Genomic DNA, 56,220 nt, shown 5'->3' with positions numbered 1-56,220 from the left:
GTGTTCATGTAGGCGCGCGCCAGCCATTCCATCATCGGCAGCAGGCGGGCGACCACCGTGTCGTGGTCGAGCACGTCGCCGGTGATCGGCGCGAAGGCCGGGCCGACCTGCTCGCCCGACACCTCGTCGCGGCCGCCGTTGATGGCGTAGAGCAGCGTCTTGGCGAGGTTGGCGCGGGCACCGAAGAACTGCATCTGCTTGCCGATGCGCATGGCCGAGACGCAGCAGGCGATGCCGTAATCGTCGCCCCAGAAGGGCCGCATCAGGTCGTCGTTCTCGTACTGCACCGAGCAGGTCTTGATCGACGTCTCGGCACAGAAGGCCTTGAAGCCCTCCGGCAGGCTCTCCGACCACAGCACGGTCAGGTTCGGCTCCGGAGCCGGCCCGAGATTCTGGAGCGTGTGCAGCATGCGGAAGCTGCCCTTGGTGACCAGCGTGCGCCCGTCGAGCGCCATGCCGCCGATGCATTCCGTCACCCAGGTCGGGTCGCCGGAGAAGAGCTGGTCGTATTCCGGCGTGCGCAGGAAACGCACCATCCGCAGCTTGATGACGAACTGGTCGATCAACTCCTGAGCGCCTGCCTCGTCCAGGCGGCCTTCGCGCAGGTCGCGCTCGATGTAGACGTCGAGGAAGCTCGACACGCGGCCGAGCGACATGGCCGCGCCGTTGGCCTCCTTCACCGCCGCCAGATAGGCGAGGTAGGTCCACTGCACCGCCTCGAAGGCGTTGGTCGCCGGGCGGGTCACGTCAAAGCCGTAGGACGCCGCCATCGTCACGAGGTCGCGGAGCGCACGGATCTGCTCGGTGATCTCCTCGCGCAGGCGCAGCGTGTTCTCGTCGATGCGGTCGACTTCCAGGCTCTTGTACTGGGCCTTCTTGTCGGCGATCAGGAAATCGGCGCCGTAGAGCGCCAAGCGACGGTAGTCGCCGATGATGCGCCCGCGGCCGTAGGCGTCGGGCAGGCCGGTGATGACGCCCGACTTGCGGCAGCGCAGCATCTCGTCGGTGTAGACGTCGAAGACGCCGTCGTTGTGCGTCTTGCGCAGCGCCGGGAACACGTCGTCCAGCTTGGGCGAGGGCTTGAAGCCGTATGCTTCCAGGCCCGTCTTGACCATGCGCCAACCACCGAAGGGCATGATCGATCGTTTCAGCGGCTTGTCCGTCTGAAGCCCGACGATGACCTCAAGCTCCCGGTCGATGTAGCCGGGGGCGTGGCTGACGATGGAGGACACCAGTTCCGTGTCGGCGTCGAGAACGCCGCCCTTGGCCGCACGCTCCTCCTTCAGGAGATCGCGCACCTTGTTCCACAGCGACAGGGTGCGGTCGCTGGCCGGGGAGAGGAAACTGCCGTCGCCGCCGTAGGGGCGGACGTTCTTCACGATGAAATCGCGCAGATCGACCGTGGTCCGCCAGGAACCGGGCGCAAAACCGCGCCAGGGGTTCGGCGTCTCGGCTTCGGCAACGGGGATTTTCGGTTCGAACATCAGGGAATCCATGACGCGCCTCTATTGGTCTGCGGCGGTCCCTGCCCTCCCCGGCGGGGGCCGCGCCACGTTGCGCGGCGCCGGACCGGACGGACCCGCCCGGCCAAGCATCGCGCTTACCCGATCAGTAGGCGCCCAAAGCTCCCCGGCCACATTGATCCCAATCAATCAATCTCTGCGGAATACGCAGGGCACCGTCCAAGTTATGCGCGATCACGTAAACTGGGACAAATGACAGCTATTGCGGCGCAACATGTGAGACACTCCATCGAAAATCGGTTATTTTCATCTGGTTCGGCTAATTTAAAACAGACCGATCAGATCAACGCAGCGCGCTTGCAATATCTTGCGCCAAGCGGGCCAGCGTGCGGCTGAGAGCCTCGGCAACCGCACCGGGATCGCCCGCAGCACTCACCGGTTCCTGCGCCGCGGTGTGGCCCAGCCGGCGCAGCCGGTCGCCGCCCTGGTCGAAGACGCGCCAGCGCGCCTCCAGAACGGCCGGCCCGTCCTCCGCCGCGTCGAAGCGGTCCAGCGTGACCTCCACCACCTGGGATAGCGGGAAGTCGCGCTGAAGCGGCAGGCCGACCACCTCCGCCCCCGGCAGGCCTTTCTCCAGGTTCCGCAGCAGCGTACGGGTCACCATCTCGTCGAGGGGGCCGCCCCAGCGGTCGAACTCCATGACGACCAGCCGGTTGCCCGGCGCCCGCATCACCAACTCGGACCGGTCGAGATAGCCGGGGACCTCCACGCCCTCCAGCCCGATCACCCGCCGCTGCGCCTCGGCGCTCCGCGGTTGGGCGGCATCCGGCGCGACGGCGTCCAGATGGTAGAAGCGGCTTGGCGGCGTGCTGCAAGCGGCGAGCGACGCCAGGGCGGAGGCGCATAGCAGCAGGCGACGGGCATGAACAATCGGAGCCATGGGAGTCCTCAACCGCGTTTGCCCCGGATCAGGGCTTCGGGATGGCGTTCGAGATAGTCGGTCAGGCCGCGGATGGAGCGGGCCGCCGCGGTCAGCTCCCGCACCAGCCCCTGCAGGTCGCTGACCGCGGGGCGGGACGAGTTGACCAGACCGTCCGTGCTGCTGAGCGTCTTTTCGGCCTGCCGGACCAGCTTGGAGGTGTTTTCCGCGACGTCGCGCAGGGCGCGGATGGTCGGCTCGCCCTCGCTGCCCAGGGCCTGCGTGGTCTTCTCCAGCTCCGCCAGCGACCGGCTGAGCGAGCCGATGGCCTGCGCGATCTCCGGCGAGCCGATCAGGGCGCCGGCCTTCTGGATGGTCGAGCGCAACTCCACCACCGTTTCGGCGATGGGCGCGCGGGCAAGCTCGTTCATCAGGTCGGTGGCGGTTTTGGTCGCCGTGTCGAGCACGTTCGGCTGGGACGGCACTTCCGGATAGGGACCGCCGGAGATCATCGTCTGTTTCGGCGCGTCAGGGAACAGGTCCAGCGTCACGATCAACTCGCCGGTCAGCAGGTTGCCGGTGCGCAACTGCGCCCGCAGCCCCTGCTCGACCAGCGCCTTCATGCCGGCATAGGCGGCTTCGGTGTCGTGCGCCGCCGGCAGCTCGCCGCCCAGCCGTTCCGGCTCGATGTTCAGGGTCACCGGGATGCGGGCCTCGCCGGTCACCGGATCCACGTCGAGGCGGATGTCGGTCACCTCACCCACCCGGATGCCGCGGAACTCCACCGCCGACCCCGGATGCAGACCGCGCACCGACCCGTCGAAATGCACCAGGAAGGGCACCCGCCGGGTGAAGCGAGCGTCGCTGGCGGCGTTGCGGCTCTCATAGAGGGGGAAGTCCGTGCCCTCCGCGGCGATCTCGCCATTGTCGCCGGGGCCGCCAAGGCCGGGAGTCTCGAACGACACGCCGCCGGTCGCCAGCGACTGCAGCGATTCAAGAGCCACCGTCGGCCCCTCCGGCCCGATGGACACCGACAGGCCGCTGGCGTTCCAGAAGCGGGTGTTGGGCCGGACGATCCGGTCATAGGGCGCGTGGATGAAGACCGGGAGGGTCAGCGACTGCCAGTCCTGCGAGAACTCATAGCCGACCACTTCGCCGACCTGGATGCCTCGGTAGTAGATCGGCGCCCCCGGCCCGAGGCCGCCCAGCCGGTCGGCGCGCAGCGCGAAGCGCCTTCCCGGCGAGCTGGAGCGGATCAGCGGCGGTTCCTCCAGCCCGCGGAAGGCGCTGAGCGCCTCGCCGTTGCCGGTTCCCGGGTCCATGCCGATGTAAGCGCCCGAAACCAGCGTGCCGAGGCCCGACACGCCGCCGAAGCCCAGCCGGGGTTTGACCACCCAGAAGCTTGTCCGGTCGTTGAGGTAGGAGGCGGCACCCTTCACCATGCGCACGGAGACGATGACGTTCGACAGGTCGGGCGAGACCGCCACCCCCTGCACCGTCCCGACATCGACGTCGCGGTAGCGCACGCGGGTCTTGCCGGGCTCCAGCCCCTCCGCCGTGTCGAAGGTGATGGTGATGGTCGGGCCACGCTCGTTCAGCGTCCTCCAGGCCAGCCAGCCGCCGATCAGCGCGGCGACCAGCGGCACCAGCCAGATCAGCGGCGGGCCGCGGCGGCGGCGGATCACCGGGCTGGCCGGCTCCACCGAGGAATTCGGGTCAGTCATGATGGGAATCCTGCCGGCGTGCCCGCCGGGGCGGCGCATCCCAGATCAGCCGCGGGTCGAAGGACTCCGACGCCAGCATGGTGATGACGACGACCGCGGCGAAGGCGACGGCGCCCAGCTCCGCGTGGATGGTGGCGATGGCGCCCAGTTGGACCAGGGCCGCCAGAAGCGAGATCATGAAGATGTCCACCATGGACCAGCGCCCGACCCCCTCGATCAACCGGTAAAGACGTGTGCGGTCGCGCTGCCGCTTCGGCGAGCCCCGCTGCACCGTCCACAGCAGGTAGGCCAGCCCGATCAGCTTCAGCACCGGCACGGTGATGCTGGCGAAGAAGACCAGCAGGGCCACCGGCCACATCTCCGCCGCGATCAGCGCCTCCACACCGGACAGGATGGTGTCCGGCTGGCCGGCGCCGAAATAGACCACCGTCATGATCGGCAGCAGGTTCGCCGGAATGTAGAGGATCGTCGCCGCGGAGATCAGCGCCCAGCCGCGCGGCAGGCTGTTCGGCTTGCGGTGGTGCAGCCGGGCGCCGCAGCGCGGGCAGGCCCCCTCGGCCCCGGCGACCACTTGGTGGCAGTCGTGACAGGCGGTCAGCCGCTCCGGGTCGGCGCTGGCGGTCTGGGCGACGCGGGTCTGCGGCGCGATCCGCTCCCACACCTCGAAGGGGCTGAGCGACGCCTCCCCCCATACCTGCACCAGGATGAAGGCGACCAGAGCGGCCAGCGACGCACCCGGCTCCAACTCCGCCAGATCGGACAGCTTCACATAGGCGACGATCAGGCCGAGCAGAAAGACCTCCGCCATCGCCCAGCGGCGCAGCCGCGCCACCGTCCGGAAGATCCAGGCCGCACCCGGCGCCGCCGTCCGTCCGGCGGCGAGCGGCATCACGACGTAGAGCGTGCCGAGCACCTGAGCCAGCGGCGCCAGGAACAGCACGAAGAAGACCAGAACGCCCAGCACCTCGTACCCGCCGTCCCACAGTGCCACCGAACCGCTGAGCAGGGTCGCCGTCTGCGCCCGCCCCTCCAGTTCGAAGGTCAGGATCGGGAACAGGTTGGCGGTGACGAAGAGGATCGTCGAGGCGATGGCCAGGGCGACCGCCTGCCCCAGCCCGCCGGTCCGGAAATGGCGCAGCACCGCCCCGCAGCGATGGCATTCCGCGCGATGGCCGGGTAAGGCCGGCGGCAGGGCGTGCGGTGCGCCGCAGTCGTGGCAGAGCAGAATCGGGTGGTCCGGTGCGGTCATAGCGTTGGCTTAACATTTCCCAGGGGCGAAAGGTCCGCCGCATGCGGAGTGCGCCGGCGGAGGAACACCGACCAGGGCGGATCACTGGCCGGGGCGGACCGCAAGCCCCGGATGGAAAAAGCCCTTCCCCCATGAATGGGGAAAGGGCTTCGGCCTTTGACGGAGGATGGGCTTCGGTCAGACGAACAGGTTGAAGCTGCCCATGAGCTTCTGCGTGCCGGACTGGCCGGTGGGGATCGAATTCAGGCTCGACGCCGCCTGGCTCAGCCCGTCCAGCATGGCCTGTTGGCCGGTGGAGAGATTGAACGGGCTTTCGCCCTTCTTCGGAGCCTTGACGACCGTGTCGTAATCCTGGGTGTACTTGCCCATGCTGAGCTGAATGGCGTAGTTCTTGGTGTCCTTGGCGGACTGTCCCTTTTCACGTGTCAGGCGCAGCGTGTAGTCGCCGCGGTCGAGTTCGTATTCGCCCTGCATCATGCCCTTGAAGGCATCGTAATTCTTGCCGGCGCTCTTGTCGCTGTCGGCCACGACCGTACCGAACTTGGACATCACCTGGACGCGCAACCCCTCGTCGCCCACCTGCCCCAGCGTTACCGCGCCCTTGGTGGTCACACGGAACTTATAGAAATCGACGGGATCATCGGCGCCCAGCGCGCCGACCACGTTCAGGCGGGTCATGTTCTTGGCGAGAACCCCCATGTCCGTGGCGAAACCGGGGGTGTTGATGGAAGACTTGCGAACGTCCTTGCGGAATTCCTGCACGTCCGCGTTGGCGGTGGCTTCGGCCTCCCGCTGCGCCTTCAGGCGCTCGACAGCAGCGGACACGGACTTGTTGAGGTCCGCAACCATCTGACCAACGCCGGCCATTCCGTCAGACATGGCTCACTCTCCCATCAGGCACGCCCCAATCGGGGGGACGCGAATGGATCGCTAGACCCCCACTTTACCGCAAAGCATGTAAAGTTGCGAATTGTTTTTCGCCGAAATTTCAGATAGGGCGATGGGCGAGTTGTCCGGCCATCCTTCTCAGCACGCCAAGGGTGTCCTCTCCGTCCTGCGGCTGGAACAGGCGCTGCGCCGCGAACCAGGGGCGTACCGCGGTGCCGAGCTGGGTCCAGTCCCGACCGCCGAAGCGCCAGACCGGCACGCCGAGCGCCGCCGCCAGTTCCCCCACCGCCGTGGCCGGCGCGATCACCAGATCCAGATTCGCCATCAGCGCCGCCGTCCCGTCGAAATCGTCGGTCAGGTCGAGATCGTCCCAGCGGTGGATGGCGACCCCGAAGCTTGCCTCCGCCGCGGCCCGCTCGGCCTCGCACGCGCCATACTGGAGAGTGACGAAGACCACTCCCGGCACGGCGAACAGCGCACCCCACTGGTCGAGCCGGCTGTAAGCGACGCGGCGCGATTCGGTCATCAGCGCGCTGCGCCAGCCGATCCCCACGCGAAGGCCGGGGCCGAGCGCGGCGACACGGTCACGCCAGAACGCCACCCGAACCGGGTCGGGCACCAGCCAGCCGCCGGCAGCACCGCCGAAGGCGGACAGGTCGCGGCGGAAGACCCGCGCCAGGGAGCCGATGGGCGTATGCCGGTCGCAGTCGGGCACGGACTCCGCATCGGGCCTCGGGGGACGGACCAGAGCGCCGGGGAAGGAACGGGCGAACAGCGGCACCAGCCGCCGGTCGGTCTCGATCACCACGGAGCGCGCGCGGGCGATGGCCTCCGCGCAGAGGGAGGAGAACAGGATGGTGTCGCCCACCCCCTGCTCGCCCCAGATCAGCAGGCGCTTCCCCGCCAGATCCTCGCCGCGCCACGCGGGCAGCCGCGGCTGGCGCGCCCCGCCCGCCTGACCGGACGCGAAGCGCCAGCCATAGCCGGCCCAGCCCTCCGCCAGCGCGCCGCGCTCCAGTTGCAGCAGGCCGCGGTTGAAATGGGCCAGCGCCAGATCGGGACACACGCGGAGCGCCCGCCCGTACAGACGCTCCGCCAGCACCCCGTCGCCCAAACGCTGCACCGCCAGACCGAGATTGCACAAGGCCGCCGCATAGCCGGGGTCGAGCGCCAGGGCACGGCGGAACCAGCGGGCCGCCTCCGCATGGCGGAGCCGCGCCCGCAGCGCGTGGCCGAAATTGTTGTTGGCCTGCGGTTCGTCCGGCGTCAGCCGCAGGGCGCGACGGTGCGCCCGCTCGGCCTCGTCCAGCCGCTCGGCGTCGCGCAGCCCGCCGCCGAGGTTGGACAGCCCCTCCGGCAAAGCCGGGTCGAGCAGGACGGCGCGTCGCCACGCCTCCAGGGCCGCTGCGGCCCGACCTTGCCGGCTCAGCGCGTTGGCCAGATTGTTCCAGAACGTTGCCCGGTCGGTGTCACGGGCCAGAGCGGCGCGGTGGCAGGCTTCGGCTTCCGCGAAACGGCCCTGCCCGGCGTGCAGCGTGCCCAGACTGTCGGCTGCGTCCACGCATGAGGAATTAAGAGCGAAGGCCGCCTCGAAGCATTTGGCCGCCCCATCCATCTGCCCGAGATCGCGCAGCACCAGCCCGAAGCCGTAGAGAAGCGCCGGGTTTCGGCGGTCGAGCCGCAAGGCGTCGGTGTAGGCGGTCACCGCCTCGGCCAGCCGTCCCTCGGCGTGGTGGCGGGCGGCCTGGGCCGTCAGACTGGAGAGGTCATCGCGGGAAGGGGCGTCGGGACTCATCCCGGCAGAGTGGCCCGCGGGACCGGAGCGGCGCAAGCACCGTCCGGCCCCGCGGTTGCGGTTGCTCAGTCCCCGCCGTCCTGCAGCGCCGGGGGACGCGGGGCGGCGTTGACCGGGGCGGCAAGCTGGGCGTCGACCACCGCCACCGCCGTCATGTTGACCAGACCGCGCGTGGTCACCGACGGGGTGACGATGTGCACGGGACGCGCGACGCCCAGCAGCATCGGCCCGACATTCTGCGCGTCGGCCATGATCTTCAGCATGTTGAAGGCGATGTTGGCGGCGTCCAGGGTCGGCATGACCAGCAGGTTCGCCTCGCCCTTCAGGCGGCTGTCGGGCAGAACGCCCTTGCGCAGCACCTCCGACAGGGCGGCGTCGGCGTGCATCTCGCCGTCCACCTCCAGGTCGGGCATCTCCTCGGCGATGAGCTGATAGGCCAAGCGCATCTTGCGGGCCGACGGGGTGTCCGCGCTGCCGAAGTTGGAGTGGGAGAGCAGCGCCACCTTCGGCTCGATGCCGAAGCGCTTCACCTCCTCCGCCGCCAGCCGGGCGATCTCGGCCACCTGCTCGGCGGTCGGGTCGGGGTTGACGTAGGTGTCGCAGATGAAGTGCGTGCCCTTCTGCGAGATCAGCCCGTTCATGGCGCCGGCCACCTTCACGCCCTTGCGCAGGCCGATCACCCCCATGACGTGGTTGAAGTGGTCGCCGTAGCGGCCCGAGGTGCCGCAGACCATGCCGTCGGCCTCGCCCCGGCGGACCATCAGAGCGCCGAAGACGGTCGGCTGGCTGCGCACGACGTTCAGCGCGTTGGCCGGCGACACGCCGCGGCGGCCCATCAGTTGCCGGTAGACCTCGGCGTAGTTGTGGCAGCGCAGGTCACGGGCGGCCTCGATCACCTCGACGTCCTTGCCGATGCGGATGCGCAGGCCCATGTCGGCAATCGTCCGCTCGATCACGTCGGCGCGGCCGAGCAGGACCGGATGGGCGATCCCGTCGTCCACCACCACCTGGGCGCAGCGCAGGACGCGCGGCTCCTCGCCCTCGGCGTAGACGATGCGCTTGGGCGCCGCCTTCGCCTTGGTGATGACCGGCTTCATGACAAGGCCGGAACGGAAGACATACTGGCCGAGGCTGTCGCGGTAGGCGCGGAAATCGGCGATCGGCCGCGTCGCCACGCCCGACTCCATGGCAGCCTTGGCCACCGCCGAGGACACTTCGATCACCAGACGCGGGTCGAAGGGCTTGGGCAGGATGTAGTCCGGGCCGAAGCGCAGGTTCTCGCCGACATAGGCGGCGGCCACCACGTCCGACGGCTCGGCCTGGGCGAGGCTGGCCATGGCGTGGGTGGCGGCGATCTTCATCTCCTCGTTCACCGTCGTCGCCCCGACGTCCAGCGCGCCGCGGAAGATGAAGGGGAAGCAGAGGACGTTGTTGACCTGGTTGGGGAAGTCCGAGCGGCCGGTGGCGATGATGGCGTCGGGGCGGGCCTGCCGGGCGAGGTCCGGCATGATCTCCGGCTCCGGGTTGGCCAGCGCCAGCACCAGCGGCTTGTCGGCCATGCGGACCAGCATCTCCGGCTTCAGCACCTTGGCGCCCGACAGGCCGAGGAAGATGTCCGCCCCGTCGATGACGTCGTTCAGCACGCGGGCGTCCGTCTCCTGCGCGTAGGCGTCCTTGTAGGGGTTCATCTCCTCGTTGCGGCCCTTGTGGACCACGCCGATGCGGTCGACCAGCCAGACGTTCTCGCGCTTGACGCCCAGGCTGAGCATCAGGTCCAGGCAGGCGATGCCCGCCGCCCCGCCTCCGGTGGAGACGACCTTGACCGTGGAAATGTCCTTGCCGACCAGTTTCAGCCCGTTGAGGACGGCCGCACCGACCACGATGGCGGTGCCGTGCTGGTCGTCGTGGAAGACCGGGATCTTCATCCGCTCGCGGCAGCGGCGCTCCACCTCGAAGCAGGCGGGGGCGGCGATGTCCTCCAGGTTGATGGCGCCGAAGGTCGGCTCCAGCCGGACGATGGTGTCGACCAGACCGTCGACATCCTTCTCGTTCAGCTCCAGGTCGAAGCAGTCGATGCCGGCGAACTTCTTGAAGAGGACGGCCTTGCCCTCCATGACCGGCTTGGCGGCCATCGGGCCGATGTCGCCCAGCCCCAGCACCGCCGTGCCGTTGGTGATGACCGCCACGAGGTTGGCGCGGGCCGTCAGCTCCGCGGCCTGGGCCGGGTCGGCGGCGATGGCGCTGGACGCCGCGGCCACGCCCGGCGAATAGGCCAGCGCGAGGTCGCGCTGGTTCGCCATGGGCTTGGTGGCGACGATCGCCAGCTTACCGGGCTTCGGATTCCGGTGGTACTCAAGCGCCATAGCGTCGAAGTCGCCGGACATACGTCCACTCCCCTTTTAACTTGATTTCAGTTAATTTGCCGAACGACGAACTGTTTCCACCCCGGCTTATACCTGAATTGCCCAAGCACCGGAATGGGGAAAGGGGCGGTCCGCGGCGGACCGCCCCCTCCTTTTCACCTCTTGGGACCGGAAGCCGGACTCCCGTCAGATGCGGGCGAGCGCCGGTTCCTTGAAGTGCTCCTGGTATTCGGCGACCGCCTTGCTCTCGTCGAACTCGCCTTCCATCTTGGCGACCACGATGGTGGCCACGCCATTGCCGATCAGGTTGGTGATGGCGCGGGCTTCCGACATGAAGCGGTCGACGCCCAGCAGCAGCGCCAGCCCCTCGATCGGCAGGTGGCCGGTGGCCGACAGGGTGGCCGCCAGCGTCACGAAGCCGCCGCCGGTGACCGCCGCCGCACCCTTCGAGGTCAGCATCAGCAGGCCGAGGATGGTCAGCTGCTGCCAGATCGTCAGATCGATGTTGAAGGCCTGGGCGATGAAGATCGCGGCCATCGACAGGTAGATCGAGGTGCCGTCGAGGTTGAACGAGTAGCCGGTGGGGATGACGAGGCCGACGACGTGCTTGGAGCAGCCGAACTTCTGCATCTTCTCCATCATGCGCGGCAGCACGGACTCCGACGAGGAGGTGCCGAGCACGATCAGCAGCTCGTCCTTGATGTAGCGCAGGAAGGTCAGGAGGCTGAAGTTGTACAGGCGGGCGATGCTGCCCAGCACGACGAAGACGAACAGCGCCATCGTGATGTAGACCGCCGCCATCAGCTGGCCGAGCGAGGTCAGCGACGACACGCCGTACTTGCCGATGGTGAAGGACATCGCGCCGAAGGCACCCAGCGGGGCGACGCGCATCAGGATGCCGATCACGCCGAACATGGCGTGCGACACCTTCTCGAACATGTCCTCGACCACCTTGCCCTTCTGGCCCATGGCGGACAGCGCGACGCCGAAGATCACCGCGAAGAACAGGATCTGCAGCATGTCGCCCTTGACGAAGGCGCCGACGACGTTGTCCGGGACGATGTTGACCAGGAAGTCGATGGTGGTGTGGTTCTGCGCCTCGGTGGCGTACTTGGCGACGGCGTCGGCCTTCAGCGAGCCGGCCTGGATGTTCATCCCCGCCCCCGGCTTCACCAGATTGACGACCAGCAGGCCGAGACCCAGGGCGAAGGTGGTGACGATCTCGAAATACAGGATCGCCTTGCCGCCGACCTTGCCGACCTTCTTCATGTCGCCGATCGAGGAGATGCCGGTGACCACGGTCAGGAAAACGATCGGGCCGATGACCATCTTGATCATCTTGATGAAGACATCGCCCAGGGGCTTCATCTGCACCGCAAGAGCCGGATAGAAATGGCCGAGCAGAATGCCGATGGTGATCGCAGTCAGAACCTGAACCGTCAGGTTCGTATAGAATGGCTTTTTCTGGGGCTGCCCTTGGGCGTGCATGGTCGTCTCCTCGTCGCGTTCCTTGGAAAGGGCTGCCGCTCTTGTCTCGCGGTCGGCGGCCGGCCCGTCATGCCCTCTCAAAGCAAGCGGTGTGCCAAAAATAAAAACGAGGAATCGCAGCGCTCTGACGGAGCGCGTGGGTCAAAATCCGCACGACAAGGACGGAATCCATGTGCGAAAATCCGCACATTGCGGTGTCTTGTTGCGGCGCAATATGGATTGAGGACCGTTGGTTAGGATCGCCCCCACCCGCTGGACATTTTCGCAAAGCCGCGCCTGGGTCGCCCGGCGGATGCCCCTCCTGTTCGCCCGCCCGCGGCGGGTGATGCTGGCCGTTCTGGTGATCGGCATGCCGCTGGCCGCGGCGGTGGCGGCGGGTCTGGCGGCCGACAACGCCAGTGAATCCTTGCGCGAACAGGGGTCGGCGCAGCTGTCGCTCTACGACTCCAACCTGCGCACCGAATTGGAGCGGCACGCCGCCGTGCCCATGGTGCTCGCCCGCGACCAGGAGGTCGCCGACCTGCTGCGCGACCCCAGCCCGGAGCGGGTGGACCGCCTGAACCGCAAGCTGGAGGCCATCGCGGCGACGCTGAAGGCATCGGCCCTCTATGTGATGAACGGGGCGGGCACCACCGTCGCGGCCAGCAACTGGAACGCCTCGCCCAGCTTCGTCGGGCAGAATTTCAGCTACCGCCCCTATTTCCAGTCGGCCATGGAACAGGGAGAGGGGCACCATTTCGCGCTCGGCACCACCTCGCTCATCCCCGGCTACTACACGGCGCAGCGGGTGGTGGCGGAAAACCGCACAGACGGGCGGCTGGCGGGCGTCGTGGTCCTGAAGGTCGGCTTCCAGGACCTCGAAAAAGCGTGGTCGCATGGCCAGGAGAAGGTTCTGGTCTCCGACCGCGACGGCATCGTCTTCATCACCAACGTCGAGGGTTGGCGCTACAACGCCCTGCCCCGCCGCCTGCCGGTGACGCTGCCAACGACAGCGTCCGCGCCGACCGAGGAGATCCCCGCCCTGCCCTGGGCCTTCGGCGGGGCGTCCGACCGCATCACATTGCGGGAAGGGACCGCGGAGCGGCGCTACCTGCTGCAGTCCGCCGCGGTGCCCGGCGGCGATTGGACGATCCACGCCCTGACCAGCCTCGCCCCGGTCGCCACCCGCGCCCAACAGGCCGGGTTGCTCGCCGCCGCGGTGGTGGCGCTGGCCGCCCTGACCGGCTACGCGCTGGCCCAACGCCGTCTGAATCTCGTGGAGCGGCTGGCCCTCCAGGAGGAGGCGCGGGCCGAGCTTGAGCGCCGCGTGGCCGCCGCCACGGCGGAGCTGCGCGCCACCGAGAACGAACTGACCCAGGCGGCGAAGCTGGCGGCGCTGGGCCAGATGTCGGCGGCCATGGCGCACGAGATCAACCAGCCGCTGGCCGCCATCCGCAGCTTCGCCGACAACGCGGTGGTGCTGCTGGAGCGCGGACGGCCGGACTCGGTGCGCGACAATCTGGTGGAGATCGCCGACCTGACCGACCGCATGGCCGCCATCACCCGCAGCCTGAAGGGCTTCGCCCGGCGCGCCTCGGGCACGCTGGGCGCGGTGTCCGCCGCCGCCGCCGTCGGGCAGGCGCTGGCCCTGCTGGAGGCCCGGCTGCGCCGCGATTCCGTGACGGTGGACACCGACCTGCCGCCCGGCCCCCTGCTGGTCACCGGCGAGGACGTACGGTTGCAGCAGGTGCTGGTCAACCTGATCGGCAACGCCGCCGACGCCATGCGCGCCTCCCCCCGCCGCCATGTCCGCATCGCCCTGGCCGAGGAGGGGGAGGAGGCGGTGTTGACCGTCCGCGACAGCGGCCCCGGAATCGCCGAGGCCGACCTGCCGCGCATCTTCGTGCCCTTCTTCACGACCAAGGAGGCGGGCGACGGGCTCGGCCTCGGCCTGTCGATCAGCCACGGCATCGTCGAGGATTTCGGCGGCAGCCTGACCGCCGCCAACCATCCGGAGGGCGGCGCCCTCTTCACCATCCGCCTCAAGCGCAGGGATTCGCAGACATGACGACCGGCAGCATCGCCCCGGGCGGCTCCGTCCTCTTCGTGGACGACGAGCGGTCCGTCCGTCTCGCCGGGCAGCAGGCGCTGGAACTGGCGGGCTTCGACGTCACCGCCTGCGACGGGGCGGAGCGCGCCCTGCGGCATCTCGGCCGCGACTGGCCGGGCGCCCTGGTCACCGACGTGCGCATGCCGCAGATCGACGGGCTGGAACTGATGGAGCGCGCCCTGGCGCTGGACCCCGAACTGCCGGTCATCCTGATCACCGGCCACGGCGACGTGCCGATGGCGGTGGAGGCGATGCGGCGCGGCGCCTACGACTTCCTGGAAAAGCCTTTTCCGTCGGACCGGCTGGTCGAGGTGACGCGGCGCGCGGTGGAAAAGCGCCGGCTGGTGCTGGAGAACCGGCGCCTGCGCGACCAGCTCGCCGGGCTGCCCGCCGGGGAGGCCTCACCCATCGTCGGGCGGACGCCGGGGATCGAGCGGCTGCGCGGCGCCATCGCCGCGGTGGCCGACACCGACGCCGACGTTCTGGTGCTGGGCGAGACCGGCACCGGCAAGGAGATGGTCGCCCGCGCCCTCCACGCCGGCAGCGGCCGGCGCAAGCACCCCTTCGTCGCCCTGAACTGCGGCGCCATGCCCGAGGCGATCTTCGAGAGCGAGCTGTTCGGGCACGAGGCCGGGGCCTTCACCGGGGCCGGCAAGCGCCGCGTCGGGCGCATCGAGCACGCCAGCGGCGGCACGCTCTTCCTCGACGAGATCGAGAGCATGCCGCTGTCGCTCCAGGTCAAGCTGCTGCGCGTGATCCAGGAGCGGGTGGTGGAGCCGCTCGGCTCGAACGAGCTGATCCCCGTGGACCTGCGCGTCGTCGCCGCGACCAAGGTGGACCTGCGCAAGGCGGCCAGCGAGGGCAAGTTCCGCGAGGACCTGTATTACCGGCTCAACGTCGTCGTGGTGACCATCCCGCCGCTGCGCGACCGCCGCGACGACATCCCCCTGCTGTTCCAGCATTTCGTCGTCCAGGCCGCCGCCCGCTACAACCGCGAGCCCCGCGCGCCCAGCCCGGCGCAGGTGCAGCGGCTGGCGGCCCACGACTGGCCCGGCAACGTCCGCGAACTGCGCAACGCCGCCGACCGCTTCGTCCTGGGGCTGGACGATGCGCTGTCCGCGGTGGGCGGCGGCGCTCCGACGATGGCGGTGGGCCGTAGCGGCCTGTCGCTGGCCGAGCGGGTGGACCTGTTCGAGAAGAGCCTGATCGAAAGTGAGCTGGCCCGTTGCAAAGGCAGCGTGAAGGCCGCCATCGAGGCGCTGAGCATTCCGCGCAAGACCTTTTACGACAAGCTGAAGCGCTACGGCCTCAGCCGCGAGGATTTCGTGGAGTGACCCGTCTTCCGGCGGTGGACGGCGGAACCGCGATGGGCGAAAAGGCTGTCTGATTTCACCCGCTCCATGGACACCGGAGGCCCACCCTGGCGACCATAGCCGAAGCCATCGCCGCCGCGCTCGACCACCACATGAACGGGCGGTTGGCGGAGGCGGAGATCCTGTACGGGCGCATTCTGGAGGCCGCCCCCGAGCAGGCCGACGCCCGCCATCTGCTGGGCGTGCTGTGCGGGCAGACCGGGCGCGTGGAACGGGCCGCGGTGCTGATCGGCGCGGCCATGGCGCTGCGCCCCGACGCAGCGGATTACCCCGCCAACCTCGCCAACATCCTCGACGCCGCGGGGCAGCCGGAACGGGCCGCCGCCGCCCATCGCCGCGTCCTGTCGCTGGCCCCCGACGCGGCGGAGGGCTGGTACCGCTTCGGCAACACCCTGCCCCACGGCGGCACCCATTTGCGCGAAGCGGCGGTCGCGGCGCTGGAGCGCGCGGTGCGGCTGGTACCCGGCGACCATCGCGCCTCGGGGCGCGCCGCCCTGCTGCTTCAGATCATGGCGCGCGCCCATCGCGACGCCGGTCGGCGTGCCGAGGCCGCGGCGCTTCTGGAGCGGTCGGTGCGGTTGCTGCCGGAGGATGCGGGCATCCGCTTCGACCGCGCGGCGGCGCTGTATGCGCTGGGTGACCGGAGCGGAGCGATGCGGGAATTCCGCAACACGCTGGCGCTCGCCCCCGGCCACGCCGAAGCCTTGAGCAACCTCGGCCTGCTGCTCGATGAGACCGGTCGCACCGCGGACGGCGCCACAGCCTGCCGGCGGGCGCTGGCCGTACAGCCGGGCCATGTGGAGGGCTGGGTCAACCTGTCCGCCGCCTGCGAGACCTTGGGACGTTACGGCGCGGCGGCCGAGGCGGCGCGGCGGGCGCTGACCGTGCAGCCGGGCCATGCCGGCGCGTTCAGCAATCTCGCTGGGGCGCTGGGTCTGATGGGACGGGTGGAGGAGTCTCTGCCGCTGCTCCAGCGGGCGGTTCAATTGGACCCCGACGACCGCGACGCGCGCAGCCGGTACCTGTGCGCCCTGCTCTACCGCAGCGGTCAGGACGGTGCGGGCCTGCTGGAGGAATCGCGGCGCTGGGCGGAGCGTTTCGCCGTGGCGGCGCCCCTGCCGCGCCCGGCGAACGATCCCGACCCGGACCGCCGCCTACGCGTCGGACTGGTGTCCGGCGACTTCCGCAACCACGCCTTCTCCTTCTACATGGAGCCGCTGTTCCGCGCTTTCGACCGGTCGGTGGTGGAACTGTTCTTCTATTCGACCGCCACCGCCCCCGATGCCAAGACGGAGCGCTTCCGCGCCCTGGCCGACCGCTGGTGCGACGCGGCCGCCCTGACCGAGGAGGAGTTGGCCGTCCGGGTCCGGCGGGACGGGGTGGACGTTCTGGTGGATCTGGCCTCCCACACGGCGGGCAACCGGCTGGGCGTCTTCACCCGGCGCCCGGCGCCGGTGCAGGTGACCACGGCGGTGAACATCGTCACGACCGGCATCGACCGCTTCGACGCCTGCATCACCGACGCCCTGCTCGCCCCGCCGGGGGAAGAAGCCCACTACGCCGAGCCGCTGCTACGGCTGCCCCGCTTCTCCTGGGCCTATCAGGGGCCGCCCGAAGCGCCGGAGGTCGGCCCACTGCCGGCGCTGCGCAACAGCTTCATCACCTTCGGCTCCTTCAACAACCCGAGCAAGATCACCGAGGAGACGGTGGCCCTGTGGGCGGGCGTGCTGAGGGCCGTTCCGAACTCCCGCCTGCTGTTGAAATACAAGGCGATGCGCGATACGGCGTCGCGCGCTCACCTGACCGCGCTGTTCGCCTGCCACGGCGTGGCTTCGGACCGGCTGGAGCTTCGCCGCCCGCCGGCCGGCATCCGCGCCAACCTCGCCGACTACAACGACGTGGACATCGGGCTGGACCCCACCCCCTACAACGGCCACACCACGACCTGCGAGGCGCTGTGGATGGGGGTACCAGTGATCGTGCCGGCGGGCCGCCCCCAGGATCTGGGAATTGCGCGGGTGGGGTCCGCCATCATGACCTCCGCCGGGTTGCCGGACCTGATCGCTCCCGATGCCGCCTACTCCACTCGCGCGGTGGCGCTGGCCGCCGATCGCGACGCGCTGGCTGCCCTGCGCGCGGGCTTGCGGGACCGTGTCGCGTCCTCCCCGCTCGGCGACGTTCCGGCGCTGGCTCGCGCCTACGAGGCCGCCTTCCGCACGCTCTGGCGGCGCTGGTGCGCGACGGCGCGGTAAAGCACGCCTATTCGGTGGCGAGCGCGTGGGCGAAGGTCTCCACACCCTGGATGCCGGCTTCGGTCAGTCCGTAGGTGCCCTTGGCGATGCGCTCGAACCAGCCGTAGACGTTGCGTTGAAGGATGGCCGCGGCGTCCTTCGGCGCCCCGGCGGCGCGCAGCGCCTTAAGCGACAGCGGCCCGGCGGTCAACAGCCGGGCGCAGCGCAGCGCGTCCTGGCGGTAGGCGGTGACGATGGGCACGCGGGTGGAACCGCCGCGGTTGGGATCGCCCCGGCGCCGCGTATGCTCTCCCAGAAGGCGGGCGGCGCGCGTCCTGTCCTTGCGCGGGCTGTAGGGAACAGGGTCGAGCAGAACCTCCACCTCATGCCCCGCCGCCCGGCCGGTGTCGACGATCAGCAGTCCGACGCCCAGCCGTCGGCAGAGCTTGCGCACCCCGCTGTCGTGAGGCGACGCGCCGCTGGCCTTGCGCCCCGGCTGCGGCACGGCGAGATAGACGGTGTCGGTCAGGGCGAGCCGGTCCACCCCCTGAAGCAGCAGATCCAGGGTGAAGCGCTTCTTCAGCTCGACGATCAGCGGCGGCTCGGCCCCGCGCACCGCGACGAGGTCACAGCCGTGAATCTCGGCCTTCACGTCGTAGCCCTGGGCTTCGAGGAAGGCTTTTACCGGGGCGTAGAGATCAGTTTCGGCGGTGATGGGCAAGGGAGGTAGGGCGCGTTCTGGTGGGAGCCCCCACCCTAACCCTCCCCCGCTGGGCGGGGGAGGGAAAAGTGCTGGCGCCGCTTACGCCGCGGCCTTCTGCTTGCGCAGGATGGCCAGGATGTCGGAGGCGGCCTTCGGGATGTTGGTGCCGGGGCCATAGATCGCCGCGGCGCCCGCCTTGTAGAGGTACTCGTAATCCTGGGGCGGGATCACGCCGCCGCAGACGACGAGGATGTCCCCGGCGCCTTGGCGGCGCAGCTCCTCGACCAGTTGCGGGACGAGCGTCTTGTGGCCGGCGGCCTGGGACGACACGCCGATGACGTGCACGTCGTTCTCCACCGCCTGACGGGCGGCCTCCTCCGGGGTCTGGAACAGCGGCCCGATGTCCACGTCGAAGCCGATGTCGGCGAAGCTGGTGGCGATCACCTTGGCGCCGCGGTCGTGGCCGTCCTGGCCCATCTTCACGACGAGGATGCGCGGGCGGCGGCCCTCCTCGGCGGCGAAGGCGGACACCTCCTCCTGAATCCTCTTGAAGCCCTCGTCGCCCTCGTAGGCGGCGCCGTAGACGCCGGAAACCGAGCGGATGACCGCCACATGGCGGGTGAAGGCCTTCTCCAGCGCGTCGGAAATCTCGCCGACCGTGGCGCGGGCGCGGGTGGCCTCGACCGCCAGGGCGAGCAGATTGCCGGACTTCTCCGTGGCGGCCTTGGTCAGCGCCTCCAGGGTGGCGCGGCACTTGGCGTCGTCGCGGTTGGCGCGCACGCTGTTCAGGCGGGCGATCTGGGATTCGCGGACCGCCGTGTTGTCGATGTCCAGCACATCGACCATCTCGGGGTTTTCCGGACGGTACTTGTTGACGCCGACGATCACCTCCTCGGCGCGGTCGACGCGGGCCTGCCGGCGGGCGGCGGCCTCCTCGATCAGCAGCTTGGGCATGCCGCTGTCCACCGCCTTGGTCATGCCGCCCAGCTCCTCGACCTTGTTGATGAGGTCGAGCGCGGCGTTGGCGAGGCTGTGGGTCAGATTCTCGATGTAGTAGGAGCCGCCCAGCGGATCGACCACGTTGGTGACGCCCGACTCCTCGGCGATGATGAGCTGGGTGTTGCGGGCGATCCGGGCGGAGAACTTCGTCGGCAGCCCCAGCGCCTCGTCGAAGGCGTTGGTGTGCAGCGATTGGGTGCCGCCCAGCACGGCGGCCATCGCCTCGATGGTGGTGCGGATGACGTTGTTGTAGGGGTCCTGCTCGGTCAGGCTGACGCCGGAGGTCTGGCAATGGGTGCGCAGCGCCAGCGAGCGGGCGTCCTTCGGGTCGAACTTCTGCTTCATCAGGGTCGACCACAGCAGGCGCGCGGCGCGCAGCTTGGCGATCTCCATGAAGAAGTTCATGCCGATGGAGAAGAAGAAGGACAGGCGCGGCGCGAACTTGTCGACTGGCAGCCCCTTGGACATGGCGGCGCGGACATATTCGAGACCGTCGGCGATGGTGAAGGCCAGTTCCTGCACCGCGGTCGCCCCGGCCTCCTGCATGTGATAGCCGGAGATCGAAATCGAGTTGAACTTCGGCATGTTCAGCGCCGTGTACTCGATGATGTCCGCGATGATCCGCATCGAGGGTTCGGGCGGGTAGATGTAGGTGTTGCGGACCATGAACTCCTTGAGGATGTCGTTCTGGATGGTGCCGCTCAGCTTGTCCTGGCTGACGCCCTGCTCCTCCGCCGCGACGATGTAGCCGGCGAGGATCGGCAGCACCGCGCCGTTCATGGTCATCGACACCGACATCTTGTCGAGCGGGATGCCGTCGAAGAGGATCTTCATGTCCTCGACGCTGTCGATGGCGACGCCGGCCTTGCCCACGTCGCCGACCACGCGCGGGTGATCGCTGTCATAGCCGCGGTGGGTGGCGAGGTCGAAGGCCACCGACAGGCCCATCTGGCCGGCCTTCAGGTTCGCCTTGTAGAAGGCGTTGGATTCCTCGGCGGTGGAGAAGCCGGCGTACTGGCGGATGGTCCAGGGCTTCACCGCGTACATCGTGGCGCGCGGGCCGCGGGTGAAGGGCGGAAAGCCGGGCAGGCTGTCCAGCTCCAGCCCTTCCAGATCGGCGGCGGTGTAGAGAGCCTTGACGTCCAGCCCCTCCGGAGTCTTCCAGACGAGGTCTTCGAGCGTCCCGTTGGCGCCCAGGTCCTTGGTGGCCAGGGTCTGCCAGTCGGCCTGGGTCTTCTTCGGGCTTCGCAGGGGAGGGAGAACAGTCCCCTCCCCTGCGAAGCGGGGGAGGGTTAGGGTGGGGGCAAGTACAAGCCCCCTACCCTCAGCCCTGCGACCGGCGGGCGACGACCTTCCAGGCGGCCTGCATGATCGCGGCACCCAGCGCGGTCTTCAGCACCGTGGCGGCCAGGAACGGCGTCAGGCCCAGCGCGACGGCCTTCTCGCCGCCGAACAGGACGGCCATCCAGGCCAAGCCCGGAACGAACAGCAGGGCATGGCCGATCGCCAGGGCGGCGACAGCCTTGACCGGGCTGCGGTCCCAGCCGCGCTCGGCCAGCCAGCCGGTGACGCCGGCGGCCAGGACGAAGCCCAGCAGGTAGCCGGCGGTCGGACCCATCATGTAGGCCGGGCCGGCGCCCGGACCCGCGAAGACCGGCAGGCCGGCCAGACCCTCGGCCAGATACAGCAGGACCGTCGCCGTGGCGAGGCGGCTGCCGTAGGCCATGCCGAGCAGGATGACGACCATGCTCTGCATCGTCATCGGAACCGGCCAGAAGGGCACCTGCACCTTGGCCGAGGCTGCCAGCAGCAGGCTGCCCAGAACCGCCGCGGTGGCGGCGGTGAGCAGGCCGCCCCGCGGGGCGACCGTCTCGAGAAGCGAAGCGGCACGCTGCGAAAGCGTGTTTGCGAAAGCCATCGTCCTTACCTTTCCCTATATGTCGGAGCCCGCTTGGCTCACGCGAACTCCAGGATCTTCTGATCGACCGCCAGGCTGGAGCCGGGCGTCGCGTGCACCTTGGACACCGTGCCATCCTGCGCCGCACGCAGGATGTTTTCCATCTTCATCGCCTCGACCACGGCCAGCACCTCGCCGGCCTTGACCTCCTGCCCCTCGGTCACGGCGACCGAGACGAGCAGGCCGGGCATCGGCGACAGCAGGAACTTCGACATGTCCGGCGGCGCCTTCACCGGCATCAGCGCGTCGAGCCGCGCCGCGTTCGGGGTCAGCACCTTAACCAGCGCTTGGCTGCCGGAGTGGGACAGGCGGTAGCCGACGCCGACGCGGTCCACCTGGACGCAGACATGGGCGCCGTTCACCGTGCCGCGGAACAGCGGCTGGCCGAGCGTCCAGTCGCTCCACACCACATGGTGCTTGCCCTCGAAATCGACGGTGTAGCCGATGCGCTGCGGGCTGCCGTCCGTCGGGTGGACGTGGACCGGGTGCTGCGTGCCGTCCATCACGACGACCCAGTCGTCGCGCACCCGGATCTTGTTGCCCGGCATCTTGCCGGTGATCTGGATGTCGCGGTCGTTCAGGCAGCGGTGGATCACCGCGGCAACGGCGATCAGGATCGCCGGCTCCTCCGGCGGCAGGTCCGAGGCGTGGAAGCCGTTCGGGTATTCCTCGGCGATGAAGTTGGTGGTCAGCCGGCCTTCGACGAAGCGCTGGTTGGCCATCAGCGAGGCGAGGAACGGGATGTTGTGGCTGACGCCGCGAATGTAATACTGGTCCAGCGCCTCGCGCATGCGGGCAATGGCGGCATCGCGCGTCGACCCCCAGCTGCACAGCTTGGCGATCATGGGGTCGTAGTACATGGAGATCTCGCCGCCCTCATAGACGCCGGTGTCGACGCGGACGTGCGGGTCCTCCGACGGCGGACGGTAGTGGGTCAGCCGGCCGGTCGAGGGCAGGAAATTGCGGAAGGGGTCCTCGGCGTAGACGCGGGACTCGATGGCCCAGCCGTGCAGGTGGATGTCCTCCTGCTTCAGCGTCAGCTTCTCGCCCGCCGCGACGCGGATCATCAGCTCGACGAGGTCGAGGCCGGTGACCAGCTCGGTGACCGGATGCTCCACCTGGAGGCGGGTGTTCATCTCCAGGAAGTAGAAGTTGCGCTCGGCGTCCACGATGAACTCGACCGTGCCGGCGGACTTGTAGTCCACAGCGCGGGCCAGCGCCACCGCCTGCTCGCCCATCGCCTTGCGGGTGGCGGCGTCGAGGAAGGGCGACGGCGCCTCTTCGATGACCTTCTGGTGGCGGCGCTGGATCGAGCATTCACGCTCGCCCAGATACAGGGCCGTGCCCTGCCCGTCCGCCAGCACCTGGATCTCGATGTGGCGCGGCTGCTGAATGTACTTCTCGACGAAGACGCGGTCGTCGGCGAAGGAGGAGCGCGCCTCGTTCTGGGCCGAACGGAAGCCTTCGCGGGCCTCCTCGTCGTTCCAGGCCACGCGCATGCCCTTGCCGCCGCCGCCGGCCGACGCCTTGATCATCACCGGATAGCCGATGTCGCGGGCGATGGTCACCGCCTCGCTGTCGTCGGCGATGACGCCCAGATAGCCGGGCACCGTGCTGACGCCCGCCGCCTTGGCCAGCTTCTTGGACTCGATCTTGTCGCCCATGGCCTGGATGGCGTGGGCGTCCGGACCGATGAAGGCGATGCCGGCGGCGGCCAGCGCCTCCTGGAACTCGCGCTTCTCCGACAGGAAGCCGTAGCCGGGATGGACGGCCTGGGCACCGGTCTTCCTGCAGGCGTCGACGATGCGGTCGATCAGCAGGTAGCTCTGCGCCGAGGGGGCGGCGCCGATGTGGACGGCCTCGTCGGCCATCTCGACGTGCAGGGCGTTCTTGTCGGCGTCCGAATAGACGGCGACCGTCTTGATGCCCAGGCGGCGCGCCGTGCGGATGACGCGGCAGGCGATCTCGCCGCGGTTCGCGATCAGGATCTTGGAGAACAGGGTCGTCATGGGGCGGCGCGCCTTCAGAGCGGGATGTTGTCGTGCTTGCGCCAGGGGTTCTGGAGCTGCTTGTTCTTCAGCATGGACAGCGCCTTGATGACGCGCCGGCGGGTACCGTGCGGCATGATGACGTCGTCGATGTAGCCGCGCGACGCCGCCACGAACGGATTGGCGAACTTCTGCCGGTATTCCTCGGTGCGCGCCTCGATCTTGGCGGTGTCGCCGATGTCGCCGCGGAAGATGATCTCTACGGCACCCTTCGGCCCCATCACCGCGATCTCCGCCGACGGCCAGGCGTAGTTGATGTCGCCGCGCAGATGCTTGGACGCCATCACGTCATAGGCGCCGCCGTAGGCCTTGCGCGTGATGACGGTGATCTTCGGCACGGTCGCCTCGGCGTAGGCGAACAGCAGCTTGGCGCCGTGCTTGATGATGCCGCCGTACTCCTGCGTCGTGCCGGGCATGAAGCCGGGGACGTCGACCAGGGTCAGGATCGGAATCTCGAAGGCGTCGCAGAAGCGCACGAAGCGCGCGGCCTTCTTGGAGCTGTCGATGTCCAGGCAGCCGGCCAGAACCATCGGCTGGTTGGCGACGATGCCGACCGTGCTGCCGTTCATGCGGCCGAAGCCGATGATGATGTTCCGGGCGTAGTCGGGCTGAAGCTCGAAGAAGTCGCCCTCGTCGACCGTCTTGAGGATCAGCTCCTTCATGTCGTAGGGCTTGTTCGGATTCTCCGGCACCAGCGTGTCGAGCGACAGGTCGTCGCGGTCGATCGGGTCGGTGCAGGGACGCTCCGGCGCCCGCTCGCGGTTGGAGGCCGGCAGGAAGTCGATGAAGCGGCGGAGCTGGAGCAGCGCCTCGACATCGTTCTCGAAGGCCATGTCGGCGACGCCGGACTTGCTGGAATGGGTGATCGCCCCGCCCAGCTCCTCCGCCGTCACCACCTCGTGCGTGACCGTCTTCACCACGTCCGGCCCGGTCACGAACATGTAGGAGCTGTCCTTCACCATGAAGATGAAGTCGGTCATGGCCGGCGAATAGACCGCACCGCCGGCGCACGGCCCCATGATCAGGGAGATCTGCGGGATGACGCCCGAGGCGTTGACGTTGCGCTGGAAGACCTCGGCGTAGCCGCCGAGCGAGGCGACGCCCTCCTGGATGCGGGCGCCGCCGGAATCGTTCAGGCCGATGACCGGCGCGCCGACCTTCATCGCCTGGTCCATGATCTTGCAGATCTTCTCGGCGTGGGCTTCCGACAGCGAGCCGCCGAAGACGGTGAAGTCCTGGCTGAAGACGAAGACGAGACGCCCGTTCACCGTGCCGTGACCGGTGACCACGCCGTCGCCGGGAACCTTCTGGCCTTCCATGCCGAAGTCGTTGCAGCGGTGCTGCACGAACATGTCGAACTCCTCGAACGAGCCTTCGTCGAGGAAGAGTTCGATGCGCTCCCGCGCGGTCAGCTTGCCCTTGGCGTGCTGCGCGGCGACGCGCTTTTCGCCGCCGCCCAGCCGCGCACCGGAGCGCATGGCGTCCAACTTGGCCAGAATTTCTTGCATCAGGCGTTTCCCACTTTGGCGAGCGGCGGAGGACCTTGCGAACCTTGTGGCAGCGGTCCCCTCACCGGAACGCCTGGATTATTCACAAGATTTGCAACAGGGCAATTGGCCGGGCGGGAAAAATGTGCGAAGTTGCGAACATCTTTGCAAACGCAGCGCGCGGTTTGCCAAGATTGCAAATATGCTCTTTGGCATAATCTTCGGGTGATAGGCGGGTCCATGCAGAAGCTCTTCCTCGGCTACAAGCTCCGCCGCCTGCGCGAACAGCGCGGGCTGACCCAGGCGGCGTTGGCCAAGACGCTGGACCTGTCGCCGAGCTACCTGAACCAGATCGAGAACAACCAGCGCCCGCTGACCCTGCCGGTGCTGCTGAAGATCTCCGCCGTGTTCGAGGTGGACCTGTCCAACTTCGTGGAGGACGAGGACAGCCGTCTGGTCGCCGACCTGCGCGAGGCCCTGGCCGATCCGCTGTTCGCCGGGGCGCCCTTGACCAACGCCGAGCTGCGCAGCGCCGTCGGCTCCAGCCCGGAGTTGGCCCGCCGCGTGCTGAGCCTGCACCAGGCCTACCAGAAGCTTCACGAGCGGGTGCAGTCGCTGGCCGACAGCCTGTCCAACCAGGAGCCGAGCGACGCCTTCGCCGGACCGCAATTCCCTTACGAGGAGGTCCGCGACTACTTCCACTACTGCAACAACTACATCGGCCCGCTGGACGAGGCGGCGGAAAATCTGTGGGACACGGAGAAGATCCATTCCGGGGCCCTGCTGAATGAGCTGGCCGCCTATCTGAAGCGGCGGCACGACGTCCGTGTGAAGATCGTCGCCGACGACGGCGAGACGGCCATGCGCAGCTATGACGGCAGCACCGGCACGCTGCGCCTGTCTGCCCTGCTGAACGGCCCGAGCCGCGCCTTCCACATGGCCCACCAGATCGCCCTGCTGGGCTTCGGCGACGTGATCGAGGAACGGGTCGCCCAGGCGAAATTCTCCAGCGAGGACGCGCGGTCGATCTGCCGGGTCGGGCTCGCCAACTACTTCGCGGGGGCTCTGGTCCTGCCCTACCGCGCCTTCGCCGCGCAGGCCCGCGCGCTGCGCCACGACGTAGAGCAGTTGCAGAGCCGCTTCGGCGCCAGCTTCGAGCAGGTCTGCCACCGGCTGTCCACCCTGCAGCGGCCGGGGGCGCGCGGCCTGCCCTTCTACTTCGTGCGGGTGGACATGGCCGGCAACATCACCAAGCGCCATTCCGCCACGCGCTTCCACTTCGCGCGCTTCGGCGGCGCCTGCCCGCTGTGGAACGTGCACGAGGCCTTCGCCCAGCCCGGCAAGATCCTGGTGCAGTTCGCCACCATGCCCGACCGCACCACCTACATCGGCATCGCCCGCACGGTGACCAAGCGCGGCGGCGCCTATCTGAAACCGTCGCGCCAGTTCGCCGTCGGGCTCGGCTGCGAGGCGACCCACGCCAACGAGATCGTCTACGCCGCCGGCATCGACACCTCCAACGAGGCCGCCGCCGTGCCCATCGGCGTGAACTGCCGCATCTGCGAGCGCACCGACTGCCAGCAGCGCGCCTTCCCGCCCATCGGCAGCCAGCTGTCGGTGGACGAGCACCACCGCAGCTTCGTCCCCTACCTGTTCACCCAGGAGGGGCGGACCGTGGAAAAGGCCTGAACGGTTGGCGATCCACAACGGCCGCTCTATCATCCGCGGCCTCAACCGACGGGATCACGACATGACGACGCCCACCGCCCGGCCCCTGCCCCAGAAGACCATCGGCGTCCTCGGCGGCATGAGCAATCAGGCCACCGCCGAATATTACCGCCTGCTGAACGAGGGGCTGAACGCCCGGTTCGGCGGCTGGGACAACGGCGAGATCGTCATCGTCAGCGTCAATTTCGGCAACATCGAGCATTTCGTCCGCCGGAACGAATGGGACGCCGCTCACCGCTACCTGTCCGGCAAGGTCGACGCGCTGGAGCGCGCCGGGGCCGACGTCATCCTGTGCGTGTCGAACACCATGCACCGCGTGGTCGAGCCGATCATGGAAGGGCGCGCCACCCCCTTCATCCACATCGCCGACCCGACCGGTGCGGCGATGCGGACCGCCGGCCTGTCGCGGGTCGCCCTGCTGGGCACCATGCCGACGATGCTCTCCGAGGATCTGCGCCGCCGCTACGCGGAGCGCTTCGGGGTGGAGATCATGGTGCCGTCCGACGCCGACAAGGCAACGGTCGACCGCATCATCTTCGACGAGCTGGTGCGGCGCGACCTGCGCCCGGAGTCCAAGGCCCACTATCTGGAGATCATCGACCGGCTGGCCGCCGAAGGGGCGCAGGGGGTGATCCTCGGCTGCACGGAGATCTTCCTGCTGGTCGATCAGGCCGACCGGCCGGATGTCCCCATGTTCAACACGACGGCGCTGCACGCCGCCGCCGCGGTGGCCTTCGCACTCGGCGACTAGGCGGCCGGAACGCGGCGCTCATGCCTTCGCCCTTTCACCGGCGGACGCGGCCTTGAGACGGCGGATCAAGGCCAGCGCTTCCGGCGGCGGCCGCTGCTCGACGCGCCGGTAGACACTCCCGTCGCGCGTCCGGTCGAGCAGACCGAAATCGCACAGCTCGCGGCGCAGCAGGGCATGGTCGCCGAAATGGTGGGCGTCGCGCAGAAGGCGGTTCACCTCGCCTTCGGCCATCACCTGGCCGGCGGCGATCCGTGACCACAGGACCCACAGGCACAGATCCCGCTCGGAGCGTTTCGGCGGCCAGCGCAGCAAGGCGCCGGCGGCGTCGAAGCAGCGGGCCACCTTCAGGACCCTGACCGGATCGGCCGGCGGCGCCCCGTCGACCGTCGCGCCGAGGCGATCCGGCGCCGTCGTCTGTTCCGTCGCCTGCACCCGGAAATGCTGGAAGTTCCGGCACCCGACCGCCTTGGCCAGCATGTTAAGCCATTCGACATGGCCGGGCGGCTCGGTCCGGCCGGCAAGTTGTGTGCGCAACGAGCGCGCAAGCGCGGAAATATCGCCTGCGCTGTAGGGCAGCGATGTCTTGGACATGAAATCATCCTCACGACGCGCCATTCCGCGAAGGGATGCCGGTGGTCGCCGACTTCCGACGCGGCACGCGATGAGGTGTCGGTCGAGAGAGTGTCGTGGCAGGTTTAGCTCCCCTCGACGGGGCGGCGACGCCTTGGTGAACTGCTGACCAGAGCTGTTTTCTACCGCAAGGCGGCGGCAACGGCAACTGGCAAACCTGGGGCGGTTCCGCTGGCGTCAATGGCAGCGAATATGCCTATCGCCGAAAAGCCCTTCGCAAGGTCTGTTTTATCGTTATTTATCAATATTTTGACGATCTATCATTCATTGCCTTCGCCGACAGCCGCTTGCCGCCGCTTCAGGAACGTGGAAGGGCCGTCGACCACGTCAGCTCACTCATCGGTTCCGAACACGACTCAGCAGCGCGCTGAACTCCTGCCGGTCAAGGAGCCCGTCGTGATTGGTGTCGGCCTGTTTGAAGGCGGAATCGACGATATCAAGAAACTCAAGGGTGTCGATCCTACCATCAGATCCGGCGCTGCTCGCGAACGCATCGGAGGGCAGAAAGGTCTCATCGGCGGTCAAGGCAAGGTCCTTGTTGCGGTCAAGAATATAGAACACCAGCATTTGATTGTTCTTGAACTCCATCATGGAGACGCTGCTGTCCTGATCGTCGTCGAGAAGTCCGAAGATCCTGGCGTCGCGTGCAGTCTCCACGGAAGCCGCCGCCACAGGCGCCGCAATGTGCGTGAGCGCCGCCACAGCCACAATCAACGTGAACACCACTTGCAACGTGAACGCCACTTGCGCCTTCGCAGCCATGGCCAATCTCCCCCTTCGGACCGAAATGCTCAGCTTCTTCCTGGTATCGGGCCGCAAGCCGGCGTCGTTTCAGAAGTAGCATGCGGCCGCTTTCGGGAATGCTACGGTAGCGCCATGTTGCATCCCGGAGCTCAGAGCCTCTCGCCGTCGGCCATCTGCGAGGGCGGAATGGCAAGACCGGCCTTGCGCAAGCCATCAACGATCCGGACGATGATGTCGGGGTGGATGTTGCGCCGCTCGAATTCGGAGATCGCCTTGATCGGGAAATTCGGGTCGAGCCGCAGGATCTCGGAGACCGCCTTCGCCGCCTCGGCCCGGTTTCCGGTTTGGCCGTGGATCATCGCCAGCGCGACGTGGCCGAGAATGACCTCCCGCCCCAGATTGGCCCGTCGCATCTCCTCGAGAGCGTCGTCATAGCGACCATTCACGTAATGATACGTGGCGATCACGATGCGGTACCAGCTCGGCTGCGCCGGGTTGCGCATGAAGGCTTCGCGGATCAGGGGGATGCCGCGCTCCCATTCACCGGTCAAGCTGTAGCAGCGCCCAAGATCGGCGAGGATCGCGCTGTCGTTCGGGTTGAGCGCGAGCGCCTGTTCGTACGCGGCGATGCTCCGCTGCGGCTCGCGGCGCAACCACCAGGCAAGGCCGAGCGCCTGATGGGACAGCGCGCTGTCCGGAGCCAGCATCACCGCGCGCTCGGCCAATTGCAGCCCTTCATCCATCGGATTGGGACGCGCCGGACTGGGGTTGAAGCCGAGCCGGGCTTCGTCGATGGTGATCATGGCCAGCGCCGCCCAGGCCTCCGGGTAGCCGGGGTCGCTCTTGGTCACCCGTTCGAGGCAATCGCGCACCTCGGCGTGGAGGGCGACGCTGAACTGGCGCCAATACTGACGGGTGCGCAGAAGGCAGGCGTAGGACGACAGATCCTGTGGTGCATGCTGGCCGCTCAACCGAGCCTCCTCGCGCTCGATCACGCCGTCCGATTGCGCCAGGGTCCGCGCGACCTGAACGGCGATGTCATGGCGCAGATCCAGCAGCTTGGCCGGCGTGACGGCGCGTCGGAAACTGTCCGACCACAGGTAGCGATGATCCTTGGCCGCGATCAGCGTGGCCGTGACTTGGATGTAGTCTCCGGTTTGAGCGACGCTGCCCTTCAGCATGTAGTCGACACGGGTGGTCGGCACGGCCTCGCGCAGGGCCGGCGCCGAAGGGTAGCGGAAGCTGGTGTCGGCGCCGAAGACCAGAAAATCCTCGAAGCGCACGAGCGCCGAGACGATATCCTCGGTGATGCCGTCGGCGACGAGGTCGAGAGCCGGATCGCCGGAACCGTTGGTGAACGGCAGAACCAACAGGGCCGGACCGCGCACCGCTCGTTGTGGCGCGGCCGGCGCCGTGGCGCTCTCCGGGGCGCTCCTCGTCGGGTCGGGAGCGCTGCCGCGCCACCCGGCGAAGAGCCCCAGACCGACCGCCAGAAGCGTGACCGCGACCGCGACGGCCAGCCAACGGAGCGGACGGTCGATGTGACGTCCGAGGACGTGCGGCGTGCGGGGCGCGTCCAGCCTTTCACGGGTCGGCAGCGATGCGGGGCCGGATGCCTCATTCGGAAGGTCGGTCCCGGCAGTGACCGGCACCAGGGAAAACTGGGGGACGTAGCCACCCTTGGGGATGGCGATGCGCAGCGGGTCGGCGGCGCCTTCGGTCAGATAGTAGTGCTCCAGGGCGCGGCGAAGACGGCCGGCCTGGATGCGGACAACCGGATCGAGCAGCGGATCGAAGCTGGCGTCACGGTCGAACACGTCCATGGCGATGGTGTAGGCCTTGATGCGATTGGCCCGCCCGGCCAGGGCCTCCTGCACGATGAATTGCAGAAAGCGGCGGCCACGGGCGGAACCACGCAAACTGCGACTGGCCAGCACACGCGCCAGTGCCGCGTCAATGAGCGGTGCCGTGATGGTGGACGCAGGCAAATCAGTGGCTTGCGGCTCGTCGGAGGCGTGAAGCACGAGCGCTCTCCTTCCTTTATGTCCGTCCGGCGGCGGTGCCCATAGGCAAGCGGTCGTTGCAACATGCGGCCTATGCCGGGACGGCCTACACCAGCCACGCGCCTGAAGCTGTAGACACTATGATTACGAGGCGCATGGCACAGCATCGGCCAGAACCTCTCGAGTGCACGAATAGTTTCCATACACGAACGGCGCGCATGATCACTGCGGGAAGCTACGCCAAACCAAGAGTGAAAACCAGTCTAGTACGAAGAAGTGGCGACAGGAATACTTACCGACGGTATAGACGCTTCACGCTCACGCCCAGGCTACATTACTTCTTTCGGAATCATAATCCCCTACCTTTTGTGCAGCACGCGAAGCCGTTCTGTTTACCTGTTACGGTATCAAAGCCAACCGTTTCACGCTTCAAGACAGCGGGTGATCCGGTGCAGATTGTCCGGGGGCAAAGCCCGAAATAAGGTAGGCACCCCGGCGCTCTTCCAGAACCGGGGAGACTAGCCCATGTCGGATAAGCTACGGCACGTCGTGGACCGGTTCCCGGACTTGGAAGAGATGATCAAACAACACAGCGCGGACAACCGGTTCTTTCGCAGCCTCTGTGAAGATTACGGAGAAGCCGTCGAGATTTTGCGCGGATGGGAAGCGTCGAACAGCGGACGACGCTCGAAACGCACCGCTGCGTGCCGCGCTCTCATTGCGGACCTCGAACAGGAAATCCTGCTCGAACTTCAGAACCGGATCGATGGTGTATGACCATTCGCCAAGTCTGCCGCGGAGTCTGCCGCGGAGTCTGCCGCGGAGTCTGCCGCGGAGTCTGCCGCGGAGTCTGCCAATGAACCGCCAGTCCCGTTACGGATCACACGGAACACCCGTCCGCGAGGATGATGAGCATGGCAAAAAAGCTGAAGACCACGCAGCGCGTGGAGTGCGCGCAACAAAAGCTCAAGCGGCGGGACTACGAACGCGCGCTTGCGGAACTTCACGTCGAACTGGTGACGCTGCAACAGTGGGTTGTTCACAAGGGCATGAAGGTCTGCGTCGTCTTCGAAGGGCGCGACACCGCCGGTAAGGGCGGAACCATCAAGGCCATCACGGAGCGCGTGAGCCCGCGCGTGTTCCGCGTCATCGCCCTGCCAACGCCGACCGAGCGCGAAAAGTCGCAAATGTACATTCAGCGCTACATCCCGCACCTGCCCGCTGCCGGGGAAGTCGTCATCTTCGACCGGAGCTGGTACAACCGCGCCGGGGTCGAGCGGGTGATGGGCTTTTGCACCGAGGAACAGGCGAAGCGGTTCCTCGACGCCGTCCCGAGCGTTGAGAAGGCCATCATCGAGTCCGGGGTGATTCTTCTGAAATATTGGCTTGAAGTCAGTCCGAAAGAGCAAACACGCCGTCTTGAGGCACGGATCAACGATGGGCGGAAGGTCTGGAAGCTGTCGCCGATGGATTTGAAGTCCTACGGCCGCTGGTACGACTATTCGCGCGCCCGCGACGACATGTTCGCACAGACCGACACCCCCTGGGCACCGTGGTTCGTCGCGCGGTCGGACGACAAGAGGCGGGCGCGCCTGAACATCATCCGCCACATGCTCGACCACATCCCCTACGAAGAGTTGCCCAGGGAAACGGTGAAGCTGCCCAAGCGCCAGGACCCGGGCGGCTACGAGGACCCCAACTATCCGTCGAAGGTCATTCCGGAGCTGCAATGGCCCACGGGGTGAGGCCGAACGGTCACCCTCGGTCAGCGCCGCCGAACAAACCACAGGCGAACGGACCACAGGCCGGCGGCGAGAATTCCAGCCGCCACGGCACCCAGAAGGGCGAAGTCGCCGGCACCGGAACGTAGGGAATGGCCGCTCTCCAACGCCGCGCGGACCTTCTCCAGATCCTCTCGCAGTGAGGAAAGTGGAAGCATGGCGAGATCGTCCACAGGGATGGACCCCAGAATGCGTCGAGGATCCGCCGCCGACCACCACCGGCTGTCCAACGGCAGGCTCTCGGCAAGCCGGCCGACCTCCCCCTCGTCCGTGAAGAATTGCGGATCGAGCGTCAGCGGGAACAGGGTCGTCTCGCCCCGCATGCGCAGTTCGATCATTGCGTTCACGTCGTTGCAGACGCCCAGCGCGTAATAGCCGCCGAACGGAAGCTCCGGATGGCGCCGCTTGATCGCGTCATAGGCGCGCACGATGACGCCGGCGAGGCGGATCACCTCCATCGCCTCCTCTCCGCGGTAGCGGTGCGCCACCCTGCCCATGACCCAGGCCTGATCGCGCGTGACGCTCGGGCGGAACACGGCCCGACCATCGATTCCGAAATAGAAGGACAGATCCGCGTTGACCACAAGGCCACGGACGACGAGTTCGTGCTGAGAATGACTGACCGGAACCAGAAGCGTCCGGTCCGTCCCGGGGATCGGCAGCCGGGTGTCGATCCAGAACGGCGTCAGGACATCGCGGCCATGATAGATCAGGTCGCCGAAATTGGCGAAGTAACGCGAATCGCGGACCTCCACGTCGTGGCCGTCGAGCGCCAGCGCTTCCATCAGGGCGCGGGGCGTGTCCAGCGTCCGGCCGTCAAGAACGACCCGGTGGCGCGGCCTGCCGTCCGGCGCATTCAGGGAGAGGCGGTTAAGCAATTCGGCCAAACGCAGGCCATCGGCGTAGCGTTCGGCCAGTGCGGGATCGACGCGGTCGCCGGACTCCAGCCCAAAGCCCAGCGGGCGCAGATAGGCATCCGGCGCCGGAGGGGTGCCGGCGGCTGGAATGCCCAGTTCCTCATCGACCGCCGCCTCGACCGTAGCGGACCCAGGTGGCGGGCCGTCGTCGCCGGACCGGTCCAGCATGGCCCCGGCGAGCCGCACGGACCGGCCCATTCCCCGGACCGTCAGCCCGGGAAAGCGGTCCAGCCCCTCGAAATCCTTGCCGAGGATCATCTCGCGCAGCCGCTTGATCTCATCCGGCCCCAGAATGCCGCCGGCCTTCGGATTGCGCCCCAGGCGCCGGTACAGGGCTTCCACGAAATCCGGATTCCGGGCCAGCTCGGACATGACCTGCGAGACGGGCAGCCATGGCGCCTCATCCGCCCGCAGAGACGCGGAGCACAGCAGGGCGGCGGACAGAACGAGAGTGGAAACGGCGCGCGGCAGACCCGCGATCAAGAGGCCCGCCATCATCGGGTTCGGCTCGCGACACGCGGGGCGCGGGCGTTGGCTCCGGCGCCCGGCGGCCCACACTCGTTGAGTTTCGTGCAGGATTCGTCCCAGTGGAGGAGAAGGATGCGGCGCACCTCCTCGATCGTGCGCGGATCGGACTGCGTCGAGTGCCCGGAACGCACGATATATTCGGATTCGACCCCGTCGATGTGGGCGCTTTTGTATTCCACGACGCCGTCGTCGCCGGTTTCGACCGGTCCATCGCCGCGCACCGCGATGATCGAGTGCGCCTTGACCCCCTCGGCGATGGGTATGCGCGCCAGGGTCTGGACCAGCAGACTGCCGGGGGTCATGGCGTGGACGCTGCCAAACCCTGTTTGCCCGGCAAGCGTGGTGCTGGCGCTGTCCAGCTGGCCGATTTCCGAGGTCACTCTCAGGATGCGCCCCGGCAATCGCACGAGGCTCGCGACGAATTGGCTGATCCGGTTTCCGGCAACATAGCTGCCGCCGTGCGGCGTGGCGATGAAGACGAGGCGCTTGACCGACGGAACCGGCTTCACGAACAGGGCGCGTGTCAGCAGGTCGCGCGTTTCCCGGTCGAGCGGAAGCTGGTCGGGCGGTTTGCGGAACGCCGCGTTCCACAGTCGGGCGTCCGTGTTCACCGCCGCCATCTTGGTCAGAAGGCCACCCTGGCTGTGCCCGATGACGACCATCTCGCGCAGCGCCGGTTCGCGCCCGGACGGGTCCAGGGCGGCCACCGCCTCCTGCAGCGCATCACGCAACAGCAGGGCGGAATAGGGGACGGGATTGCCCGTTTCGTAGCTGAAGAACCAGAACTGGAAGTGATCGCGGATGCGCGGGTCGCTCTTCAGATCGTTCAGCATCTCGGCCCAACGCACCGGGCTCGATGCCGTCCCGTGCACGAAGACGACGGGAATGCGGCCGGACCGGTATGGTTCCAGCGCGACCAGGCGGGACGGCACCTTGTCCAGCAGGCCGCCGCGCAGGAAGCCGCCGAACTCGAATTCCCAGACCGGCATTCCGTCCAGCATGTAGGCCAGCGTGGCGGTGTGTTCCACCTCCAGCGGCACGGGTTGGCGGTCGATCAGCACCGCTTCGGTGTCGGACGAGGGATAGAGTTCGAGTTGCGCGTGCACCTGCCCACCCGAGAGCTGGCGCAGGGGATCGGGGATGCGCAGCAGAGCGGTCACGGGCGTCTTGACGCGTGGGGCGACCTGGAAGCCCTTCGCCACGGTGTCCTGCGTGGTCCCCGCCGCCAAGGGCGCGCCGATGCCGGGTTGGCGATAGCGGGCGTCGAGGCCGTGAAGCTCCAGCTCGGCGACCGGAAAGAAACCGGTCAGCTGGCGCCCGCCCCACACCAGCTCCCGAGGATCGAAGGCGACGTCCAGCTCACCGAACGGGAGCGGGTGGCGCGCCTCCCGAATGGCGATGCCGGTTCTGTCCTCCGTCGCCAGCCCGGAGGTCAGGCCACGGTTGTACAGGTCTGTGGCCAGCCGGAACCGTGGATCGTAGGGGCTGGGCGGCTGGCCCATCCCTCCCGGAAAGAGAAACGCGTAGGCGTAGAGGGCGGACGCCAGATAATAGGGTCGCCCTCCCCGCTCCTCCGCGTGCAGGAACGACATCTCGGCCAAGGCAAAAATCTCGTCGGCGCCGCCATGCCCTTGCACGACCACCGCGCGGAGGTCGGCCATGGCGTTCTCCGGCTGCGTCAGAAAGCGGTCCGTCAGGGACCACCGGCGCAACACGTTGTGGGTCGGATCGCTGAGCGCGTGCGCCGACAGGACGTTGTGCGTGAGCTGCCGGTGGACGGTGCCATGGTCCACGCGTTCGACGCTGACCGCCGTCGCACAGCCCCCGGCAAGGAGCGTCCCGGCCAGCAGGACCGCGACGGCGAATCCTCTCGGAAAGGGCGGCCGCCTCATCCCGCAGCCTCCCGTTCCACCCGTCGCCACCGGCCGGGCATCGTGGCTTGCGTACACTCCCATGCCCTCCGCCCCATGCCCTCCGCCCGGGCTCTTCGCCCCTGCTCTTCGAATGCGTTCGCGACGGCCGCCGTTCAGAACCAGCTCTTGCGCGCCGGCTCGATCGACACCGCGAGGGCTTCGCTGACGACGGCGGTGATCGTGTCGCCGACCTTCAGCGAGGGAATCTTCGCTTGGCGGGCGGGATCCGTCACATTGACGGTGTAGACCTCGCCGCCCTTGGGATTGACGAGGTCGATGCTGTTCGCGCCGAGGTCGATGCCGACGACCAGCCCGCTGAGCTGCGTCACCTGCACGCCGATGCCGCCCGGCGCCTCGGCCGGGCGCGCGATCACCTGCTGGACCTCATCCTCGGGCACGGGGGCGCCGGGTTGGGACACCAGGAAAGCCACGGAGCGGTAGAACTGCGCATCGACGGTGTCTCCCACCTTCAGCATCTCCAAGCGCACCGACGGCCCGGCCATGACGGTGACCGGCGTGCCCGACCGTCCGGCCAGCGTGACCTTCCGCTTGTCCGCATCGATGGCCGTGATCTTCGCGTGGATGGTGACGGCGGCACTTTCCGGAATGGCGTTTGTCAGAACGGGCCTGCTCTGCGCCGACGCCGGATGCGGAACGGTGGCCGCCGCCAGGAGCGCGCCGCAGAGAATGCCCATTGCGGTGGCGGTGACGGTTGGCAAGGCTGCACGACGCTTCATGCTATCCTCCTGTCTTGCCCGGCATGCTCCAGCGCCGCCCCCACTGCCGCCTTCGAGGCGCGACGTCGGCGTGCGGATCTGGAACCGTCCGGTGTGGTGCGTTGTTGTCCACAGCCAAGTCCTGTAGCCGGAGACGCGGCCTTTGACGAGTATTCTACGGTAGCCTGGATTTCGCTGATCCCTGCCGTTGGGCCAGGCGCTCAGAACACATCCGGCACGGCGAAGAGCGTAAGCATCGGACGGCTTCAGCGGTTTCAGTTACCGTAATGGATGTTACGGTAGCGTACTTGGCACGATGAGGGTGTGCCGCCGCTCATCACCGCGGACAACCGCCAACAATGCTCCCGGTCATGAGGGAGGCGGCGGTCGAGCGGCGTATTGTTCCAACAGAGGTTGAGCCCCGCCCCTGGCACCCTTACGTGCGGCGAGCATATTCGCGGTCGCGCCGGCAACTCCGGGCAGCGTTACCGTAGCGGCCTGCGTTGAACGTGGCTGCTACTTCCAATGGCTCCGCTCCAAGCTGCTCAATGACGTCCGGAGTCGGGCTCGCGGGAGCATGACCGCCGGCGCGGCGTCCGGGTCAGGAGGGACATTGATGAACGGACCCAGGTGGCTGATACGGTCGGCGCTGTGCCCGGTGCTCTGCGTTTTCGCCCTGGCCGGGCCGGTCTTCGCGGCCGAGGCGCCGCCATCCGACAGCCCGGCGCACGCGGTCGAGCCGGACGAGCCGGACGACTTGCCGATCGACGACGAGGCGATGACCGTCCTGACGCGCATGGCCGACACGCTCGCCCAGGCCCAGCGCTTCACCGTGACCATTCGGGCCAGTTACGACGTGGTTCAGGACACGGGGGAGAAGATCACGTTCGGCGAGCGACGCGCCGTCACCCTGAACCGTCCCGACGGCTTGCGGGTCGAAGCGCAGGAAAGCGACGGGAAGCGGTCGGTCGTGACGTTCGACGGCAAGGCGATCTCCGTGTTCAATGCGGACGAGAACGTCTATGCCCAGATCGAACGGGCCGGTACCATCGACGACGCCGTGCGCTATCTGGTCCAGGATCTTAGGGTGCGGCTGCCGCTGGCGCTGCTGCTGGTCAGCACATTGCCGGACGAGTTGGAGCAACGCCTTCAGACGCTCGACTATGTGGAGCGGGACACGCTCACGGTGGTGCCGACCGACCACCTGGCGGGGCGGACCGAAGATGTCGACTTCCAGATCTGGATCGCCACCGAAGGCCCGCCTCTGCCGCAGCGCGTGACCATCACCTACAAGGCCGACGAGGGCGAGCCGCAATACCGGGCCGAATTCTCCGACTGGAATCTCGACCCGGACGTCCAGCCGGCGCAACTCGCCTTCCATCCTCCGGACGGTGCGGAACGCATCCCGGTCATGATCCGTGTCCGCCGCAACGCGGCCGGCAGTTCGGAAGGAGCGACGAAATGAACAGGTCGTCGTCACGGCCATCCTCACGGCCATCGTCGCGGATTGCCTTTTCCATCGCCGCATCCCTGCTTCTGGTGGTCGGATCGGTCGCGGATGCCTATGCCCGCGGCGGCGGAGGTCGCGGCGGCGGCGGTGGCCGAGCGGGCGGAGGCGGTTATTCCCGGTCCGGTCCGGCGGCGGGTGGCGGCTTTTCCGCTCAACGTTCCTCGGCGGGACGATCCACGGCGGGAGTGGGGGCTCGTCAGGCCGGTGCCACCCAGCGGTCGAGCGACCGGATGGCCTCCGCGCAGACGGCGTCCCGGCAGTCCGGCGCTACGGAGCGTTCCGCGCAGCGCGCCGAGACGAAGCAGACGCGCACGGAATCCAGGGCCGACACGCGCACTTCGGGCCAGCAGGAACGGACCGAGCGGCAGGGCCAGCGGCAGCAGGGCCAGACCGAACGCACGGAAGCCCGCCAGCAAGGCCAGACCGAACGCACGGAATCGCGGGCCTATGCGGCGCAGAACATCGCCAACGACTGGGACGGTCATCACTACGACGATGACGACGACGATTGGGGCTGGGCCCTTGCGGGTGCGGCGGTGGGAGCGACCGCCGGTTACATCGCCGGCGCCGCCACGGCGACGCCCAATTATGTGACGGTGCTTCCCTGCACACCCACCGTCGTGCCGTACGGCGGCGTCAGCTACTACGGCTGCGGCGGAACCTGGTACAATCGCAGCTATGTGGACGGAAGCGTCACTTACGTTACCGTCACTCCGCCGCCCGGATACTGATCGCTCTGAGCCTGGTCATGATGCGGGCTGTCGGGCCGGTCCACCTTTTCACGGCCTTTCACGACAGGGTCCGAATGTGTGCGATGACGTGGTCGACATGCGGCCGCACCCTCGGCACAAGAGCACTCCAATCCTCCCGCTCCTCACCAAGATAGGCCGCTCGGGCGTGCGCCAGAACGCGCCGGTGCTCCTCGGGCAGACGGGCGAGTGCCCAATCGGCGGCCTGATCCTTCGGGAGGATCTCGCCGGTCGTGAGCGTCGTCCAAATTCGCGCCAGGGTCAGCAGCCCGTTTCGCCTGTCGTCCCCCTCTTCGATCCCCGGGATCAGGATCGGCACCATGTCCACCATGGCCCGAACAAGATCCGCGCGCGGCACCGGATCGAGGACCGAGTCGACGGGCGGGCCGAAGAGCGGCAGGGCCCCGCGGCGGGCCGTCTCGATCAGAACGGCGACGTCGGGATCTCGGCATGGCCATTCGGGCATGTCGCCCCGCTCGAAATCGGCGCGCATCCATTCGCCATACTGAAGCTCAAGGCCGCCGGGGTGGCGCCATGGGATCAGGGCCGGGCGGGCGAGGATGGTGAGTTCGATGGGGCGGCCCGGCCCGCCGACGGCGGTGCTTCCCGAGATCGGCAAAAGCTGGCGGATGATCGCGACGCGTTCACCGTCCGACAGCGATCGATCGGTGACGACGAGAATGTCGAGATCGCTGTTCGGGCGCAGGCCACCCGCGACCGCCGAACCGTAGAGATACGCGGCTGAGGCAGCGCCGCCGAGAACGTCGCGAACAACCGCCGCAGCGGCGAGGGTCTGCTCGCAGGATCGTGATTCATGCGCCAGGGATGGTATCATCGCGAGCAGAATGCCCGCCGCATCGCAGAATGACAACGGCTGGCCAAGCTTCGCGAGCGTCCTTTACGCGGTCGTTGGCGATGCCCGTGACGAGGACGCGCCGGCCATCCAGTGGGATCGGCGGCATGGCGAGAACGTCCCCGTCAGCGCAGGATCGCCGCGGGTCACTGGGTGCCGCTTCGCTGGGTGGACCCCTGCTGGACGCCGCGCTGGTAGGCCGAGGCCTCGGTCCGCTTGTGATAGTCATAGAGCAGACCGCCGGCCAGACCGGCACCGGCGCCGATGGCCGCACCCATGCCGGCGTTGCCGGCTATGGCGCCGATCAACGCTCCGCCGGCGGCGCCCCCGGTCGTGCCGGTGAGCGCGCGCTGCTGGGTCGGTGACATGTCGGCGCAGGCCGCAAGGGGAAGCGCGACGACGGCGACGCGGAGGATCTGTGTGGGTTTCATGGTCTTTCCCATCCTGGTTGGCCTTTGATCGAAGGCCGTGGACCGCGGCGAAGGAAGCGGAGGCCGGCGGGATCAGGCGCGGCAGGGGTAGCGCTGGGACAGGAAGCGGAACAGCCCATCCACCGGCGGCGTGTCCATCAGCCTGGGATTCTGCTTCGCCCAGGCGACGAAAGCGGAAACGGCATCGTTGCGCGACGGCGGTGGCGTCGGTGCGCACACCAGCTGGCGCTTGCCTTCGGCGGCCGTCACGACCTGATGGTACTGATAGGCGCCGACGGCGAAACCGTGGCAGAAATGGAGCGCCGCGATGCCGGTCGGGTCGTTTGGTGTGGCTTCGCACAGCCGCACAAGGTCGCCCGTGGTCCGGACCTGAAAATTGGTTTCCGTAGGGGTCGGCCCCATCTGCGCGTTCGCGGCGGTGATCACCGTCGCCGTCAGGGCAACGGCCAGAGCGACCTTGGTTCGGTGTTTCATGGTTTGCTCCCAACGCTTTTTGTGGGCGGCTTTTCGTAGACGGCTTTTCAGGGACAGGAGACGCTTCCCCGACGAACCGGTCGGCCCGATGCGAAATCGATGGACAGCCGATCGGATGGGCAGGGCGCACAGGTCGGGGGAACAATTTAACTCGCAAGACACTGTGCTTTGGAAGGTAGCATTCCTCCAAGCCAAAGCGCAGTCATGCTACGGTAACGCCCACCGTATCGATCATGTGAAGAAGGTTGCCTTCTGTCCAAAATACCGATTAATTGGCGTAATTTACTCTATTTAAAGAATAGCTTTATCTTAGAGCAAGAAAAATCATATAAATTCAATAAACAAAATCGTGCAAATAACGGGCAACTATGGCTTGCTAAAATCTGAATTTCATTCACGAGAAATCCAAAATCTGGATTTCGGCCAGGAGCCGGTGCCGCCGTACTGTTTTGGGGATGAGCCACCAAAGGAACGTGGCCTGATACGGTAACAGTGCCAACAGTTGCATGCTTCAACGCGGCGGATGATGCGGTGCAGTATTTTCCGTGTCAAAGCCAGTGCCTTGGCCCCTCACCTTCTCATCATGGGGCGGTATCCGCAGCGCCAGCGTCGCAGCGCCTTCGCGGATGCAAAGAAGCCGGTCGGCACAGCGAACGCACAGCCGGCACAGGAGCGTACAGCCAAAGAGGGCATGTGATGAAAAATCGGCGGGTGCGCCCCCTGACGGAACAGCAGCCTCTGGCGAGCTGGTTTTCCGCCTGGACTGCGGCATTTCCCTTTCTTGGATCCTTCGTCGAACCCGCGGAAAACGGGGCCGCAGGAAAATCATCGGGGGCAAAATCAACCGGGACAAAGCCGGTGGAAGAGACGACGGCCGGGAAAGGCGCGGATGGTTGGCCAACGCCGGCTTTCCCCAACCCGTTCAATGTTCCCAACCCGTTTCAGGACGCTTTCGACTATGGCGTCGACGCCATGCAGCGCTGGGTCCTGTTCCTGGATGTCCTGCGGCGCCGCGGCGACCAGTTCATGGACCACGCCGATAAAGGAAAGCCGCCCGTTCTGTCCTTCCCGTACGAGGTCGTGATGGAAGGGCGGAGGCTGAAGCGGCCGTGCAACTACATGCTGCTTCGCATTCTGCCGGACCCTGCCGTCGGCACCGACCCGGCCAAGCGTCCGTTCGTCATCGTCGATCCGCGCGCCGGTCACGGGCCCGGGATCGGCGGCTTCAAGCCGGACAGCCAGATCGGCACCGCACTGCGCGCCGGGCACCCCTGCTACTTCATCGGCTTTCATCCCGAACCGGAGCCGGGGCAGACGCTGGCCGACGTGGGTGAAGCGGAGGCCTTCTTCATCGAGCATGTCGGAAAACTGCACGACGGCGCGGCCGGCAAGCCGTGCGTCATCGGCAATTGCCAGGCCGGCTGGGCGGTGATGGCGCTGAGCGCGGTCCGGCCCGACCTGATGGGACCGATCATCATCGCGGGCTCCCCGCTGTCCTATTGGGCCGGCGTGAAGGGGCGGAACCCGATGCGCTACCTCGGCGGGCTCTATGGTGGCGCCTGGCTCGCCGCCCTGGCCAGCGACCTCGGCAACGGCCGTTTCGACGGGGCGCATCTGGTCGGCAACTTCGAGAAGCTGGACCCGGCCAACACCTATTGGAAGAAGGCGTACAACCTGTACGCCCATATCGACACGGAAGCGGACCGCTACCTTGAGTTCGAAAAGTGGTGGAGCGGCTTCTTCCTGATGAACGGGGAGGAGATCGAGGCCATCACCGACGACCTGTTCGTCGGCAACAAGATGACCAGCGGCGGCATCGTCCGGAACGGGCGCCGGCTGGATTTGCGGAACATCCGCTCGCCCATCCTGGTCTTCGCGTCCTTCGGCGACAACATCACGCCGCCGCAACAGGCGCTGGGCTGGATACTCGATCTCTACAGCGACGTCGAGGACATCCGGGCCCACGAGCAGACCATCGTCTACAATCTCCATCACGACATCGGGCATCTGGGCATCTTCGTGTCCGGCCGCGTCGCCCGCAAGGAAACGTCGGAGTTCGTCGAGAACATCGACTTCATCGACCTGCTGCCACCGGGTCTCTACGAGATGATCCTTCAGCCGAAGGACCTGAACGTCCCCGGCGCCGATCTGGTCGCGGGCGATTACGTGACGCGGTTCGAGCTGCGCACGCTCGACCACATCCGCGGGCTTGGCGGCAACACGCCGGAGGACGACCGGCGCTTCGCCGCGGTGGCCCGCATCTCGGACATCAACAAGGGCCTGTACGCCACCTTCGCCAGGCCTTCGATCCAGGCGACCGTCAACGAGCCCTTCGCCGAATGGCTGCGGATGATGAACCCGGCGCGCAGCCAGTATTACCTGTTCTCGCACCTCAACCCCTTCATGGCGCCGGTCGGCCCCATGGCCGACTGGGTGCGCGAGCACCGCCGCCCGGTGAGCCCGGACAACCCGTACCTGAGCGCGCAGAACCGCGTCTCGGACGAGATCGTGCAGGGGCTCGACCGCTGGCGGGACGCGCGGGACGGCGCCGTCGAGCGCCTGTTCATGGGCCTCTACAACGCGCCGCTCCTTCAGGCTCTGGTCGGGCTGGCCGCGCCGGGCGAGGACGCGCGGCCGCCGCACGTCCGCGACGAGGCGTTCGAAGCCCTGTTCGAGAAGCGGATGGCCGAAATCATGGGCCGCGTGGAGGAGGGCGGTGTGCGGGAGGCGCTGTTTCGCGTCCTGATCCACGCGCGGCGCGGCGAAGGCGCCCTCGACGAGCGCGCCTTCCAGATGCTGCGGAAAATCCGCGAGGAACACCCCGGCACCCAACAGCTGTCCGTGGACGCCGTCCGCGCGGTCTTCCGCGAACAGGTCTTCCTGATGCTGATGGACGAAGCCGCGGCGATGAGCGCGCTGCCCAAGCTGCTGTCCGGCGAGAAGGAGCGCAAGGAGGTGATGGCGCTGGCGGAACGGGTCCTGGAGGCCTCCGGGCCTTTGACCCCCGACCAGCGCGCCCGCCTGCGGCAGGTGGACGCTCTTCTGCACAACAAGGAGCAGCGGATCGAGGCCGAGCGCGAGCCGCCCCTGCGCGTGCTGCCTGGTTCCGGGGAATCGTCGCTGGGCAGGGCCGCCTCCGACATCAGCAGGACGGACGCGCAGCGCAGGGTGATGGGCACCGCGAAAACCAAGTGAACCCGGCGCCGACGCACAGGGCTGACAAGCAACAAGGGGAACGCATCATGAGCAACATGGACCAGACCAAGGCGGCTGCGGCCGTCCCCGACATCGGCGACGACCTGATCTCGCCCGCCGAACTCCGGAAGCTCGCCGAGGAGCACGAGATGGCGCTGCTCCAGGAAGCCCTGGAGCGGGAAAAGAAGCACATGAAGGAACAGGACACCGTCCGCGAAGCCTTCATGAACCAGCACATCCGCCCCGACGCCAAGGAGCGGTTCACCCGCGCGGTGCGCGACGCCGCGTCGCGCGGCGTGAAGGAAATCCAGATTGCGCGCTTCCCGAGCAGCTACTGCACCGACGGTGGCCGGGCGATCAACAATTTCGAGCCGGACTGGCCGAATTCCCTGACCGGCTTCGCCCGCGAAGCCTACGAGGTCTTCGACAAGACCCTGCGGGCCAAGGGCTACAAGCTGCGGGCGCAGATCCTGGACTATCCCGGCGGCATGCCGGGGGACGTCGGGCTGTATCTGCGCTGGTGAGGAGGGTGCGTCATGGCCGACAGTCAGCCACCGTCCGCCCCGCACCGTCATGAGAAGTACGAGCGGCTGGTCGCCGCCTGCCGCGATATCCCCCCCGTCCCCACGGCGGTGGTACATCCCTGCGACGCCTCATCCCTGGGCGGTGCCGTTGATGCGGCCCGTCAGGGCTTCATCACCCCGATCCTGATCGGTCCGGCCGCGCGCATCCGGGCCGTGGCGGACGAGTCCGGGCTCGACATCGCCCCGTACGAGATCGTGGATGTGCCCCACAGCCACGCCGCCGCCGCCACGGCGGTGGAACTGGTGCGCCAGGGGCGTGCGCAGCTTCTCATGAAGGGAAGCCTGCACACGGACGAACTGCTGCGCGAGGTGGCGAGGAAGGACAGCGGGCTGCGGACGGAACGGCGCATCAGCCACGTCTTCATCATGGACGTGCCGACCTACGGGAAGCCGCTGTTCATCACCGACGCCGCGGTGAACATCGCGCCGACCCTGGAGGACAAGCGCGACATCATCCAGAACGCCATCGATCTGGCGCGGGCGCTGGGGAATCCCCAGCCGAAGGTGGCGATCCTGTCGGCGGTCGAAACCATCAACCCGAAAATCCCCTCCACCGTGGAGGCCGGCGCGCTGTGCAAGATGGCCGACCGGGGGCAGATCACCGGCGGCCTGCTGGACGGGCCGTTGGCGCTCGACAACGCCATCAGCCCCGAAGCGGTGAGGATCAAGGGGATCGAGTCCCCGGTCGCCGGGCAGGCCGACATTCTCGTCGTGCCGGATCTGGAGGCGGGAAACATGCTCGCCAAGAACCTGACCTTCCTGGCGAACGCCGATGCCGCCGGCATCGTGCTGGGCGCGCGGGTGCCCATCGTGCTGACCAGCCGGGCCGACAGCGTCATGACGCGCATGGCCTCCTGCGCCGTGGCGGCGCTGTACGCGCACCGGCAGCGGGTCGAGCAGCCGGTGAAGGGGTGAGGTCGCCATGACCGAGACGACCATGACCGAAACGGGCATGACCGAGACGATCCTGGTCATCAACGCCGGTTCCTCCAGCATCAAGTTCCAGCTGTTCGATGTGGCGGACGGGACGCTGCCGGTGCGCCTGCGCGGCCGGATCGAGGGGATCGGCACGACGCCACGGCTGGTTCTCCAGGATGGAAGCGTTCCCTTGCCGGCTGAATCCGGTGACGGGGTTCCCGGCGCGCTGGCCTTTCTCGGCGCGTGGCTGCGGGAACGGCTGAGCGGCGCCATGCCGGTGGCGGTCGGGCATCGGGTGGTTCACGGCGGACCGGCCTACGACACCCATGTGGCGGTGGACGACGCGGTGATCGGGGCGCTGGAACGCTACGTTCCGCTCGCCCCGCTCCACCAGCCGAACAATCTGGCGCCGATCCGGGCGATCCGGAAACTCCTGCCGGACGTGCTTCAGGTGGCCTGCTTCGACACAGCCTTTCACCGGCACCATTCCGAACTGGCCGACCGCTACGCCATCCCGGACTCCCTTTACCAGGAAGGCGTGCGGCGCTACGGCTTTCACGGCCTGAGCTACGAATACATCGCCGGGCGCCTGCCGGAGCTTGCCCCCGGGATCGCCGGCGGGCGGGTCGTCGTCGCTCATCTCGGCAGCGGGGCCAGCATGTGCGCCATCCGGGATGGGCGCAGCGTCGACAGCACCATGGGATTCACCGCGCTGGACGGGCTGCCGATGGGGACGCGGCCGGGGCAGCTGGACCCCGGCGTGGTCCTGTACCTGATGGACAAGGGCATGGACGCCCGCGCCATCGAACGGCTGCTGTACCACGACTGCGGCCTGAAGGGGCTGTCCGGCATCAGCAACGACGTCCGTGACCTGCTGGCCAGCACCGATCCGCGCGCCAGGCTCGCGCTGGAGTGCTTCGCCTACCGGGCGAGCCTCGCCATCGGGGCGCTGGCCGCCGCCATGGGGGGCATCGACGGGCTCGTGTTCACGGCCGGCATCGGCGAACGGGCGCCCGCCATCCGCAAGGCCATCGCGGAGCGGGCGCGCTGGCTCGGCTTCGACCTCGACGAGGCGGCCAACGCCGCGAACGCGCTGTGCATCACGACGCCGGACAGCCGGGTCAAGGGCTGCGTCATCCCGACCGACGAGGAACGGATGATCGCGCTCCATACCCGCGCCATCCTCCGCCGCCACCGCTCCGCGTGACACGGTCCTGGGAAGGAGAGAGGCATCATGCCCTGGTCATCTGGGTTCGGGTCATCCAGATCGGCGATTATCGCCGGCCTCCTGCTTCTCGGCTGCGAGCAGCCGGTGCCGCCACCGGCCGAGGCGACGCTGATCCGCGCCCTGCCGGTGCAGGTGAGCCAGTTCGACCGCACCGCCGCGCTGACCGGTGAGATCCAGGCCCGCCACGAGAGCAACCTCGGCTTCCGCGTCGGCGGCAAGGTGGTCGAGCGGCTGGTGGACGTCGGGCAGACGGTCACGTCCGGCCAACTGCTGGCGCGGCTGGACAACCAGGACCAGACAAACGCCTTGCGGTCCGCCGAATCCGACGTGGCGGCGGCGCAGGCCGCCGTCGAGCAGAGCCGGACGCAGGAGGAACGCCAGCGCTCCTTGCTCGCCAACGGCTTCACAACCCGGGTCCAGTACGACAACGCCCAGAAGCGCTACCAGCAGGCGCAGGCCGAGTTGAACTCCGCCGAGGCGCAGTTGGGCTCCGCCCGCGACACGCTGTCCTACACCGAACTGCGGGCCGACCGCGACGGGGTCATCACGGCGAAGACGGCGGAGCCCGGCCAAGTGGTCGCCGTCGGCCAGACGGTGTTGCGGCTGGCCGATCCGGGAGAACGGGAAGCGGTCTTCCAGGTGCCGGGCGCCAGCATCCGGCTGGAAGGACGGGAGGGCCTGCCGACGGTCGAGGTGCGGCTCGTCAACGATGCGAAGACCGTCACCGAGGGAACGATCCGCGAGGTGTCTCCGGGGGTCGATCCGGTGACCCGGACCTACACCGTGAAGGTTTCCCTGCCCAACGCCCCCGACGCCTTCCTGCTCGGCTCCTCCGTCGTCGGACGGGCCAAGCTGCCGGCGCGGCCGGTGGTCAATCTGCCGTCCTCGGCGCTGTTCCAGACGGAGAATGGAGACCCGGCGGTGTGGGTCGTGGCGCGGCCGGCCGACACGGTGAGCCTGCGCCCCGTCTCCGTCCTGCAATACGACACCGGCACGGTCACCGTCTCCAGCGGCCTCGACAACGGCGATCTGGTGGTGGTCGGCGGCGTCCAGAAGCTGCGGCCGGACCAGAAGGTCACCATCAAGCCGGGGAGCGGCGCATGACCGGCATCGCGCGGCCGAACACGTGGCGGCCAACCACGAACCCGCTGCTCATCGCGCTGCTGGCCCTGGCCCCGGCGCTGGCGGCCTGTGAGCCGCAGGGCGGCCATCACGCCGACGCGGCGCCGGTGATCCGGCCGGTGCGGACCGTCACCGTGGAGCCGGTAACCTTCCGGATGGGCAGTTCCGCCACCGGAACCATCGAGGCGCGGGCCGACGCCGACCTTGGCTTCCGCATCGCCGGAAAGCTAGTCGAGCGCAAGGTCGATGTGGGCAGTCTGGTCAAGGCCGGCGACGTGCTGGCGCGGCTGGACGACCAGGACCAGCGCAACGCGCTGCGGACCGCCGAGGCGAACCTCGCCTCCGCGCAGGCCGATCAGGTGCAGGCGCGCAACGAGGAGTACCGCAAGCGGGAACTGCTGGCCAACGGCAACGCCCCCCAGGCGCAGTACGACGCGGCGCTGCTGGCGATGCGCACCGCCGACGCCAAGGTCGTCGCGACGCAGGCGGCGTTGCAATCGGCCCGCGACCGGGTCGGCTACACGGAACTGCGGGCGGATCGGGACGGCGTGGTGACCACCATCGGGGCCGAGCCCGGACAAGTGGTCGAAGCCGGCCAGATGGTGGTGCGCGTCGCCCAGCCGGAGGAGCGCGAAGCCGTCTTCAACGTCGCCGAGACCGGCATCCGGGCGGCGCCGAAGGACCCGGTGATCGAGGTCTCGCTGGCCGGAGCACCGGACATCGCGGCGGTGGGCCGCGTCCGCGAGATCTCGCCCCAGGCCGATCCCGTCACCCGGACCCACACCGTCCGGATCGCGCTGGACAACCCGCCCGACGCCCTGCGCCTCGGCGCGACCGTCGTCGGACGCCTGAAGCAGCCGCCCGCCCCGGTGGTCGAACTGCCGGGGACGGCGCTGTTCGAGGAGGCGGGGCGAAACTTCGTCTGGGTCGTCGATCCGAAGGCCCAGACCGTCCGGCGCCAGCCGGTCGTGATCAGACCCAGGGACGGCGCCAGGGACACCGATGGCCCGGTCATCGTCACCGAAGGCCTGACCCGCGGCGACGTCGTGGTCACCGCCGGCGTGCACAGCCTGAGCGAAGGCCAGCGGGTCCGGTTCAACCAGAAAATAGAAACGGCGGCGGCACCATGACCGGCTTCAATCTCTCCGAGTGGGCTCTGCGCCACCGCTCCTTCGTCTGGTACCTGATCATCTCGCTGACCTTGGCGGGCGGCATGGCCTACATGCGCCTCGGCCGTGAGGAGGACCCGGCCTTCACGATCAAGACCATGGTGGTCCAGGCCAACTGGCCCGGCGCCACCATCGAGGACACCATGAAGCTGGTGACCGACCCGATCGAGAAGAAGCTGGAGGAGATCCCCTATCTCGACTACGTCAAGAGCTACACCAAGCCCGGCATCTCGGTCGTCTACGTCAACCTGAAGGACTACACGCCGGCCGAGGCGGTGCCCGACCTGTGGTATCAGGTCCGCAAGAAGATCGCCGACATGAAGGCCACCCTGCCGCAGGGCGTGCAGGGGCCGGCCTTCAACGACGAGTTCGGCGACACCTTCGGCACGGTCTTCGCCTTCACCGCCGACGGCTTCAGCTACCGCGAGTTGAAGGATTATGCGGAGACCGCGCGGGCCGATCTGATGCGCGTGCCGGACGTCGGCAAGATCCAGTTCGTCGGCGTCCAGAACGAGCGGATCTATCTCGACTTCTCGACGCGCAAGCTGGCCGCGATGGGGATCGACCGCGAGCAGGTCATCGCCGAGCTTCAGGCCCAGAACGCCGTGGCCCCGGCCGGCGTGGTGCAGGCGGGCGACGAGAAGATCTCGGTCCGGGTCAGCGGCGCCTTCACGTCGGAGGACAGCCTGCGCGCCATCAGCCTGCGCGCGAACGATAAATTCTACCGGCTGGCCGATCTGGCGGACATCCGGCGCGGCTACGCCGACCCGCCGTCGCCGCTGTTCCGCTACAACGGGCAGCCGGCCATCGGGATGATCATCTCCATGGCGGCCGGCGGCAACGTGCTGACCTTCGGCGAGGGCATCCGCGAGCGGATGCGGCAGGTCGAGGCGAACCTGCCGGTGGGCATCGGCGTCCACCTCGTCGCCAACCAGTCGGTGGTGGTGGAGGAATCGGTCGCCGGCTTCACCAAGGCGCTGAAGGAGGCCGTCGTCATCGTCCTGGTGGTCAGCTTCATCAGCCTGGGGCTGCGCGCCGGGCTGGTGGTGGCGACCTCCATCCCGCTGGTGCTGGGCATGACCTTCATCGGCATGGAGTTCTTCGACATCACGCTCCAGCGCATCTCGCTGGGCGCGTTGATCATCGCGCTCGGCCTGCTGGTGGACGACGCCATGATCACCGTGGAGATGATGATCACCAAGCTGGAGGAGGGCTTCAGCCTGGATAAGGCGGCGACCTTCGCCTACACCTCCACGGCCTTTCCCATGCTGACCGGCACGCTGATCACCGTGGCCGGCTTCATCCCCATCGGCTTCGCCCAGGGCGGTGCGGCGGAATACTGCTTCACGCTGTTCGCCGTGGTGGCGATGGCGCTGCTGTTCTCCTGGATCGTGGCGGTCCTGTTCGCGCCCCTCATCGGGGTGAACGTGCTGCCCAAGACCATGAAATCGAAGCATGGCGGCGAACCGGGCCGCCTGATGCGGATGTTCCGGGGCAGCCTGCGCCTGGCCATGCGGGCGCGCTATCTGGTGATCGTGGCCACGCTGCTGCTGTTCGGCCTGTCGGTCTTCGGCCTGCGCTTCGTCCAGCAGCAGTTCTTCCCCGCCTCCGACCGCCCGGAGTTGCTGGTCAATCTGACCCTGCCGCAGACGGCCTCGATCCGGGCGACCGAGGAGGTGGTGGATCGCTTCGAGAAGGTGCTGGCGGCCGACCCCGACGTCGAGCGTTGGAGCTTCTACGTCGGCCAGGGTGCGGTGCGCTTCTACCTGCCGCTCGACGTGCAGCTGGCCAACGACTACTTCGCCCAGGCCGTGGTGGTGACCAAGGGCTACAAGGTCCGCGAGGACGTCCGCGCCCGGCTGGAGAAGGTGCTGAACGAGAACTTCTCCGATCTCAACACGCGGGTCAGCCCGCTGGAGATGGGGCCGCCGGTCGGCTGGCCGATCCAGTACCGCGTCTCCGGACCCGACGTGGGCGAGGTGCGGGCCATCGCCGCCCGGATGGCCGACACCATCGGCACCAACCCCTACACGCTGCTGGTCAACTACGACTGGAACGAGCCGTCGAAGGTGGTGCGGGTCGATGTGGACCAGGACAAGGCCCGCCTGCTGGGGATCAGCTCCAAATCGCTCAACCAGGCGCTGAACGCCACGGTGTCGGGCGCGGCCTTCACGCAGGTGCGCGACGACATCTACCTGATCGACGTGGTCGCCCAGGCGACCAACGCGGAGCGCAGCTCCATCGAGACGCTGCGCAACCTCCAGATCGCCATTCCGGACGGCCGCACCGTGCCGCTGGGCGAGGTCGCGACCATGCGCTACGACCTGGAGCAGCCGGTGGTCTGGCGGCGGACGCGCCTGCCCACCATCACCGTCCAGGCCGATCTGGTTCCCCCGTTGCAGGCCGCGACGGTGGTGCAGCAGCTGGCCCCGGCGGTGGACGAGCTGCGGCGCAGCCTGCCGCCCGGCTACACCATCGAAGCGGGCGGCACGGTGGAGAACAGCGCCAAGGGCATGGCCTCGATCACCGCCGTCTTCCCGATCATGATCTTCGTCATGTTGACCATCCTCATGATCCAGCTTCAAAGCTTCCAAAAGCTGTTCCTGGTCATCAGCGTGGCGCCGCTCGGCCTGATCGGCGTCGTCGCGGCGCTGCTGCCGACGGGCACGCCGCTGGGCTTCGTCGCCATTCTGGGCGTGGTCGCGCTGATCGGCATGATCGTCCGCAACTCGGTCATCATGATCGCCCAGATCGACGAGCATCTGGAGGCCGGGGAGCATCCCTGGGACGCCGTCATCAACGCCACCATGCACCGCGTGCGGCCGATCCTGCTGACGGCGGCGGCGGCCAGCCTGGGCATGATCCCCATCGCGCCCGAGGTCTTCTGGGGGCCCATGGCCTACGCGATCATCGGCGGCCTGATCGTGGCGACTCTGCTGACGCTGCTCTTCCTGCCGGCGCTCTACGTCGCCTGGTTCCGTATCCGGGAACCGGCGGCGGAGGAACGCGCCAAGCCGCGGTACGACGAGGCCATGCACCCGCCGGGGCCGGCGCCGACCAAGGGCGTGACGAGCGGTGTGTGACCATCCGCCGATCCGCCCCCTGACGCGGCGCGTCTCCGAGAACGTCTCCATCGGCGCCGGATGAGCGGGAACATCGACGAACGATCCAGCGAGGGAGGGGGAAATGCCTGACCGGGGTGAACGGCTGGAGGGCGGTCGGACCGCCGAGCAGGTGCGGCTCGATCAGGCGCGCGAACAGGGCGTCCCCTGGAAAATGTGGGGTCCCTATCTCAGCGAGCGGCAATGGGGCACGGTGCGCGAGGACTACAGCGAACACGGCGATGCCTGGAACCACTTCCCGCACGACCATGCCCGTTCGCGCGCCTACCGGTGGGGAGAGGACGGCCTGGCCGGCATCTCCGACGACCGCCAGCGGCTCTGCTTCGCGTTGGCGCTGTGGAACGGGCGCGACCCCATCCTCAAGGAACGGCTGTTCGGGCTGACCAACGGCGAAAGCAACCACGGCGAGGATGTGAAGGAATACTACTATTACCTCGACAGCACGCCGACCCACTCCTACATGAAGTATCTCTACAAGTATCCGCAGGCGGAATTTCCCTACAACGATCTGGTCGAGACGAGCTGTCGGCGGAGCCGCCAGGACTTGGAATACGAACTGCTCGACACCGGCGTGTTCGACCAGGATCGTTATTTCGACGTCTTCGTGGAATACGCCAAGGCATCTCCCGAGCGAATTCTGATCGAAATCACCGTTCACAACCGTGGGCCGGAGGCGGCGGATCTGCACGTCCTGCCGACGCTGTGGTGGCGCAACCAGTGGTCACGGGACGACGGTTCCGAGGACACCGCGCGCAAACCCACGCTCCGCGAAGCCGTACCGGGCCGCCGCATCGTCGCCCTCGATCCCGAGGAGGGGGAGAAGGCCCTGCATTGCGACGGCGGTCCGGAGTTGCTGTTCACCGGGAACGAGACCAACCGCCAGCGCCTGTTCGGCCTTCCGAACCGCACCCCCTACGTCAAGGACGGGATCGACGCCTGTGTCGTGCGCGGGCAGGCGGAGGCGGTGAATCCGGACAAGTCCGGCACGAAGGCCGCCGCCCATTATCGCCTGACCCTCGCCCCCGGCGGGAGCCGGACCATCCGCCTGCGCCTGGACGCGAACAACACGGCTGGAGAAGCGGCGGGCGACGATGTCTTCGGCATCGCCTTCACCGACCTGTTCGACGCCCGCCGCCGGGAGGCCGACGCCTTCTACGCCTCCATAACCCCGCCGTCGTTCAGCGCGGACGAGGCGCTGGTGTTCCGTCAGGCCCTGGCGGGCATGTTGTGGAGCAAGCAGTATTACGAATACGACGTCGGCACCTGGCTGAAGCAGCACGGAGCGAACCCGTTCGCGGCGGACCGCCGGATCGGCCCGCGCAACAGCCAGTGGCACCACATGCACAACGCCGACATCGTGTCGATGCCGGACAAGTGGGAATACCCCTGGTACGCGGCCTGGGATCTGGCCTTCCACGTGCTCGCCCTGACGCTGGTCGATCCCGACTTCGGCAAGCAGCAACTGGAGCTGATGCTGCGCGAGCGCTACCTGCACCCCAACGGGCAAATTCCCGCCTATGAGTGGAATTTCGGCGACGTGAACCCGCCGGTCCACGCCTGGGCGACCATCTTCACCTACCGGCTGCTGAAGCCGCGGGGCGACGAGGCGGATCGCCGCTGGCTCGAGCAGACCTTCCACAAGCTGCTCCTGAACTTCACCTGGTGGGTCAACCGCAAGGACCGCGAGGGAAGGAACGTCTTCGAAGGCGGCTTCCTCGGGCTCGACAACATCGGCGTGTTCGACCGCAGCGCGCCGCTGCCCACCGGCGGCTGTCTGGAGCAGGCGGACGGCACGGCCTGGATGGCGCTGTTCGCCCTGAACATGCTGGAGATCGCGGCGGAACTGACGAAGACCGACCCGCTCCACGCCGACATGGCCGTCAAATTCGCGGAACACTTCCTGTGGATCGCGTCGGCGATGACCCGCATCGGCGACGACACCGGCATGTGGGACGAGGAGGACGGTTTCTTCTACGACGTGCTGCGGCTGCCGAACGGACGGACGGAGCGTCTGAAGGTCCGATCCCTGGTGGGCCTGCTGCCGCTGTGCGCCGTTTGCGTCTTCGACGGCGACCTCCTGGCCGAACACCCGGACATCGCCAGGCGTTTCCACTCCTTCCTGGCCGATCGCCCGGAGTTGGTGGGCGCCATGCACGACCCGCGGCAGATCGGGTTCGGCGGGCGCCGGCTTGGCGCCATCCTGAACGAAGGCCGGCTGCGCCGGGTTCTGACGCGCATGTTGGACGAACGGGAGTTCCTCAGCCCCTACGGCATCCGGTCGATGTCCCGGCATCACGCCGACCACCCCTACGTCTTCGTCGTTGGAGGCCAGGAATTCCGCGTTCCCTACCTGCCGGCGGAGTCCGACAGCGGCATGTTCGGCGGAAACTCGAACTGGCGCGGGCCGATCTGGATGCCGATCAACGCGCTGATCGTTCGCGGGCTGCTCCAATACTACGCCTATTTCGGGAACGGCTTCCTCATCGAATGCCCGACCGGATCGGGGACCATGATGAACCTCTATGAGGTCGCCCGGGACATATCGCGGCGCCTGGAGAGCATCTTCCTGCGCGACGAACACGGCAATCGGCCGGTGTTCGGCGGCGCCCGGACGTTCCAGCAGGACCAGCACTGGAAGGATCACATCCTCTTCTACGAGTACTTCCACGGCGACATCGGCGCCGGCATGGGGGCCAGTCACCAGACCGGCTGGACCGGGGTTATCGCCCGCCTCATGCATGTCTTCGCAACGACCACGGCGGACGGTTTCCTCGACAGCGCGAAGGAAGCCCACGCCGACAGGGCCGTCCACGAGCAGCACGTGTGAGATCGCGCCGCTTCTTCTGCCGTCATGTTCGGATCGACATCATGTGCGCGCAGCGGCATCCACACCCGATGAACTTCGGCAAGACGGACAAGGGTACTTGGGCCATCGTGCCCTGAAGGGATCACAAGCCATGGCGGACTTCATTCACGACCGGCTCATGCCGCACGCCGACGCCTCGGAATCCCCGGAGCGGTACGAGATGAGCTATGTCCGCAAGGCGCTCGTCCTGTCCATGATGCTGATCCTGCTGATCGGCTGCTTCGTCGTGCTGCGCCCCTTCATCGCGGCGATCCTCTGGGCCATCATTCTCTCCTTCAGCACCTGGCCGCTGCACCGGCGCATCGAGCGAGCGCTCGGCGGCCGCACCACGCTGGCGGCGGCGATCATGACGCTGATGATCATGGCGATCCTCGTCGGCCCTCTCGCGGCGCTTGGAATAAAGCTGTCGGAGAATGTCTTCCGCGTCGTCGAAACGGTTCACGCGGCTATGGACCGGGGACTTCCGCCCTTGCCGGACTGGCTGATCGGCGTTCCGATAGTCGGCGACCGGCTGCAGGTGACCTGGAGCGTGCTGGCGGGCGGCGAGGCCAATCTGCGCACGACGCTCCAACCCTATCTCGGCCGGATCCGCGACTTTGCACTGGAGAGCGGCGGGCATCTTCTCTCGGGGACGTCGCTGATCGCTCTGAGCGTCCTGATCGCCTTCTTCCTCTACCGGGACGGCCGCACCGCCGTGCGCCGGCTGCGCAGCATCGTCGGGCGGATCGCCGGCGCCCGCGCGCGGCAGTCCCTCGACGTTGCCGCCGAGACGATCAACGGGGTCGTCCATGGCGTGCTCGGCACCGCGCTGGTGCAAGCCATCGCCGCCACCGTGGGCTATTGGATCGCCGGCATTCCCGGCGTCCTGCTTCTCGGCTTCGTCTCCTTCTTCCTGGCGCTGGTGCCGATGGGGCTGGCGCTGATCTGGTTGCCCGCCGCGATCTGGCTGGCCAGCCAGGGCCGCACCGCCATGGCGATCTTTCTGGTGGCCTGGGTCGGCGTGCTGGTCGGCAGCCTCGACAACGTCCTGCGCCCGATCCTGATCGGTCGGAGCAGCGATCTTCCCTTCATCATCATTTTCCTGGGAATCGTCGGCGGTCTCGTCGCTTTCGGCCTGATCGGCATTTTTCTCGGCCCGACGCTGCTCGCCGTGGCGTACGGCCTCGTTCGGGAATGGAGCGGGGGAAACGAGCCCGGCGACGCTGCGGCGGAGTAGGCGCCCCGCAGCTCCAGGGAGTGCGGTTTACGGGTGTTCTCGCCACAGTTTATGGTTCCATTCAGAGGTCCTCTGCAAGGAACTGAGATGGTCTCCGTTCCCCGTTTCTCCCGCAGTTTGCGTGGATGGGCTGACGACGCTGGAGCCGAGCTATGCGGGAAAGTGGGTGATGACGGTCTGAAGAAGGCGGCGTATCGAGGCGGGTGACGAAGCCTGCCAGAACCTCCACGAGGGAGCGATACGCCATGGACGAGATTAGCAAGGTTGTCCGCTTACGTCAGCCGGAGGAGATCGAC

39 protein-coding genes and 1 pseudogene are annotated in these 56,220 nt (G+C 67.7%); 18 read left to right on the top strand and 22 right to left on the bottom strand.

Annotated elements, in window-relative coordinates; translation table 11 throughout:
- From AC1DVI_RS26925 to AC1DVI_RS26890, 8 genes are all read right to left on the bottom strand, one after another.
- On the bottom strand, positions 1-1,484 hold a 1,484-nt coding region (locus tag AC1DVI_RS26925; protein ID WP_476960587.1), incomplete at its 3' end, for a pyruvate formate lyase family protein.
- A gap of 322 nt (positions 1,485-1,806) precedes the next feature.
- Positions 1,807-2,403, bottom strand: coding sequence for a PqiC family protein (locus tag AC1DVI_RS26920; RefSeq protein WP_247890175.1), 597 nt, complete (start codon positions 2,401-2,403; stop codon positions 1,807-1,809).
- Positions 2,404-2,411: 8 nt separating this feature from the next.
- On the bottom strand, positions 2,412-4,106 hold the full coding sequence (locus AC1DVI_RS26915; protein ID WP_476960586.1) for a PqiB family protein: 1,695 nt from the start codon (positions 4,104-4,106) through the stop codon (positions 2,412-2,414).
- Positions 4,099-5,355 (bottom strand): PqiA/YebS family transporter subunit, encoded by a 1,257-nt coding sequence (locus AC1DVI_RS26910; protein ID WP_476960585.1) that lies wholly within the window; start codon positions 5,353-5,355, stop codon positions 4,099-4,101. Before AC1DVI_RS26910 ends, AC1DVI_RS26915 begins: the two co-directional genes overlap by 8 nt.
- Positions 5,356-5,532: 177 nt before the next feature.
- Positions 5,533-6,234, bottom strand: a complete 702-nt coding sequence (locus AC1DVI_RS26905; RefSeq protein ID WP_149167807.1) for a hypothetical protein — start codon at positions 6,232-6,234, stop codon at positions 5,533-5,535.
- A 109-nt stretch (positions 6,235-6,343) separates the two neighbouring features.
- Positions 6,344-8,038 carry a tetratricopeptide repeat protein gene (locus tag AC1DVI_RS26900; protein ID WP_476960584.1) on the bottom strand — a complete coding sequence of 565 codons (1,695 nt, stop codon included), beginning with the start codon at positions 8,036-8,038 and terminating at the stop codon, positions 6,344-6,346.
- A gap of 65 nt (positions 8,039-8,103) precedes the next feature.
- Positions 8,104-10,422, bottom strand: a complete 2,319-nt coding sequence (locus AC1DVI_RS26895; RefSeq protein WP_476960583.1) for an NADP-dependent malic enzyme — start codon at positions 10,420-10,422, stop codon at positions 8,104-8,106.
- Positions 10,423-10,587: 165 nt separating this feature from the next.
- Positions 10,588-11,889, bottom strand: coding sequence for a dicarboxylate/amino acid:cation symporter (locus tag AC1DVI_RS26890; protein ID WP_149167810.1), 1,302 nt, complete (start codon positions 11,887-11,889; stop codon positions 10,588-10,590).
- Between the two features lie 292 nt (positions 11,890-12,181).
- Between AC1DVI_RS26890 and AC1DVI_RS26885 the strand changes: the two genes are divergently transcribed.
- The 3 genes from AC1DVI_RS26885 to AC1DVI_RS26875 all read left to right on the top strand — a co-directional run bounded on the left by AC1DVI_RS26885 (position 12,182) and on the right by AC1DVI_RS26875 (position 17,603).
- Positions 12,182-13,936 (top strand): sensor histidine kinase, encoded by a 1,755-nt coding sequence (locus AC1DVI_RS26885; RefSeq protein ID WP_476960582.1) that lies wholly within the window; start codon positions 12,182-12,184, stop codon positions 13,934-13,936.
- Positions 13,933-15,312 carry a sigma-54-dependent transcriptional regulator gene (locus AC1DVI_RS26880; RefSeq protein ID WP_476960581.1) on the top strand — a complete coding sequence of 460 codons (1,380 nt, stop codon included), beginning with the start codon at positions 13,933-13,935 and terminating at the stop codon, positions 15,310-15,312. The genes AC1DVI_RS26885 and AC1DVI_RS26880 overlap by 4 nt, the downstream gene beginning before the upstream one ends.
- Positions 15,313-15,443: 131 nt before the next feature.
- Complete coding sequence (locus AC1DVI_RS26875) at positions 15,444-17,603, top strand: tetratricopeptide repeat protein (RefSeq protein ID WP_476960580.1); 2,160 nt, start codon at positions 15,444-15,446, stop codon at positions 17,601-17,603.
- A 7-nt stretch (positions 17,604-17,610) separates the two neighbouring features.
- Here AC1DVI_RS26875 and AC1DVI_RS26870 read toward each other — a convergent pair whose 3' ends face one another.
- From AC1DVI_RS26870 to AC1DVI_RS26850, 5 genes are all read right to left on the bottom strand, one after another.
- Entirely contained in the window at positions 17,611-18,303 is a 693-nt protein-coding gene (locus tag AC1DVI_RS26870; protein ID WP_476960579.1) for a DUF2161 domain-containing phosphodiesterase, read from the bottom strand.
- 81 nt (positions 18,304-18,384) lie between these two features.
- On the bottom strand, positions 18,385-20,535 hold the full coding sequence (gene scpA, locus AC1DVI_RS26865) for a methylmalonyl-CoA mutase (RefSeq protein ID WP_476960589.1): 2,151 nt from the start codon (positions 20,533-20,535) through the stop codon (positions 18,385-18,387).
- A 73-nt stretch (positions 20,536-20,608) separates the two neighbouring features.
- On the bottom strand, positions 20,609-21,202 hold the full coding sequence (locus AC1DVI_RS26860; protein WP_476960578.1) for a biotin transporter BioY: 594 nt from the start codon (positions 21,200-21,202) through the stop codon (positions 20,609-20,611).
- A gap of 38 nt (positions 21,203-21,240) precedes the next feature.
- On the bottom strand, positions 21,241-23,241 hold the full coding sequence (accC, locus tag AC1DVI_RS26855) for an acetyl-CoA carboxylase biotin carboxylase subunit (RefSeq protein ID WP_476960588.1): 2,001 nt from the start codon (positions 23,239-23,241) through the stop codon (positions 21,241-21,243).
- A 23-nt stretch (positions 23,242-23,264) separates the two neighbouring features.
- Positions 23,265-24,797 (bottom strand): acyl-CoA carboxylase subunit beta, encoded by a 1,533-nt coding sequence (locus tag AC1DVI_RS26850; RefSeq protein ID WP_476960577.1) that lies wholly within the window; start codon positions 24,795-24,797, stop codon positions 23,265-23,267.
- A gap of 219 nt (positions 24,798-25,016) precedes the next feature.
- On the opposite strand from AC1DVI_RS26850, the gene AC1DVI_RS26845 reads away from it, so the two are divergent.
- Both AC1DVI_RS26845 and AC1DVI_RS26840 read left to right on the top strand, forming a co-directional pair.
- Positions 25,017-26,465, top strand: coding sequence for a helix-turn-helix domain-containing protein (locus AC1DVI_RS26845; RefSeq protein ID WP_476960576.1), 1,449 nt, complete (start codon positions 25,017-25,019; stop codon positions 26,463-26,465).
- 61 nt (positions 26,466-26,526) lie between these two features.
- Positions 26,527-27,255 (top strand): aspartate/glutamate racemase family protein, encoded by a 729-nt coding sequence (locus AC1DVI_RS26840; protein WP_476960575.1) that lies wholly within the window; start codon positions 26,527-26,529, stop codon positions 27,253-27,255.
- Positions 27,256-27,273: 18 nt separating this feature from the next.
- Here AC1DVI_RS26840 and AC1DVI_RS26835 read toward each other — a convergent pair whose 3' ends face one another.
- From AC1DVI_RS26835 to AC1DVI_RS26825, 3 genes are all read right to left on the bottom strand, one after another.
- Positions 27,274-27,846 carry a DUF2087 domain-containing protein gene (locus tag AC1DVI_RS26835; RefSeq protein WP_476960574.1) on the bottom strand — a complete coding sequence of 191 codons (573 nt, stop codon included), beginning with the start codon at positions 27,844-27,846 and terminating at the stop codon, positions 27,274-27,276.
- Positions 27,847-28,221: 375 nt separating this feature from the next.
- A complete protein-coding gene (locus AC1DVI_RS26830) occupies positions 28,222-28,647 on the bottom strand; it encodes an EF-hand domain-containing protein (protein ID WP_476960573.1) in 426 nt (141 codons plus the stop codon).
- A gap of 131 nt (positions 28,648-28,778) precedes the next feature.
- A complete protein-coding gene (locus tag AC1DVI_RS26825) occupies positions 28,779-30,653 on the bottom strand; it encodes a tetratricopeptide repeat protein (protein ID WP_476960572.1) in 1,875 nt (624 codons plus the stop codon).
- Between the two features lie 504 nt (positions 30,654-31,157).
- Between AC1DVI_RS26825 and AC1DVI_RS26820 the strand changes: the two genes are divergently transcribed.
- Both AC1DVI_RS26820 and ppk2 read left to right on the top strand, forming a co-directional pair.
- Positions 31,158-31,409: a hypothetical protein gene (locus AC1DVI_RS26820; RefSeq protein ID WP_476960571.1), complete on the top strand. Its 252-nt coding sequence runs from the start codon at positions 31,158-31,160 to the stop codon at positions 31,407-31,409.
- 137 nt (positions 31,410-31,546) lie between these two features.
- Positions 31,547-32,377, top strand: a complete 831-nt coding sequence (ppk2, locus tag AC1DVI_RS26815; protein ID WP_476960570.1) for a polyphosphate kinase 2 — start codon at positions 31,547-31,549, stop codon at positions 32,375-32,377.
- Between the two features lie 20 nt (positions 32,378-32,397).
- Here ppk2 and AC1DVI_RS26810 read toward each other — a convergent pair whose 3' ends face one another.
- From AC1DVI_RS26810 to AC1DVI_RS26800, 3 genes are all read right to left on the bottom strand, one after another.
- Entirely contained in the window at positions 32,398-33,828 is a 1,431-nt protein-coding gene (locus tag AC1DVI_RS26810; protein WP_476960569.1) for a hypothetical protein, read from the bottom strand.
- Positions 33,825-35,750: an esterase/lipase family protein gene (locus AC1DVI_RS26805; protein ID WP_476960568.1), complete on the bottom strand. Its 1,926-nt coding sequence runs from the start codon at positions 35,748-35,750 to the stop codon at positions 33,825-33,827. The genes AC1DVI_RS26810 and AC1DVI_RS26805 overlap by 4 nt, the downstream gene beginning before the upstream one ends.
- 134 nt (positions 35,751-35,884) lie before the next feature.
- Positions 35,885-36,508 (bottom strand): hypothetical protein, encoded by a 624-nt coding sequence (locus AC1DVI_RS26800; RefSeq protein ID WP_476960567.1) that lies wholly within the window; start codon positions 36,506-36,508, stop codon positions 35,885-35,887.
- A gap of 595 nt (positions 36,509-37,103) precedes the next feature.
- On the opposite strand from AC1DVI_RS26800, the gene AC1DVI_RS26795 reads away from it, so the two are divergent.
- Both AC1DVI_RS26795 and AC1DVI_RS26790 read left to right on the top strand, forming a co-directional pair.
- Positions 37,104-37,952, top strand: a complete 849-nt coding sequence (locus AC1DVI_RS26795) for a DUF2092 domain-containing protein (RefSeq protein ID WP_476960566.1) — start codon at positions 37,104-37,106, stop codon at positions 37,950-37,952.
- Positions 37,953-38,182: 230 nt separating this feature from the next.
- Positions 38,183-38,728 (top strand): hypothetical protein, encoded by a 546-nt coding sequence (locus AC1DVI_RS26790; protein ID WP_476960565.1) that lies wholly within the window; start codon positions 38,183-38,185, stop codon positions 38,726-38,728.
- 58 nt (positions 38,729-38,786) lie between these two features.
- On the opposite strand, the gene AC1DVI_RS26785 is transcribed toward AC1DVI_RS26790, so the two are convergent.
- The 3 genes from AC1DVI_RS26785 to AC1DVI_RS26775 form a co-directional block, all read right to left on the bottom strand.
- The gene (locus AC1DVI_RS26785; protein WP_476960564.1) at positions 38,787-39,617 is read right to left on the bottom strand and encodes an aminoglycoside adenylyltransferase family protein; all 831 of its coding nucleotides are present in this window, start codon (positions 39,615-39,617) and stop codon (positions 38,787-38,789) included.
- 128 nt (positions 39,618-39,745) lie between these two features.
- The gene (locus tag AC1DVI_RS26780; RefSeq protein WP_014239563.1) at positions 39,746-40,030 is read right to left on the bottom strand and encodes a glycine zipper family protein; all 285 of its coding nucleotides are present in this window, start codon (positions 40,028-40,030) and stop codon (positions 39,746-39,748) included.
- Between the two features lie 72 nt (positions 40,031-40,102).
- Positions 40,103-40,504 carry a Rap1a/Tai family immunity protein gene (locus tag AC1DVI_RS26775; protein WP_149167830.1) on the bottom strand — a complete coding sequence of 134 codons (402 nt, stop codon included), beginning with the start codon at positions 40,502-40,504 and terminating at the stop codon, positions 40,103-40,105.
- A 972-nt stretch (positions 40,505-41,476) separates the two neighbouring features.
- On the opposite strand from AC1DVI_RS26775, the gene AC1DVI_RS26770 reads away from it, so the two are divergent.
- From AC1DVI_RS26770 to AC1DVI_RS26730, 9 genes and pseudogenes are all read left to right on the top strand, one after another.
- A complete protein-coding gene (locus tag AC1DVI_RS26770) occupies positions 41,477-43,699 on the top strand; it encodes a DUF3141 domain-containing protein (protein WP_476960563.1) in 2,223 nt (740 codons plus the stop codon).
- Positions 43,700-43,746: 47 nt separating this feature from the next.
- A complete protein-coding gene (locus tag AC1DVI_RS26765) occupies positions 43,747-44,223 on the top strand; it encodes a hypothetical protein (protein ID WP_476960562.1) in 477 nt (158 codons plus the stop codon).
- Positions 44,224-44,256: 33 nt separating this feature from the next.
- A pseudogene (locus AC1DVI_RS26760) lies at positions 44,257-45,198 on the top strand (bifunctional enoyl-CoA hydratase/phosphate acetyltransferase); the annotation flags it as partial.
- A gap of 7 nt (positions 45,199-45,205) precedes the next feature.
- Positions 45,206-46,408: an acetate/propionate family kinase gene (locus AC1DVI_RS26755; protein WP_476960561.1), complete on the top strand. Its 1,203-nt coding sequence runs from the start codon at positions 45,206-45,208 to the stop codon at positions 46,406-46,408.
- A 27-nt stretch (positions 46,409-46,435) separates the two neighbouring features.
- The gene (locus tag AC1DVI_RS26750; protein ID WP_476960560.1) at positions 46,436-47,533 is read left to right on the top strand and encodes an efflux RND transporter periplasmic adaptor subunit; all 1,098 of its coding nucleotides are present in this window, start codon (positions 46,436-46,438) and stop codon (positions 47,531-47,533) included.
- Entirely contained in the window at positions 47,530-48,681 is a 1,152-nt protein-coding gene (locus AC1DVI_RS26745; protein WP_476960559.1) for an efflux RND transporter periplasmic adaptor subunit, read from the top strand. The genes AC1DVI_RS26750 and AC1DVI_RS26745 overlap by 4 nt, the downstream gene beginning before the upstream one ends.
- Positions 48,678-51,803, top strand: a complete 3,126-nt coding sequence (locus AC1DVI_RS26740; RefSeq protein ID WP_476960558.1) for an efflux RND transporter permease subunit — start codon at positions 48,678-48,680, stop codon at positions 51,801-51,803. The genes AC1DVI_RS26745 and AC1DVI_RS26740 overlap by 4 nt, the downstream gene beginning before the upstream one ends.
- 103 nt (positions 51,804-51,906) lie before the next feature.
- A complete protein-coding gene (locus AC1DVI_RS26735; RefSeq protein ID WP_476960557.1) occupies positions 51,907-54,669 on the top strand; it encodes an MGH1-like glycoside hydrolase domain-containing protein in 2,763 nt (920 codons plus the stop codon).
- A 130-nt stretch (positions 54,670-54,799) separates the two neighbouring features.
- The gene (locus AC1DVI_RS26730; RefSeq protein ID WP_476960556.1) at positions 54,800-55,924 is read left to right on the top strand and encodes an AI-2E family transporter; all 1,125 of its coding nucleotides are present in this window, start codon (positions 54,800-54,802) and stop codon (positions 55,922-55,924) included.
- The last annotated feature ends 296 nt before the right edge of the window (positions 55,925-56,220 follow it).

This window comes from Azospirillum sp. P4_B5, assembly GCF_056402275.1.
Note: the sequence above shows the minus strand (reverse complement) of the source record. Positions and strands in the feature narration are given on the sequence as shown.

What these genes read in the sequence shown, in the direction of transcription:
- AC1DVI_RS26900 (WP_476960584.1), bottom strand. Translation starts at nt 8,038, where the DNA reads ATGAGTCCCGACGCCCCTTCCCGCGATGACCTCTCCAGTCTGACGGCC.
- AC1DVI_RS26730 (WP_476960556.1), top strand. Translation starts at nt 54,800, where the DNA reads ATGGCGGACTTCATTCACGACCGGCTCATGCCGCACGCCGACGCCTCG.
- AC1DVI_RS26840 (WP_476960575.1), top strand. Translation starts at nt 26,527, where the DNA reads ATGACGACGCCCACCGCCCGGCCCCTGCCCCAGAAGACCATCGGCGTC.
- AC1DVI_RS26890 (WP_149167810.1), bottom strand. Translation starts at nt 11,889, where the DNA reads ATGCACGCCCAAGGGCAGCCCCAGAAAAAGCCATTCTATACGAACCTG.
- AC1DVI_RS26830 (WP_476960573.1), bottom strand. Translation starts at nt 28,647, where the DNA reads ATGGCTGCGAAGGCGCAAGTGGCGTTCACGTTGCAAGTGGTGTTCACG.
- AC1DVI_RS26895 (WP_476960583.1), bottom strand. Translation starts at nt 10,422, where the DNA reads ATGTCCGGCGACTTCGACGCTATGGCGCTTGAGTACCACCGGAATCCG.
- AC1DVI_RS26735 (WP_476960557.1), top strand. Translation starts at nt 51,907, where the DNA reads ATGCCTGACCGGGGTGAACGGCTGGAGGGCGGTCGGACCGCCGAGCAG.
- AC1DVI_RS26755 (WP_476960561.1), top strand. Translation starts at nt 45,206, where the DNA reads ATGACCGAGACGACCATGACCGAAACGGGCATGACCGAGACGATCCTG.
- AC1DVI_RS26875 (WP_476960580.1), top strand. Translation starts at nt 15,444, where the DNA reads ATGAACGGGCGGTTGGCGGAGGCGGAGATCCTGTACGGGCGCATTCTG.
- AC1DVI_RS26745 (WP_476960559.1), top strand. Translation starts at nt 47,530, where the DNA reads ATGACCGGCATCGCGCGGCCGAACACGTGGCGGCCAACCACGAACCCG.
- AC1DVI_RS26800 (WP_476960567.1), bottom strand. Translation starts at nt 36,508, where the DNA reads ATGAAGCGTCGTGCAGCCTTGCCAACCGTCACCGCCACCGCAATGGGC.
- AC1DVI_RS26920 (WP_247890175.1), bottom strand. Translation starts at nt 2,403, where the DNA reads ATGGCTCCGATTGTTCATGCCCGTCGCCTGCTGCTATGCGCCTCCGCC.
- AC1DVI_RS26805 (WP_476960568.1), bottom strand. Translation starts at nt 35,750, where the DNA reads ATGAGGCGGCCGCCCTTTCCGAGAGGATTCGCCGTCGCGGTCCTGCTG.
- AC1DVI_RS26795 (WP_476960566.1), top strand. Translation starts at nt 37,104, where the DNA reads ATGAACGGACCCAGGTGGCTGATACGGTCGGCGCTGTGCCCGGTGCTC.
- AC1DVI_RS26845 (WP_476960576.1), top strand. Translation starts at nt 25,017, where the DNA reads ATGCAGAAGCTCTTCCTCGGCTACAAGCTCCGCCGCCTGCGCGAACAG.
- AC1DVI_RS26750 (WP_476960560.1), top strand. Translation starts at nt 46,436, where the DNA reads ATGCCCTGGTCATCTGGGTTCGGGTCATCCAGATCGGCGATTATCGCC.
- AC1DVI_RS26860 (WP_476960578.1), bottom strand. Translation starts at nt 21,202, where the DNA reads ATGGCTTTCGCAAACACGCTTTCGCAGCGTGCCGCTTCGCTTCTCGAG.
- AC1DVI_RS26780 (WP_014239563.1), bottom strand. Translation starts at nt 40,030, where the DNA reads ATGAAACCCACACAGATCCTCCGCGTCGCCGTCGTCGCGCTTCCCCTT.
- AC1DVI_RS26915 (WP_476960586.1), bottom strand. Translation starts at nt 4,106, where the DNA reads ATGACTGACCCGAATTCCTCGGTGGAGCCGGCCAGCCCGGTGATCCGC.
- AC1DVI_RS26880 (WP_476960581.1), top strand. Translation starts at nt 13,933, where the DNA reads ATGACGACCGGCAGCATCGCCCCGGGCGGCTCCGTCCTCTTCGTGGAC.
- AC1DVI_RS26765 (WP_476960562.1), top strand. Translation starts at nt 43,747, where the DNA reads ATGAGCAACATGGACCAGACCAAGGCGGCTGCGGCCGTCCCCGACATC.
- AC1DVI_RS26910 (WP_476960585.1), bottom strand. Translation starts at nt 5,355, where the DNA reads ATGACCGCACCGGACCACCCGATTCTGCTCTGCCACGACTGCGGCGCA.
- AC1DVI_RS26775 (WP_149167830.1), bottom strand. Translation starts at nt 40,504, where the DNA reads ATGAAACACCGAACCAAGGTCGCTCTGGCCGTTGCCCTGACGGCGACG.
- AC1DVI_RS26885 (WP_476960582.1), top strand. Translation starts at nt 12,182, where the DNA reads ATGCCCCTCCTGTTCGCCCGCCCGCGGCGGGTGATGCTGGCCGTTCTG.
- AC1DVI_RS26810 (WP_476960569.1), bottom strand. Translation starts at nt 33,828, where the DNA reads ATGATGGCGGGCCTCTTGATCGCGGGTCTGCCGCGCGCCGTTTCCACT.
- AC1DVI_RS26770 (WP_476960563.1), top strand. Translation starts at nt 41,477, where the DNA reads ATGCAGCGCTGGGTCCTGTTCCTGGATGTCCTGCGGCGCCGCGGCGAC.
- AC1DVI_RS26905 (WP_149167807.1), bottom strand. Translation starts at nt 6,234, where the DNA reads ATGTCTGACGGAATGGCCGGCGTTGGTCAGATGGTTGCGGACCTCAAC.
- ppk2 (WP_476960570.1), top strand. Translation starts at nt 31,547, where the DNA reads ATGGCAAAAAAGCTGAAGACCACGCAGCGCGTGGAGTGCGCGCAACAA.
- AC1DVI_RS26850 (WP_476960577.1), bottom strand. Translation starts at nt 24,797, where the DNA reads ATGCAAGAAATTCTGGCCAAGTTGGACGCCATGCGCTCCGGTGCGCGG.
- AC1DVI_RS26740 (WP_476960558.1), top strand. Translation starts at nt 48,678, where the DNA reads ATGACCGGCTTCAATCTCTCCGAGTGGGCTCTGCGCCACCGCTCCTTC.
- AC1DVI_RS26820 (WP_476960571.1), top strand. Translation starts at nt 31,158, where the DNA reads ATGTCGGATAAGCTACGGCACGTCGTGGACCGGTTCCCGGACTTGGAA.
- AC1DVI_RS26835 (WP_476960574.1), bottom strand. Translation starts at nt 27,846, where the DNA reads ATGTCCAAGACATCGCTGCCCTACAGCGCAGGCGATATTTCCGCGCTT.